Annotated in this window: 61 protein-coding genes and 2 riboswitches (1 of these 63 only partly in view); of the genes, 37 read left to right on the forward strand and 24 right to left on the reverse strand. The window is 51.4% G+C overall.

Annotation, left to right across the window (positions count from 1 at the left end; all coding sequences use genetic code 11):
* Positions 1–129: 129 nt before the first annotated feature.
* The 3 genes from NST23_RS04915 to NST23_RS04925 are packed head-to-tail and all read right to left on the reverse strand — an operon-like array spanning position 130 to position 3,606.
* Positions 130–552, reverse strand: a complete 423-nt coding sequence (locus tag NST23_RS04915) for a hypothetical protein (RefSeq protein ID WP_173597090.1) — start codon at positions 550–552, stop codon at positions 130–132.
* 22 nt (positions 553–574) lie between these two features.
* On the reverse strand, positions 575–2,902 hold the full coding sequence (locus NST23_RS04920; RefSeq protein ID WP_370641097.1) for an ABC transporter permease: 2,328 nt from the start codon (positions 2,900–2,902) through the stop codon (positions 575–577).
* Positions 2,902–3,606 (reverse strand): ABC transporter ATP-binding protein, encoded by a 705-nt coding sequence (locus NST23_RS04925; protein ID WP_122966186.1) that lies wholly within the window; start codon positions 3,604–3,606, stop codon positions 2,902–2,904. Before NST23_RS04925 ends, NST23_RS04920 begins: the two co-directional genes overlap by 1 nt.
* A 266-nt stretch (positions 3,607–3,872) precedes the next feature.
* On the opposite strand from NST23_RS04925, the gene NST23_RS04930 reads away from it, so the two are divergent.
* Positions 3,873–4,445, forward strand: a complete 573-nt coding sequence (locus NST23_RS04930) for an MOSC domain-containing protein (protein WP_122966185.1) — start codon at positions 3,873–3,875, stop codon at positions 4,443–4,445.
* A gap of 173 nt (positions 4,446–4,618) precedes the next feature.
* Here the strand turns inward: NST23_RS04930 and NST23_RS04935 are convergent, their stop codons facing one another.
* From NST23_RS04935 to rlmD, 3 genes are all read right to left on the reverse strand, one after another.
* Entirely contained in the window at positions 4,619–4,984 is a 366-nt protein-coding gene (locus NST23_RS04935) for a DUF6713 family protein (RefSeq protein ID WP_340963248.1), read from the reverse strand.
* Between the two features lie 252 nt (positions 4,985–5,236).
* A complete protein-coding gene (locus NST23_RS04940) occupies positions 5,237–5,944 on the reverse strand; it encodes a DNA alkylation repair protein (RefSeq protein WP_340963251.1) in 708 nt (235 codons plus the stop codon).
* 38 nt (positions 5,945–5,982) lie between these two features.
* Complete coding sequence (gene rlmD, locus NST23_RS04945; RefSeq protein ID WP_242772557.1) at positions 5,983–7,371, reverse strand: 23S rRNA (uracil(1939)-C(5))-methyltransferase RlmD; 1,389 nt, start codon at positions 7,369–7,371, stop codon at positions 5,983–5,985.
* Positions 7,372–7,545: 174 nt separating this feature from the next.
* Between rlmD and NST23_RS04950 the strand changes: the two genes are divergently transcribed.
* The 3 genes from NST23_RS04950 to yhfH all read left to right on the forward strand — a co-directional run bounded on the left by NST23_RS04950 (position 7,546) and on the right by yhfH (position 9,999).
* Entirely contained in the window at positions 7,546–7,887 is a 342-nt protein-coding gene (locus tag NST23_RS04950; RefSeq protein WP_063228784.1) for a hypothetical protein, read from the forward strand.
* Positions 7,888–8,406: 519 nt separating this feature from the next.
* Positions 8,407–9,654 carry a threonine ammonia-lyase IlvA gene (gene ilvA, locus NST23_RS04955; RefSeq protein WP_217022454.1) on the forward strand — a complete coding sequence of 416 codons (1,248 nt, stop codon included), beginning with the start codon at positions 8,407–8,409 and terminating at the stop codon, positions 9,652–9,654.
* A gap of 183 nt (positions 9,655–9,837) precedes the next feature.
* Entirely contained in the window at positions 9,838–9,999 is a 162-nt protein-coding gene (gene yhfH, locus NST23_RS04960; RefSeq protein ID WP_083955695.1) for a protein YhfH, read from the forward strand.
* 236 nt (positions 10,000–10,235) lie between these two features.
* On the opposite strand, the gene NST23_RS04965 is transcribed toward yhfH, so the two are convergent.
* Positions 10,236–10,541 carry a hypothetical protein gene (locus tag NST23_RS04965; protein ID WP_280649068.1) on the reverse strand — a complete coding sequence of 102 codons (306 nt, stop codon included), beginning with the start codon at positions 10,539–10,541 and terminating at the stop codon, positions 10,236–10,238.
* Between the two features lie 170 nt (positions 10,542–10,711).
* On the opposite strand from NST23_RS04965, the gene NST23_RS04970 reads away from it, so the two are divergent.
* The 3 genes from NST23_RS04970 (at position 10,712) to NST23_RS04980 (ending at position 13,376) form a co-directional block, all read left to right on the forward strand.
* Positions 10,712–11,275 carry a hypothetical protein gene (locus NST23_RS04970; protein WP_173597085.1) on the forward strand — a complete coding sequence of 188 codons (564 nt, stop codon included), beginning with the start codon at positions 10,712–10,714 and terminating at the stop codon, positions 11,273–11,275.
* Between the two features lie 80 nt (positions 11,276–11,355).
* Entirely contained in the window at positions 11,356–11,919 is a 564-nt protein-coding gene (locus tag NST23_RS04975; protein ID WP_242772554.1) for a biotin transporter BioY, read from the forward strand.
* A gap of 113 nt (positions 11,920–12,032) precedes the next feature.
* Entirely contained in the window at positions 12,033–13,376 is a 1,344-nt protein-coding gene (locus NST23_RS04980; RefSeq protein ID WP_122966165.1) for a cytochrome P450, read from the forward strand.
* A gap of 155 nt (positions 13,377–13,531) precedes the next feature.
* Here the strand turns inward: NST23_RS04980 and NST23_RS04985 are convergent, their stop codons facing one another.
* The 3 genes from NST23_RS04985 to NST23_RS04995 all read right to left on the reverse strand — a co-directional run bounded on the left by NST23_RS04985 (position 13,532) and on the right by NST23_RS04995 (position 16,362).
* Positions 13,532–14,896 carry a sensor histidine kinase gene (locus tag NST23_RS04985; RefSeq protein WP_122966164.1) on the reverse strand — a complete coding sequence of 455 codons (1,365 nt, stop codon included), beginning with the start codon at positions 14,894–14,896 and terminating at the stop codon, positions 13,532–13,534.
* On the reverse strand, positions 14,897–15,616 hold the full coding sequence (locus NST23_RS04990) for a response regulator transcription factor (RefSeq protein WP_173597083.1): 720 nt from the start codon (positions 15,614–15,616) through the stop codon (positions 14,897–14,899).
* Positions 15,617–15,834: 218 nt separating this feature from the next.
* A complete protein-coding gene (locus NST23_RS04995; protein ID WP_122966162.1) occupies positions 15,835–16,362 on the reverse strand; it encodes a C40 family peptidase in 528 nt (175 codons plus the stop codon).
* A 4-nt stretch (positions 16,363–16,366) separates the two neighbouring features.
* Positions 16,367–16,503, reverse strand: a riboswitch (cyclic di-AMP (ydaO/yuaA leader).
* 303 nt (positions 16,504–16,806) lie between these two features.
* Here NST23_RS04995 and NST23_RS05000 point away from each other — a divergent pair.
* The 7 genes from NST23_RS05000 (at position 16,807) to NST23_RS05030 (ending at position 22,274) form a co-directional block, all read left to right on the forward strand.
* The gene (locus NST23_RS05000; RefSeq protein WP_173597082.1) at positions 16,807–17,211 is read left to right on the forward strand and encodes a LiaF transmembrane domain-containing protein; all 405 of its coding nucleotides are present in this window, start codon (positions 16,807–16,809) and stop codon (positions 17,209–17,211) included.
* Positions 17,212–17,278: 67 nt separating this feature from the next.
* Positions 17,279–17,974 carry a PspA/IM30 family protein gene (locus NST23_RS05005; RefSeq protein ID WP_063228773.1) on the forward strand — a complete coding sequence of 232 codons (696 nt, stop codon included), beginning with the start codon at positions 17,279–17,281 and terminating at the stop codon, positions 17,972–17,974.
* Between the two features lie 92 nt (positions 17,975–18,066).
* Positions 18,067–18,645 (forward strand): class I SAM-dependent methyltransferase, encoded by a 579-nt coding sequence (locus NST23_RS05010; RefSeq protein ID WP_122966160.1) that lies wholly within the window; start codon positions 18,067–18,069, stop codon positions 18,643–18,645.
* A 14-nt stretch (positions 18,646–18,659) separates the two neighbouring features.
* Positions 18,660–19,550 (forward strand): cell wall-active antibiotics response protein LiaF, encoded by an 891-nt coding sequence (gene liaF / locus NST23_RS05015; RefSeq protein ID WP_122966159.1) that lies wholly within the window; start codon positions 18,660–18,662, stop codon positions 19,548–19,550.
* 13 nt (positions 19,551–19,563) lie between these two features.
* Positions 19,564–20,712, forward strand: a complete 1,149-nt coding sequence (locus NST23_RS05020; protein ID WP_122966158.1) for a HAMP domain-containing sensor histidine kinase — start codon at positions 19,564–19,566, stop codon at positions 20,710–20,712.
* A 7-nt stretch (positions 20,713–20,719) separates the two neighbouring features.
* The gene (locus tag NST23_RS05025) at positions 20,720–21,349 is read left to right on the forward strand and encodes a response regulator (RefSeq protein ID WP_063228769.1); all 630 of its coding nucleotides are present in this window, start codon (positions 20,720–20,722) and stop codon (positions 21,347–21,349) included.
* Between the two features lie 103 nt (positions 21,350–21,452).
* Positions 21,453–22,274 carry a metallophosphoesterase gene (locus NST23_RS05030; protein ID WP_122966157.1) on the forward strand — a complete coding sequence of 274 codons (822 nt, stop codon included), beginning with the start codon at positions 21,453–21,455 and terminating at the stop codon, positions 22,272–22,274.
* Here the strand turns inward: NST23_RS05030 and NST23_RS05035 are convergent.
* Together NST23_RS05035 and NST23_RS05040 are read right to left on the reverse strand one after the other, a co-directional pair.
* Positions 22,259–22,552, reverse strand: a complete 294-nt coding sequence (locus tag NST23_RS05035; protein ID WP_122966156.1) for a hypothetical protein — start codon at positions 22,550–22,552, stop codon at positions 22,259–22,261. The two genes, NST23_RS05030 and NST23_RS05035, sit on opposite strands and share 16 nt — an antisense overlap.
* Before the next feature lie 19 nt (positions 22,553–22,571).
* Positions 22,572–23,405: an N-acetylmuramoyl-L-alanine amidase family protein gene (locus NST23_RS05040; protein WP_173598642.1), complete on the reverse strand. Its 834-nt coding sequence runs from the start codon at positions 23,403–23,405 to the stop codon at positions 22,572–22,574.
* Between the two features lie 152 nt (positions 23,406–23,557).
* Here NST23_RS05040 and NST23_RS05045 point away from each other — a divergent pair, with 152 nt between their 5' ends.
* Together NST23_RS05045 and NST23_RS05050 are read left to right on the forward strand one after the other, a co-directional pair.
* Positions 23,558–23,788: a YneF family protein gene (locus NST23_RS05045; RefSeq protein WP_063228765.1), complete on the forward strand. Its 231-nt coding sequence runs from the start codon at positions 23,558–23,560 to the stop codon at positions 23,786–23,788.
* 18 nt (positions 23,789–23,806) lie between these two features.
* Complete coding sequence (locus tag NST23_RS05050; protein WP_340963255.1) at positions 23,807–23,992, forward strand: hypothetical protein; 186 nt, start codon at positions 23,807–23,809, stop codon at positions 23,990–23,992.
* Between the two features lie 96 nt (positions 23,993–24,088).
* Here the strand turns inward: NST23_RS05050 and NST23_RS05055 are convergent, their stop codons facing one another.
* On the reverse strand, positions 24,089–24,859 hold the full coding sequence (locus NST23_RS05055; RefSeq protein WP_340963256.1) for a TSUP family transporter: 771 nt from the start codon (positions 24,857–24,859) through the stop codon (positions 24,089–24,091).
* Positions 24,860–25,057: 198 nt separating this feature from the next.
* Here NST23_RS05055 and NST23_RS05060 point away from each other — a divergent pair, with 198 nt between their 5' ends.
* The 4 genes from NST23_RS05060 to NST23_RS05075 all read left to right on the forward strand — a co-directional run bounded on the left by NST23_RS05060 (position 25,058) and on the right by NST23_RS05075 (position 28,746).
* On the forward strand, positions 25,058–25,666 hold the full coding sequence (locus NST23_RS05060) for a superoxide dismutase (RefSeq protein ID WP_063228762.1): 609 nt from the start codon (positions 25,058–25,060) through the stop codon (positions 25,664–25,666).
* A gap of 878 nt (positions 25,667–26,544) precedes the next feature.
* Entirely contained in the window at positions 26,545–27,339 is a 795-nt protein-coding gene (locus tag NST23_RS05065) for a dioxygenase family protein (protein WP_340963258.1), read from the forward strand.
* Positions 27,339–28,217 (forward strand): RNA polymerase sigma-70 factor, encoded by an 879-nt coding sequence (locus tag NST23_RS05070; RefSeq protein ID WP_122966150.1) that lies wholly within the window; start codon positions 27,339–27,341, stop codon positions 28,215–28,217. The genes NST23_RS05065 and NST23_RS05070 overlap by 1 nt, the downstream gene beginning before the upstream one ends.
* 82 nt (positions 28,218–28,299) lie before the next feature.
* Positions 28,300–28,746 carry a carboxymuconolactone decarboxylase family protein gene (locus NST23_RS05075; protein ID WP_274875355.1) on the forward strand — a complete coding sequence of 149 codons (447 nt, stop codon included), beginning with the start codon at positions 28,300–28,302 and terminating at the stop codon, positions 28,744–28,746.
* Positions 28,747–28,807: 61 nt separating this feature from the next.
* Here NST23_RS05075 and NST23_RS05080 read toward each other — a convergent pair whose 3' ends face one another.
* Entirely contained in the window at positions 28,808–29,353 is a 546-nt protein-coding gene (locus tag NST23_RS05080; RefSeq protein ID WP_173597080.1) for a pyridoxamine 5'-phosphate oxidase family protein, read from the reverse strand.
* A gap of 178 nt (positions 29,354–29,531) precedes the next feature.
* Positions 29,532–30,527: a metal-dependent hydrolase gene (locus tag NST23_RS05085; protein WP_122966147.1), complete on the reverse strand. Its 996-nt coding sequence runs from the start codon at positions 30,525–30,527 to the stop codon at positions 29,532–29,534.
* A gap of 155 nt (positions 30,528–30,682) precedes the next feature.
* Between NST23_RS05085 and NST23_RS05090 the strand changes: the two genes are divergently transcribed.
* Both NST23_RS05090 and mutY read left to right on the forward strand, forming a co-directional pair.
* The gene (locus tag NST23_RS05090) at positions 30,683–30,976 is read left to right on the forward strand and encodes a hypothetical protein (RefSeq protein WP_122966146.1); all 294 of its coding nucleotides are present in this window, start codon (positions 30,683–30,685) and stop codon (positions 30,974–30,976) included.
* Positions 30,977–30,996: 20 nt separating this feature from the next.
* Positions 30,997–32,112, forward strand: a complete 1,116-nt coding sequence (gene mutY / locus NST23_RS05095; RefSeq protein WP_122966145.1) for an A/G-specific adenine glycosylase — start codon at positions 30,997–30,999, stop codon at positions 32,110–32,112.
* 109 nt (positions 32,113–32,221) lie between these two features.
* Here mutY and NST23_RS05100 read toward each other — a convergent pair whose 3' ends face one another.
* Together NST23_RS05100 and NST23_RS05105 are read right to left on the reverse strand one after the other, a co-directional pair.
* Positions 32,222–32,380 (reverse strand): YrzI family small protein, encoded by a 159-nt coding sequence (locus NST23_RS05100; protein ID WP_122966144.1) that lies wholly within the window; start codon positions 32,378–32,380, stop codon positions 32,222–32,224.
* A 136-nt stretch (positions 32,381–32,516) separates the two neighbouring features.
* On the reverse strand, positions 32,517–32,669 hold the full coding sequence (locus NST23_RS05105) for a hypothetical protein (protein WP_167470372.1): 153 nt from the start codon (positions 32,667–32,669) through the stop codon (positions 32,517–32,519).
* Between the two features lie 496 nt (positions 32,670–33,165).
* On the opposite strand from NST23_RS05105, the gene NST23_RS05110 reads away from it, so the two are divergent.
* A complete protein-coding gene (locus NST23_RS05110) occupies positions 33,166–35,133 on the forward strand; it encodes a methyl-accepting chemotaxis protein (protein WP_122966143.1) in 1,968 nt (655 codons plus the stop codon).
* 82 nt (positions 35,134–35,215) lie between these two features.
* On the opposite strand, the gene NST23_RS05115 is transcribed toward NST23_RS05110, so the two are convergent.
* The gene (locus NST23_RS05115; protein ID WP_173598639.1) at positions 35,216–35,440 is read right to left on the reverse strand and encodes a hypothetical protein; all 225 of its coding nucleotides are present in this window, start codon (positions 35,438–35,440) and stop codon (positions 35,216–35,218) included.
* A gap of 198 nt (positions 35,441–35,638) precedes the next feature.
* Here NST23_RS05115 and fabL point away from each other — a divergent pair, with 198 nt between their 5' ends.
* The 7 genes from fabL (at position 35,639) to NST23_RS05150 (ending at position 42,613) form a co-directional block, all read left to right on the forward strand.
* Complete coding sequence (fabL, locus tag NST23_RS05120; RefSeq protein ID WP_063228751.1) at positions 35,639–36,394, forward strand: enoyl-[acyl-carrier-protein] reductase FabL; 756 nt, start codon at positions 35,639–35,641, stop codon at positions 36,392–36,394.
* A gap of 112 nt (positions 36,395–36,506) precedes the next feature.
* Positions 36,507–36,920 (forward strand): GNAT family N-acetyltransferase, encoded by a 414-nt coding sequence (locus NST23_RS05125; RefSeq protein ID WP_063228750.1) that lies wholly within the window; start codon positions 36,507–36,509, stop codon positions 36,918–36,920.
* Between the two features lie 47 nt (positions 36,921–36,967).
* Positions 36,968–37,504, forward strand: coding sequence for a DUF402 domain-containing protein (locus tag NST23_RS05130; RefSeq protein WP_005827695.1), 537 nt, complete (start codon positions 36,968–36,970; stop codon positions 37,502–37,504).
* Positions 37,505–37,641: 137 nt separating this feature from the next.
* Complete coding sequence (locus NST23_RS05135; protein ID WP_280649060.1) at positions 37,642–39,426, forward strand: ABC transporter ATP-binding protein; 1,785 nt, start codon at positions 37,642–37,644, stop codon at positions 39,424–39,426.
* Positions 39,426–40,646 (forward strand): MFS transporter, encoded by a 1,221-nt coding sequence (locus tag NST23_RS05140; protein WP_340963260.1) that lies wholly within the window; start codon positions 39,426–39,428, stop codon positions 40,644–40,646. Before NST23_RS05135 ends, NST23_RS05140 begins: the two co-directional genes overlap by 1 nt.
* A 115-nt stretch (positions 40,647–40,761) precedes the next feature.
* Positions 40,762–41,988 carry an MFS transporter gene (locus NST23_RS05145; RefSeq protein ID WP_340963262.1) on the forward strand — a complete coding sequence of 409 codons (1,227 nt, stop codon included), beginning with the start codon at positions 40,762–40,764 and terminating at the stop codon, positions 41,986–41,988.
* 79 nt (positions 41,989–42,067) lie between these two features.
* A complete protein-coding gene (locus NST23_RS05150) occupies positions 42,068–42,613 on the forward strand; it encodes a flavodoxin family protein (protein ID WP_173600108.1) in 546 nt (181 codons plus the stop codon).
* A gap of 82 nt (positions 42,614–42,695) precedes the next feature.
* On the opposite strand, the gene NST23_RS05155 is transcribed toward NST23_RS05150, so the two are convergent.
* The 5 genes from NST23_RS05155 to NST23_RS05175 all read right to left on the reverse strand — a co-directional run bounded on the left by NST23_RS05155 (position 42,696) and on the right by NST23_RS05175 (position 47,006).
* Positions 42,696–43,562 carry an NAD(P)-dependent oxidoreductase gene (locus NST23_RS05155; protein WP_173597077.1) on the reverse strand — a complete coding sequence of 289 codons (867 nt, stop codon included), beginning with the start codon at positions 43,560–43,562 and terminating at the stop codon, positions 42,696–42,698.
* A gap of 6 nt (positions 43,563–43,568) precedes the next feature.
* Entirely contained in the window at positions 43,569–44,402 is an 834-nt protein-coding gene (locus NST23_RS05160; RefSeq protein ID WP_340963263.1) for a pyrroline-5-carboxylate reductase dimerization domain-containing protein, read from the reverse strand.
* A gap of 123 nt (positions 44,403–44,525) precedes the next feature.
* Positions 44,526–45,206: a zinc metallopeptidase gene (locus tag NST23_RS05165; protein WP_063228744.1), complete on the reverse strand. Its 681-nt coding sequence runs from the start codon at positions 45,204–45,206 to the stop codon at positions 44,526–44,528.
* A gap of 250 nt (positions 45,207–45,456) precedes the next feature.
* A complete protein-coding gene (locus NST23_RS05170; RefSeq protein ID WP_340963266.1) occupies positions 45,457–45,597 on the reverse strand; it encodes a hypothetical protein in 141 nt (46 codons plus the stop codon).
* Positions 45,598–45,713: 116 nt separating this feature from the next.
* Positions 45,714–47,006, reverse strand: coding sequence for a glutamate-1-semialdehyde 2,1-aminomutase (locus tag NST23_RS05175; protein WP_122966135.1), 1,293 nt, complete (start codon positions 47,004–47,006; stop codon positions 45,714–45,716).
* A gap of 151 nt (positions 47,007–47,157) precedes the next feature.
* Between NST23_RS05175 and NST23_RS05180 the strand changes: the two genes are divergently transcribed.
* The 7 genes from NST23_RS05180 (at position 47,158) to NST23_RS05210 (ending at position 54,894) form a co-directional block, all read left to right on the forward strand.
* The gene (locus NST23_RS05180) at positions 47,158–48,000 is read left to right on the forward strand and encodes a protein phosphatase 2C domain-containing protein (RefSeq protein WP_340963269.1); all 843 of its coding nucleotides are present in this window, start codon (positions 47,158–47,160) and stop codon (positions 47,998–48,000) included.
* Positions 48,001–48,148: 148 nt separating this feature from the next.
* Positions 48,149–49,159, forward strand: coding sequence for an ABC transporter ATP-binding protein (locus NST23_RS05185; protein WP_122966133.1), 1,011 nt, complete (start codon positions 48,149–48,151; stop codon positions 49,157–49,159).
* Positions 49,152–49,946 (forward strand): ABC transporter permease, encoded by a 795-nt coding sequence (locus NST23_RS05190; protein ID WP_063228740.1) that lies wholly within the window; start codon positions 49,152–49,154, stop codon positions 49,944–49,946. Before NST23_RS05185 ends, NST23_RS05190 begins: the two co-directional genes overlap by 8 nt.
* Before the next feature lie 3 nt (positions 49,947–49,949).
* Entirely contained in the window at positions 49,950–50,747 is a 798-nt protein-coding gene (locus NST23_RS05195) for an ABC transporter permease (RefSeq protein ID WP_122966132.1), read from the forward strand.
* 406 nt (positions 50,748–51,153) lie between these two features.
* Positions 51,154–51,308, forward strand: a riboswitch (FMN riboswitch).
* A 254-nt stretch (positions 51,309–51,562) separates the two neighbouring features.
* On the forward strand, positions 51,563–52,171 hold the full coding sequence (locus NST23_RS05200) for an ECF transporter S component (protein ID WP_122966131.1): 609 nt from the start codon (positions 51,563–51,565) through the stop codon (positions 52,169–52,171).
* A gap of 317 nt (positions 52,172–52,488) precedes the next feature.
* A complete protein-coding gene (gene proS / locus NST23_RS05205) occupies positions 52,489–53,955 on the forward strand; it encodes a proline--tRNA ligase (protein ID WP_173600104.1) in 1,467 nt (488 codons plus the stop codon).
* A gap of 339 nt (positions 53,956–54,294) precedes the next feature.
* Positions 54,295–54,894, forward strand: a complete 600-nt coding sequence (locus NST23_RS05210) for a hypothetical protein (protein ID WP_173600103.1) — start codon at positions 54,295–54,297, stop codon at positions 54,892–54,894.
* A 147-nt stretch (positions 54,895–55,041) separates the two neighbouring features.
* Here the strand turns inward: NST23_RS05210 and NST23_RS05215 are convergent, their stop codons facing one another.
* Positions 55,042–55,565: the 3' portion of an HAD family hydrolase gene (locus NST23_RS05215; RefSeq protein ID WP_122966128.1), read on the reverse strand. It continues 115 nt past the right edge of the window; the window shows 524 of its 639 coding nt (coding positions 116–639); its start codon lies off the right edge, out of view; its stop codon occupies positions 55,042–55,044.

Genomic DNA, 55,565 nt, shown 5'->3' on the forward strand with positions numbered 1-55,565 from the left:
GCTTTTTTCTGTGAGAAATATCTGGTATTTTTCATGAAATTGGATGTGACGGCTTGCGGTCAACCAAAAACGGTTATGACTGTTTGGGAATAGCTTGGTTAAACTCGGACGCTCCCGGCAAAGTATCTTCTAGGACTGTTGCAGGCCAGCCAGCGAAAGATCGCCGTACATATCTACTGTCCAAATATCATTGTGATCCGCCCGCTGTTTTAAGCTGACGCTATATAACCAGCCGTCTTTCGTGATGACTAAAATATGACGCTGATTTTCGCTTTTGCTTATAGTTTGAAATGACTCCATTTCTTTTTGAAAATACTCAGAGATAAAAGTGCGCAATACTTTTTTGTAGTCTTTGCGATCGGGATCGTTTTCAAGGCTTTTCAGCTTGGTTGTGTCAAATTCTTCGACAGAATTAAAGTCATGAATCAACTGGAACCGCTCGACCAGCTGGTCCCGATCTACAATATGAACAGGCGAGGTGGGATTCGTATTTTCTTTTGGTTCGCATCCAATCAAGAGTAACAAAATCAGACAATAACTTGCTAATTTCATCTCAACGACCCCCTTTTCTTTTTTACTCCACACTCTTCAACGACCCGATCATATCAATCCTGCCAACCTTCCGTTTCAGCAGCAAGTTAGACAAAAGCGTGAGCAAAAACGCAAGCGCAACAGAAGCGACTAGCACAAATACATTCAATTGATCAGGAATCTGTTGATGGCTGCTGGACAGTGCCTTCACGATCATCCGATAAACATAGCCGCTGAGCGGCAGAGCGACAATGACCGCAAAGGCGGTCAGGATCATGTTTTCCCAAAAGATCAGCCGGTTGATTTTATGTTTCGGATAGCCCAATACTTTCAAGGTCGCAAGCTCGCGGTTCCGTTCGTAAATGTTGATGGAGGATATGGTGTAAATGGCGCCAAAAGACAGGATGATCGCGCAAACGATAAACAGGATAAAGACAAAACTGTTTTGTTGCAAAATATATTGTGCCGATTTCTTCAGATCGTTTTTATCCGCAATCGCATCTACCCGATGATCCTGTTCAAAAAAGGTGCGAACCGTTGCCAGGTTTGTCGGGCTGGCTCCTTCCACCAAAAGCGTGCTCGGATTGTAATCTATGCCAAAGCTCTGCAAATAGGCTGGCGTGCTGTAAAACGCCGGATTCGAATACTGTGTTGATACATGTAAAACCTTCATATCTACCCACATTTTTTTCAACTCGGGTGCGGTGAATTGCACTTGGATGGTATCGCCTTCGGAAATACGGTATTTGTCCGCGTACGATTTGGGTACGAGAACGCCGTGATCTTCCAGAGAAATTTTATTCCCTTTTTCGTCGAAGAAATGAAGCAGGCTGTTACTCTTTTCCGTAACAACGAAAGTGGCATTTTCTGTTTCAGTGCCTTTTCTAAACGCAACAGGAAAAGTTGCCAAAAAATAGCCGTTTTTGCTGCCAGGAGGCAACTTTAGCTGATCAAGGGATGTGCCTTTTGCAAAATCTACGCGCAAGTCGTACGTGTAAACCTCTTCGATTTGGCTCGCTACTTGCAGCAAAGCTGTCTGCGTGCCGAAAGCAGCGATCAGTAACACCGTGCTGATCACAACGCCAATCGAGCTTGCCAAAGCCTTTTGCTTGTTTAAAAATATATTTCGCAAAATGAGCTTGTAGCTGTAGGACAGCCGATTCCAAACACCCGGGAATCTTTCTATCCACAGTTGTTGCATCGTTTTGGGCGGTTTGGGACGCATGGCTTCGGCTACACGTTCTTTTAAAATGCTTCTGCCACTCAAATAACAGGACAACATGCCAAAAACACTGGAAAAGAGGAGGGGCGGGAGGACAGAAAAAACAGACATGGAGTAGGTGATACCAGGCAGAGAGTAGGCTCGCGCGCTCGAAGCAGTTACTAAGGGAACGAAAACAATAGCGGCAACGACGCAACCGATGATGGAACCTGCGATAGCGACCAGGACGGGATACCCCATGTAATGAAGCATGATCGTTCTTGTCGGGACACCCAAGGCTTTCATAATGCCAACTTGATTTCTTTGCGAATCAACCAGTCTCGACATGGTCAGAAAAAGAATAATAGCTTCAATCAAAAACAGTACAAAAGGGATAACTTTGCTCATCAAGTTGTTGTTGTGAATCGTCTGATTAATTTTTGAGTAGCTGAAAGTCCGCTCTTTACTGATTTGATCCACATAAGCAAGGGGATTGGACTGCGCTTCAATAGACTTGCCCAAGCTGTCGATATCGTAGCCATCCTGCGCATCGATTATCACCTCATTGTAAGAAAAGCCGCCTGCGATTTCGGGTATCGTCGCTTCGGCAATATAGCCGATTCCGTACGCTTGGTGATCTTGAATGTCGTTCTTTTTCGCATGCTCGACGTTCTCGCCCAAGCCGCTGATGGTAAAGCTCACACTTTTTTCGTTCGCACGTAGATGGATTTGCTCACCGATCTGCAGCTGATTTTCTTTGGCGTAATGGGAGTCTAGCATGATTTCATTCTTTTTGTCCGGGATATGCCCTGCAATCAAAGTGGGCGTGTTTATTTCATTTCGCACAGGGATGGAGTGAATTTTTAGCGAGGTGTTATGACCTGCAATCACTTGTGTGGCGTCAAAGGTGTAGCGTCCTTCGATTTTCTTGATTCCGGCAATGCTGCTTAAATCGGCCAACTCGTCTTTGGAGATTTGTTTGTACGACACATATAAATCGCTTACATGATGTTCTTTGAAATAGCTGTTCACAAAAGCGCTCAGATTATCGCTGTACGTGGTCAGCCCCGCATAGAAAAAAGCTCCAACCGCTACGACCAAGATCAAGGCGATAAATTGACCGATGGATTGCCTGATATCCCTTGTTAGCTTCCAAAATAATTTCATCATCACCACTCGATCCCTTCAACGCTTTGTTTGCGATGATTAACGGTCACGCTCTCGATCATTCCGCTTTTTACCTTGATGATTTTATCGGCCATCGGCGCGATTGCAGAATTATGCGTGACCAGCACGACGCACTTTTTGGTTTCCTGGTTCAAATTTTGCAGGAGTTTCAGGACGGATTTGCCCGTCTCATAGTCCAAAGCCCCAGTCGGTTCATCGCAGAGCAGCAGCAGCGGGTTTTTCGCAACAGCCCTGGCAATGGCAACTCTTTGCTGTTCGCCGCCAGAGAGCTGCGAAGGGAAGTTTTTGAGCCGATGGCCTAATCCGACCAGCTGCAAAATGTCTTTGGCCTTCAGATGGTTTTTGCATACTTCCGTGGCAAATTCAACGTTTTCCAACGCAGTTAAGTTGGGGATCAGGTTGTAAAATTGAAACACAAAGCCAACTTTTTCAGCCCGGTACTGCGTTAGTTTTGTCTCGTCGAATCTCGTAATTTCTTGGTTGCCGACAAACACCTGGCCAGAAGTAGCGGTATCCATGCCGCCAAGTATGTTCAAAATCGTGCTTTTTCCTGCGCCGCTTGCCCCCAGAACCACGACAAATTCGCCTTCCGCGATGGAAAAATCAACCCCGTTTAGCGCCTTGATCGGGACTTCGCCGATTTTGTATTCTTTTGTGACGGCTTTGAATTGGATTAGCTGTTTCATTGAGTGCCCTCCATGAATAATGCATATGAATCCATAATATACCAATTGGTTGGAGGGACATCCTGCACCCGATGTAATTTTGTATCAGTCTTAGGGAGGAGTATCGTTTCACGATTATGCTTTTTCTTCCTAAAAAAGGAGCCATTCATGATACACTGTGAGGAATGGGGCGAAGCAGGGGTTAGCAAGAAGACTGTGGGTGAAATATTCAAACATTTGCGGCAAGCATTCGGAGCATAATCGCCGATCACTGAGAGGAGAATTGTATGAAAACATACGCAGCATCAGTTGAAGCTATACTTATCGCTGACAATCCCGAGACTTTCGTCACACGCCGTATCCCCGAGACAAAACTGGAGTTCGGAGGCATACCGGGTGACCGACATTTTGGCGTGACTTTCGGAGCAGACTCCCGTCAGACGATGTATCCGCGCGGAACCGAAATCTTGAACCGTCGCCAAATCACGGTGGTGTCCCAAGAGGATTGCGCCATCATTGCCGAAAACTTGAAAGTTCCGTTTGTTTTGCCCGAGTGGCTGGGGGCTAATCTTTTGATAAGCGGATTTCCTGATTTGACAAGCCTGACGATGGGCTCGCGAATCCTGCTGCCGAGTGGAGCGGGTCTTATTTGTATGGGAGAAAATCTTCCTTGTGTCCATCCGGGAGAAGAAATTCAAAAAAATTACGATGCAGAGGCACACCCAAAATTGGCCGGACGCTTTGTAAAAGCGGCATTCAAGCGCAGAGGGATTGTTTGTGCCGTCGAATGTCCCGGCACGATCAAGCTGGGGGACCAGGCTCAGATTCTCGTGAATAACCTTGCCAATCCGATGCAATAAATCATGTTGCTGCGCTGGCGAATGTTCATGAAGTAACGAAAAAGGTGGTTAAACCCGAGAAGCTTCAAGAGGTTTAGCCACCTTTCTGTTTTGTATTTTTCACCGCAAACTGACAGACTCTGCAGGTGTTGAGGGCGTATGCGCGACTTGACGTGACGGATGGCGCGGTAAGGTCAAAACAGCATGAACCCGAGCAGATGCAAGACTCCCAATACGCCCATTGGATAAATGAGCAATCTTGAATACATGTTCGTAAAGTTATTGTTCGGATGCTTCTCAAAGAAATAGTGGATGATCGAGTGAAAAATGAGAAACACATCTATGATGATGAAGGAAACGATTTGTTGACTGATAAACGAATACAATAAGATGGCATACAGGGGAAGATGGAGGATGGTAAATACTTTGAAGGCGCGGCTATCGTCCATATCTTTCAGGATGGCGAACATTTTCCATTCTTTGGCTCTGATTGCATCCATTTCGTGCAAGAGCAGGAGAGAGAAATTGATGGAGAAGATTACGAGCAAGACCGATGACAAAATGGCCACCCTCTTTCATTGCTGATTACCTACATTAAATCATGTTGAAATCTTCCAAACAAATGAAAGAATGGTGAATGTTGTGTTGGAGGAAACTTGGGGTCAGCGCCAAGAACTTGATTCACAAGCAAAAGAAAAAGGCTAAACTCCCGTTGAATCAAGGAGGGTTAGCCTTTTAGCTTGTTTCAAAGTCAACCACGTCACCGACACCGACTCCACATGTATCGTATGACGAGTGCAGCACGCCAGAGTTTAACACCTTACATGCTTGCGCTTGAAACCAAGCTGTCCTTTATCTACTGCTTTTTGAATATTTTCGAAAGCGTGTATGAGCTTGCTTTTGTTTTTGTCCCGTTTGACTTCTACCGGGCCTACTGCCTTGGCAGTCTCGACCGCCTTGCCATGGAGCGGCACATAAGATACAGCCACCGTGTACATAAAGTTGTTCATCGCGTATTTTGCTCGTTCGGGAGCAGCGTGAATCGTGCGTTGCACCAGATCAAGCATACTGGAAATTTTGTCCGCGGAGAACTCATGATCCGGACGATTCCCCAACAGCCAGCAGTAGCAGCTCCAACCCGCCGATATTCGCAACTCTTCGTTGCTTGCGATCCATTTATCGGCAACCTTTTGGGCAATATCTGATTCCGCTAAAGTTACGGCAACCACATAATCGGACAGCATGTAAAAATAAGCCGCATCCATCCAACGTTCATAATCCGCTTCCGTCATCGCATGAGGGTCTGCAATGATGCCAGCAAAGTACATAGCGTCGTAGTTCCCTGTTGCGTAAAGCTCCTCGGCCAGAGGCTGATTGATCTTTGTTTTCTTGAAGATGGGCTTCATCGCGCCTGTCGCCACGCCAAAAAGCGGTTCATGCGCGCCGTTGGAAATGTACATCTTCTTGAGTCGTTCTTTACCGAGAGCCTCAAGCTCCTGCATCACCATATCGGCATTCATTGTCTGACGCTCCCTTTCTTTAGCGGATTTGCCCGGTTTCATTGCATTTTGATTGTCAACAGAGACACCGACTCCACATGCGCCGTATGCGGAAACATATCCACCGGCTGCACGCTTTTCAACTCATACCGCTGCATCAGCTTCGCAATGTCCTTCGCCAGCGTCGATGGGTTGCAGGACACGTACACGATCTTCTTCGGCCGCACGTCCAGCAAAGAGCGGATCAGCGCGTCATCCAGCCCGGTACGGGGCGGGTCGACTACGACGACGTCTGGGCGGGTGCCTTGCTTGGCCCATTTCGGCATGAGCACTTCGGCGCGGCCTACGTGGAAGCTTGCGTTTGTGGCCTGGTTGCGCACGGCGTTGCGGTTTGCGTCTTCTACGGCTTCCGGGATCAGCTCGATGCCGCGCACCTCGCGCGCGTGCGGGGCGAGCCAGAGGCCGATCGTTCCGGTGCCGCAGTACAGATCGAGCACCAGTTCCTTGCCCGTCAAGGCAGCCGCCTTTTTGACCTGATCGTACAGCTTTTGCGTCTGCTCCGGATTCAGTTGGAAAAAGGCGCGGGCGGACAAATCAAACGACAGTTCCCCGAGCTTTTCCGCGATAGAAGGTCTGCCCCACAGGGAGAGCGTCTGGTCGCCGAAGACAAGCGATGTTTTTTGCGCGTTCACGTTTTGCGCGATGCTGACCAGCTCGGGCAGGCGGGTGCGCAGCTCCAGGAGCAGCTCTTTGACGCGGGGAATTTCTTTTGTGGCCGTTACGAGCGTCAACTGCGTCTCGCCTGTGGCAAAAGCGACCCTCGCCACGAGCGTGCGGATGACGCCTGTCCGCTTTCTTTCGTCGTACACAGGGATGCCCAGCTCTTCGATGATTTTTTTAGCGACTTGCACGATCTTCGTCGTCGCCTCATGTTGCACCTGACAGCCTTCCAGATCGACGAGCTTGTGGCTGCCTGTCTGGTACAGTCCGGCGATGAGCTTCCCGTTTTGCTTGCCGACCTGGAATTGTGCCTTGTTGCGGTACGACCACGGATTGTCCATCCCGATAGTCGGGGCGACAGGCGGCTCAGGCAGGCGGGCGTACTTGCGCAGCGACTCGATGACGATTTCCTGCTTGCTTGCAAGCTGTGCCGCGTAGTCCAGATGCTGCAAGCTGCATCCGCCGCATTCCTTGTACACCGGACAGGGAGGAGTGGCGCGATCTTTTGATTTTTCCACCACGCGAAGCAGCCGGGCTGTCGCGAATTTTTCCCGCGCTTCCGTCACTTCTGCGTGCACGACCTCTCCTGGGAGCGCTCCTTCTACGAATACGATCTTTCGTTTGAAATAACCGATTCCTTCGCCGTTGATCCCCAGGCTTTTTATGGTGAGCGTCATTTGCTGACCGACGCGTATGCTTGTTTCTTGTTCCTTTTTCGATGTAGTCATTTTGTTCTCCTCAGAGCATTTCAGTATCTCCTCATTATAGTCCATTCCCGGACTTGTTGCATGGGGAGGGCGCAGATCGGATCTGCCGATATGTTCACAAATAATGGCAACTTCCTGTGCAGGCTTGTTTTTGTTATAATGGGGCGGAGAATACTGAGGGAGTTGTGACGCTAGATGCAAGAGCTATTCGACAAAATGAAAGAGTATCTCAACATGGATACCGAGATTTCCTTCGATGAGTTTGACGGGTACTACAAACAAGTAGTCGCGTTTTTGAACGACAACTGGAAAGAGTTGAACGAGGAAGATAGCATGCGCATGCTGTTTATCTTGGACAATCTCAAATCGAACGGTGAAGATCGCTCCAAGCGCAAAGTGAAGGAAGCGAAAAAATACGCAAAAATGGCGCAACGCACAGAAATCTGGGCAAATGCACTGATTGGACGCCTGCGTGAAGCTGGCTTGACTGATGAAGAAATCGGCAAGCGCTACGAAGCGATTTACGAAGCGGTATAAATTTGCGACGCACCAAAAAGAAGGAGAGAGCCACTCGCAAGCGGGCTTTCTCCTTCTTTTTGCATGCAACCAGACCAAATGGAATATCGGTTTTGTTTGACAAGAAAACAGACTCGCATTATAATTTGTAACTAATAATTTGAATAGTTTGTTATCAGTTGCGTAGAAAAGGAAGAGTAGGAGCAGAGAGCAGCGTGCAGAGAGCCGTTCCCCGTGCTGAAAGAACGGACGCCCAGCCTGTTTTGAAAATCACCTTGGAGCAGTGCCCTAGAACGCAGTCGCAAAAAGCTGCAAGTAGAGGACAACGGATTCGTCTCCGTTACCCGGACGGGGGTTCCCATCGTGGAACTTCTATTAAGTCTGTTTTTCGTGAGGAAGACAGAGAAGCTGAGTGGTACCGCGATGCCTTCGCCTCAGCCAGCCGTGCGCATTTAAGCGACGCTGGCGAGGTGAAGGCTTTTCTTTTGACTGGGCAAGTGAAAAAAGAGACAACCAACGTTTGGGAGGAGCAAGAGAGATATGTCTATAGTGAGAGTGGAAGAGATTGTGGTTGCCAACCACGGGTTAAAAGATGTTGTCGAGAAGACGCCGCTGCAAAAAAATAATGTCCTGTCTGAGCGCTATGGCTGCAACGTGTATTTGAAGCGGGAGGATTTGCAGGTCGTCCGTTCTTTTAAAATTCGCGGAGCCTACCATTTTATGCGGAGCTTGTCTTTGCAGGAGCGGGAGCGCGGCGTTGTATGCGCGAGTGCGGGCAACCACGCGCAAGGGGTAGCTTACTCTTGCCAGCATCTGCAAATCCTCGGCACGATTTTTATGCCGACAACAACGCCGCGGCAAAAAGTGTCCCAGGTCAAACGGTTCGGCGGCTCCTACGTGGAGGTTGTGCTGATCGGGGATACATTTGACGACTCGTTCGCAGAAGCGATGAAATATTGCATTCAGGAAGACCGGACGTTTGTCCATCCGTTTGACGATCCGCTGGTAGTGGCTGGACAAGGAACAGTGGGGCTGGAGATCATGAACGATTTGGAAGAGCCTGCGGATTTTGTGTTCATGAGCATCGGTGGCGGTGGTCTGGCTGCCGGGGTAGGCACATATGTAAAAGGAATCAGCCCGAATACGCAAATCATCGGTGTCGAGCCTGCGGGAGCGGCGTCGATGAAAGCGGCGTTGGAGCGAGATGACGTCGTGACGCTCGATGAAATCGACAAGTTCGTGGATGGAGCCGCAGTCAAGCAGGTGGGACAGCTGACTATGAGCATTTGCCGCGATGTGTTGAATGATGTTGTGCTGGTGCCGGAGGGTAAAGTATGCACGACGATTTTAGAGTTGTATAACAGCAGTGCGATCGTGGTAGAGCCTGCGGGTGCCTTGTCGATTGCCGCCCTTGATTACTACCGGGACCAAATCAAGGGGAAAAATGTGGTCTGTATCATTAGCGGAGGAAACAACGACATCGACCGGATGCAGGAAATCAAAGAGCGCTCTTTGCTGCATGAGGGGCTGAAGCATTATTTCGTCATTAATTTCCCGCAGCGCGCCGGAGCTTTGCGCGAGTTTATGGAAAAGGTGCTCGGCCCGCACGATGACATCACGCGCTTTGAGTACACGAAGAAGAACAACAAGGATAACGGCCCGGCGCTCGTCGGGATTGAAATGAAGTGCCAGGAGGACTACCAGCCCCTGATCAGCCGGATGAAACAACACGGCATCCGCTATGTGGAGATTACCAACGATCCGTATTTGTTCAATCTGTTGATCTAAGGCGGTTGTGTTACAACAGAAGCTGAATTTGCAAAAATGTATGAATACAGCGAAAAATGAAGCAAGCGGGAGCATTTGCGCGAGAGATGAAGATAAAGCGTCATAATGTATTATAACAAACTTTTATAAAACAGATACTGTTGTAATACAATACAGATAACAACACACAGGGGGTTAAAAATTATGACGCCAATCACTTCTTTTTACCGAAATCTCGAAGCAAAATGCTGCGCTGCTTGCGGCCAAACCATCAACGAACAGGCTGAATCGTACGCAAACGAGTGCTTCACTTGCCAAGAAGAGGCATCCTTCGATGCTTACAAGCACTACCACCAAAAACGGTAAGCAGATGAATACAGGATAGAACAGGTATACCACGAGGCGGCAGCCAGGGAGGTATACCTTTTTCTTTTCAAGAAAGCTTTTTGTCTCGATTGTCATTAAATTCCTCTTAATCAAAAGCAAGTAAAGGACAGGCAGGACTGCTCAGGCAATGGTTTTTTCCTGCCTGCCAATCCCAACGTTTCGATAAAATTACATACAAAAAAACCGCTGCTCTCCTGGCAGCGGCGCTTTGCCGTTCAGTGCGATTTGGGCGAGGTGCTGGCGGCCTGTTCCTTGACGTAGTCGATCAGGCCCAGTTGAAAGCCCTCCTGTGTCAAAAGGCGCTGGGCTTCGTAAGTGCTGGCATAATAGGCTTGGACGTGCGGATCGTTCTCCAGCACACGGCGGCAAGCCTCGTCGCTGGCAAGCTCTCTGTACCAGTCGGCTGTTTTGATTTGGGCGACCAGCTCGTCATAGGCCGGCTCGGGCTTTTTCCAAGGGTTTAATCTGTGAAAGAGTTCACCGAAAATCGCAACGACGACTAAAATTCCAATGAGAAACATGTGGGTCACCTCTGACGTTGGTTCCTTTCCATGGTAACATTCCCGGGTTGCTTTTCGCTATGGCGAAGTCGTCTCTCGCTTGCAAAAGCGCAAGAAAGCAGGCATGCTAGATACGAAGAGCCGTTCGAGGATATATCAATCAAGCTAGGAAAAGGAAAGGAGGATGCTTCGTGTTTCATCCACTCATCTTTGACAACATCCGGGTGGTGCTGGAAGGAGCGGTGTACGACCGCGATTTTGACGGAGCGATCACCATTACCGGACGATCAGATGTCATGGATATGGCTACTTTCCAGCGGCTGTTCCAGATTGAGTTCAAGCTGGCCGAACAAGCGGCAGGCGAAAAAGCCGTGCGGGCGCAAATGCAGTTGCGCACGAGTCTCGGCGACATCGCCTCGGAACAGCTGGAACAGCCGCTCGTGGAGCATGTCGGCTGCACGATCTGCATTCATTTTCATTTGCAGCTGCCAAATCCGGACGACATTCCGAGCGAAGCGAACAAAATCACCACGTTGCTCAATGAAATCTGGGGTCAGCGCCCCTACATTACGCAAACACTGTCCGCCAAACTGCCGGAGCATCGGATCGAATGGCCGCCAACGGTAGTAACGAACCACATCACCCTGGATTTTCACCGCAAGATCGACGAAGGCAACATTGACGACCTGCGCGAGCTGATCGAGCACACGATTCAATCGCTTGCGGGTCTGCAACGACATGTCGATCAAACATAGGGGATTTACATTTTTCTTCGTGCGTATTATCATTTTGTTAACCTTATTATATTTTTAGTTAACATTGGAGGATACTACGCATGAGAAACGAACGTTTGAGATGGCTCCTGTTGTCCGCCATTTTTGCTGCTGTCACAGCGGTGCTGTCGCAGGTGACGATTCCTTTGCCGCTCATTCCGATCACGGCACAGACGCTGGCTGTCGGTTTGACGGCGACGATTCTGGGCAGCCGCTACGGCACACTTGCGCTTTTGATTTACGTACTGCTCGGAGCAGTCGGCCTGCCTGTCTTTACGGAAGCGAGCGGTGGCGTGCAAGTATTGGTCGGCAAGACTGGCGGATACATTTTCGGATTCATTGCGACTGCTTTTGTGACGGGCTGGTATTTGGAAAAGATGGGCTTCACTCTGAAAAGCGCCGTTATTGCCAACGTGATCGGCATGTTCGTGACACTCGCTTTTGGAACCGTCCAGCTCAAGTTCGTTCTGGATATCCCTTGGGACAAAGCGGTTGCGTTCGGCGCTACGCCGTTTTTGGTTGTAGGCGTGATCAAAGCTGTACTCGCCGCCGTGATCGGGATCAAGGTGCGGGAGCGGCTGATCGCTTTTCGTCTGCTGCGTACGGAGCAGCCTGTTGCACGCTAATAGCTATACCTGATTTGCCACCTGATTGCTTCGGGTGGCTTTTTTTCGCATAAACTCCTTTTCGTGCCGGGATACTATCCATAACCTAGCCAAAGCATATGAGGGGGATTCAGATGGGTGTGACAATCACAGGACCAAGAGGTTTGCCGATTTCCGGGAACTTGCTCGCTTTTCGCAAAAACCCGCTCCAGTTTATCCGTGAAGCAGTCGCCGAGCATGGCGAGGTCGTTCATTTTCGCTTTGGTCCGAAGCGCCATGTTTACTTGCTGACCAATCCCGATCAGATCAAAGAAGTGCTCGTTACCAAGCAAGATCACTTCAAGAAGGGCAAAGGCTTGCAGATCGCCAAAGCCGTAGTGGGCGACGGGATTTTGACCAGTGAAGGCAAAAAGCATTTGCGGCAAAGGCGCCTGATGCAGCCGGCTTTTCATCGGGAGCGCATCGCCGGATACGGTCAGGTGATGGTGAGACATGCGGTCGAGCTGATGGACGATTGGAAGATGGGAGAAGTCCGCGACATTCACAACGACATGATGAAAGTAACGTTGGCGATCATTACGGAGACGATGTTTGGCAAAAGCATCAAGGAGGGCGCTGACAAAATTGGCCATGCTATCGACGTCGGACTGAAATATGTGGCGAATAAAGCCGCTTCCTTTATCGACATTCCGCTGTCGGTTCCGACAAGAAGCAATCGACAATTTTTGGAATCGAATGAGACGCTTGACGAAGCGATCTATTCTTTGATCGAATCAAGGCGAAAAAATCCGGAAGCTCAGCAAGACGATTTGTTGGGAATGCTGCTCGCTGCGAGGGACGAGGACGACGGTCAAGGCATGACGGACGAGCAAGTAAGAGACGAGGTCATGACGATTTTCGTGGCAGGTCACGAGACGACTGCCAACACGATGTCGTGGGTGTTTTATTTGCTCGCTACGCATCCGCACGTCGAGCAGAAGCTGCATGAAGAACTGGCAACCGTGCTGGAAGGCAGACTGCCTACGGTGGAGGATTTGCCCAAACTGACCTATACGAGCCTTATCGTTTCGGAAACATTGAGACTGTATCCAGCCGCCTGGACGATCAATCGGGAAGTTGTCGAAGAAGTGAAGATCGGGGAACACACCTATCAGCCGGGGGAGACGCTGATGATGAGCCAGTTTGTCATGCACCGTCTGGAACGGTATTACGACAAGCCGGATGAGTTTATCCCGGAGCGGTTCGCCAGCGACTTGCTGAAACGCAACCCTGCGTATGCCTACTTTCCGTTTGGGGGCGGGCCAAGGGTTTGTATCGGAAACAACTTCGCCCTGATGGAAGCGGCATTGTTGCTTGCGACGATTGCGCAGCGATATCGCTTGCGGCTTGCGGAGCCTGGACAGGTAGTGGAGCCAGAGCCGCTGGTTACGCTGCGTCCGAAAAACGGACTGCCCATGCGCCTGGAAAAACGGGATTAGGGCAAAAAAAAAGAGGCATCTTTTCACTACGGTTTCGCCGTGATGTGTCAGATACCGAACTGGGGGTTATTTATCACTGAAAGCAACATGCTTACAAGAATTACTTTAACAGAGAAATATAAAGAATAAATTAACTGACAATAAATCTAAATAAACTATCCGTGGAAAAAGGGAATGGTGAAGGAGAAGCTGCTTCCTATTCCCTGTTCGCTGTTTACCGTGAGTTCTCCGCCATGGCGGCGCACGATGCTCTGGCAGATCGTCAGTCCGAGCCCTGTGCCGCCGTTGTTGCGGTTGCGGGATTTCTCCGCGCGGTAAAACTTGTTGAAGACTTTCGGCAAATCTTCGGCAGCAATTCCTTCCCCTTTGTCGATCACGGAGAACAGCACGTGACCTTCTCGCTGATCGCATGTAATCAAAATCGAGCCATTCGGTTTGTTGTAGTGAATCGCATTGTTGATCAAGTTTTCCATGACGCGGCGCAGCTTGGTTTCATCGGCCTCGATGTGCAGCTCATTGGAGACGCGCAGTTTCCAGTGAAAAGTCAATCCGGCTTCTTTCACCCGCGCCAGGTAGTCCTCGATAATTCCCTTCAAAAAGCCTTTTACGTGAATGCGGCTAATGTTGAGCCGCACCTCTGTGCTTTGCACGGTAAAGTCTTGCAGCTCGTCCAGCAGCTTTTCCAGATCGCTCGTCTTGACTTCGATCTTGCCCATTTGCTTCTGGATGCGCATCAAATCCGTGACGCGGCCAGAGCCGATATAGGAGGCGTACCCTTTGATCGTAGTCAGCGGCGTGCGGAAATCGTGGGCGATCGAAGCGATCATCTCCGATTGCCGTTCTTCGGAAAAACGCAGCTCATCGACCATGTCGCCAAAGTAGCGAAACAGCTGTCCGAACTCGTCATGGGAGCGATACGTAAACGTCACCAGCCGCTTGCCTTCGCGAATTTCCTGCGTGACACGGGCCAGTTCGCTAACCGGACGCAAAATCCAGCGGACGAACAGAGTGAGCAACAGCAAGCCGACCAGCACGAGGCTTCCGTAAATAAACCAGAGCATCATCGAGACTCCGGTTGTGCCCATAATGTCGTAATCGTCCGTGTAGAAATAGATGACAATCTCGCCTTCACGGGGAGGCTCTTGCTGAAAATGGTATTCTGCCACGACTTTCAGGTCGCTTTTCGTGGTGGAAGGGAGGGACAGCTTCAAGGAGTAGGCTTTTGACGGCCTGTGGTAAATCGTGTTGCCGCTCGCGTCCTTCACGACCATCCGGTACATGACGTCTTCTGGCAACTGCTTCTCCAGCTCCTGGCGCTCGATCGGGTCCTTGAAGTTGCTGGAGCGCAGCAGTTGGTTGACCCGGACCTTTTCTGCCGCATCCTTTTCTGCCTGGTACTGGTTGTGACGGTCGTTTTTCAACTGGTCGATGATGATGTCCTGAAAAACGAACTTGAACAGCAAGATGTTGAGCGTAATCAAGGCGATAAAAGAAAGAAACAGTTTTTTGCGGAGGCTCATCTAAAGCTTCTCCCCGATGAATACGTAGCCCGTCCCCCACTGAGTTTTGATGAATTGCCGCTCTGTTTCCAGCTTCTCGCGCAAGTTTTTGATGTGTACCGTCACCGTATTGAGCGAGCCGTAGCCATAGCCCCAGACGCGGTCGTAAATTTGTTCCCGCGTGAAGACGATACCCGCATTTTCAGCGAGAAAAGTCAGCAGTTGAAACTCTTTCGTGGACAACTCGATCTTTTGGTTGTTGACGTAGACGGAATACGTTTCTTTATGGATTTCCAAATCCTTGAACTTCAAGACCGTGATCGGGGAACCGGAGGCGTCTTTTTCCGGCTGCTCCTCGGTATGCTTGCGGATGCGCTCGTAGCGGCGCAGATGGGCGCGTATGCGGGCGAGCAGTTCTTCCGTGTCAAACGGCTTCGTAATGTAATCATCGGCCCCGATTTCAAAACCGACTACTTTGTCTACGGCCTTGCTTTTGGCGCTGAGAAACAAAATAGGCAAGTCCCATTCCCGACGGATTTGCGAGCAAAGCTCGTAGCCGCTCATGTTAGGCATCATGATATCGAGCAGAATGAGATTAGGCCGCTCTCCCTGGCTGAGCAGGGCAAGTGCATCCTCGCCATTTTCCGCAGAGGAGACCTGAAAGCCTTCGTTTTCCAAAATATCTTCAAGCAGTTCAATAATCTCCTGATTGTCGTCAACGATTAAAATGTGATCTTTCACCGGAATTACCCCCAGTTACTTCTATTAATAAGTGAACAAGTGTCATGGCAAAAAAGAATCAGCCTTGTCTATCATAACATGCTTTCACAGAATAGGAACAAGTATCCCTTCATTCATGCTTATTTCCTTATAAGTAAGGGCACCTATTTAGACCTGGTACTAAATTTCGTCAGAAAAAGCCAGAGACGATTGTCCCTGGCTCTTATGTTTTTGCCGAACTACTTCTTTTTTGGTTGATTTTCCGGCAACGATGCAGCTTGCACCGCGTTTTCCTTTTTCGGAGTGTCCGCCTTTGCTTCCAGAACAGGCGAGCTGATGCGCTTGGCACCAACAAAACGCTTGCTCCAGTAGTACGGGTCGTTCAACTTGGTGTTGACGACTCCGCGGCCGGATTCCGAATGCACGAATGTGCCGTCCCCGATGTAGATGCCCACGTGAGAGATGCTTCGTCCGTTTGTATTAAAGAACACAAGATCTCCTGGTTGCAAGTCTTTCCGTGCAACTTCTGTACCGTACTCATATTGAGAGGCAGAATTGTGCGGCAGGTCTACACCTAACGCGTCAAATACGTAGCGTGTGAAACCGGAGCAGTCGAAGCCTTTTTTGGATGTGCCTGAAGATTTGTAAGGAACGCCGTACAGATCATCGACAACCTCTTCGAGTGTCGTGTTCTCCGCCGCATGTGCAGCGCCCGCTCCCATAGCAAGCAATCCAGCCATAAATAAAGATAGTACCACCTTGCGCAAAAGAAACTGCTCCTTTCGTGAGCCTACGAAGTTAGCTGAAGGGTTCGGTCGAAAGGACGCCCTAAGTTGCCTAACGCAACTATTCACCCCAAAAAACTGGTTCCCCCGTTTCCGACATGCGGAATTCGGCTATTTTTCGATGTTTTTTTACACGCACTCTACGAAGATTCGCTGCTTGTCCGATTTTTCCTTTTTTTTGACTGCTTGTTCATATTTTTGTCACAAAATCCTGTCTAAAGGTGTAACGTTTTGTTTCGACATTGCAAGAGCGGTTGGAATGGGGCGAAAACAGGCTCGTCCGATTATGGCAGGAAGTGCTCTCCGTCCAAGGACGGAGGGAAAAACCAACCGCACGCCCGTTATGGAAAGCCTATCCGGGGGGCTACAATAAGGGCATAAGTTAGCAAGCACCACATGCACAAGAGAATAGGAGGTAAGCGAGCAATGAGTGAACGGTCTGGAAAGGTTTTGCTCGGGCTGGTTCTCTTGCTAATCGGCGGGTTGGTTCTGCTGGATCAAATCGGAATCGACTTCGGTGACCTGATCGGGATTTTGATTCCGGGGGTCATCATGCTGTACGGCGCTCGAAAGATTATGGGACAATCCGGTTCGCGTTTCTGGGGAATCGTGATCTTCCTCTTCGGGTTCCTGATGCTGATTGGCAAGCTCCATCTGCTGTTCCACGGCTTACTGGCCATTGGTGTGATTTATCTGGGGTATCGCTTACTGCGCCCCAGCCATGTCCCCAAAGAAGCGCCACCTGCCTGGGAGCGTCAGTGGGCCCAAAAAGTATTGAAAGAAGACGCGCTGGACGCCTGGGAAAAAGATGTGACCCGTCGCCAGCCATAGAGTTGCTCAAGTCGCGAGAGCTTTTGGATGAAATGACACGATGTGATATGATGAGGAGGAAATAAACATGAGTATTTTTAAACGTTTGCGTGACCTGACAGTAGCTTCGGTGAATGACGCTTTGGATTCGATGGAAGATCCGGTAGTCATGCTGAATCAATACATGCGAGATATGGAAGTGGAAATCGGACAAGTCGAAGTGGCTGTCGCCCGTCAGGTAGCACTGGAAAAGAAATTCCGCCAACAACTGGATGAAGCGAACACACTGATCGACAAACGCGATCGTCAAGTGAAGCTCGCTCTGACAGAAGGGGAAGATGAACTTGCTCGCCGTGCACTTGCAGACAAAAAGCAATACGAAGCGCGTGCAGCAGAGTATGAGACACTGTACTTGGCAGCATCCGAGGCAGCTACGCAAATGCGCGAGAAGCTGGCTGAGCTGAAGGAAGAGTTCTATAAAATGCGTGCGAAAAAATTCACGCTGATGGCTCGGGCACAGGTAGCTCGTACACAAAAGCAAGTGAATCATGCCGTAGTGGGAATCGGAAATCAGTCCGCAGGCCGCGGCTTTGCTCGCATGGAGGAAAAAGTGCTGCGCATGGAAGCCGAAGCGCAAATGAGCGGTCAATGGCGCCAGACAAACCTCGCTTGGGAGAACGCGCTTTCTGAGTTGGAAAAAGACGATCTGGATACAGAACTGGCAAACATCAAGGCATCGCTTCAACAGAAAAAACCAGTGTCCGCCCAGCCGGAACAATCTTGATTGGACAGGAACTGGGGGATTGGTTGTAGAATAGAGTGTGTCAATCAGGCAGCCTGTATAGCAGGCTGCTTTTCCCCTAGGAGGTACGATTCTTGGCAGACTTCATGGTCTTTTTGCGAAGGTTCATCGCTGAGCCTGGGCGTGTCGGCAGCGTGATCCCGAGTTCGCGGTTTTTATGTGAGCGAATGTTGAGCAGCGTCAATTGGGCTTCAACGGATGTTATTCTGGAGCTGGGACCTGGCACAGGAGCTTTTACCCAAACCATTTATCAAAATATCAATCCGGATACCGACTATGTGCTTGTGGAGCGTGACAGCCAGTTTCGATCCATCCTTCAATCACGCTTTCCTGATCTTCCTGTCAGGGAGGAAGCGACGAGACTCGGACAATATTTGGAGGAGATGGAGCTTGGCAAGGCAGATGTCATCATTTCCGGCCTGCCGTTTGCCAATTTCCCACAAGAGTTGCGAGCAGCCATTCTGGATGAAGTACAAAACGTATTAAAACCAGGCGGCCTGTTCATTACATTCCAATATTCGCTACAACTCCAGGCTGAGCTGCAGGCGCGTTTTCCTTGGGTAGAGACAGACTTCACCTTGCTGAATATCCCACCTGCATTCATTTATACGTGTCGAAACAGACAAAGTGAAAAAGATCGGCATGGGGCGTAAGAGAGGAGACTTTTGTGAAACTGTCCCGCTTGCACACAATGTTGGCTGGCGTCCTGATCATTTTGACAGGCATCGGCCTTTTATTAGACAGTTTGCATATCATTTCGTTCGGTCTGTTTGATCTGTGGCCGATGGTGCTCGTCTACTTCGGCGTTCGCCTCTGGGGTCAGAACAAACGGATTGGCGGCGGCATTCTGTTCAGTTTGGGAATCATTATTGCTCTGGACATGTGGTTCGGTATCGGTGTGGATGACTTGTTCCAACTGGCAGTTCCCATCCTGTTGATTTATTTTGGCTTCCGATTGATTCGCGGCAAAACGAGGGGGGGCGGAAACCGAGCTTCTTTTCCCCCGTTTCCGGAACAACGGGAAGAGCCTTCTGGTCCGGCTATGACTAGCGAGGATCAGCCTGTTCATACACACAACGGCATTCGGCATGACGCTGCACAATGGCTGGACAGCTTGAGCAAGTGGAAGCCTTCCCGCAGCAAGCTGCTTGAGAAGGAAGAGGAAACTGGGCGTGAACGAATTTTGCCCAAAGATTCTCGCAGTTCGTTGATTGGCGATTATCATCTGACTTCCGGGCGTTTTGAGTTGAGCACCTTGCATGTGTGGCACGGGATCGGGGATGTGGTGATTGATCTGTCCCGCGCGGTTTTGATGCAGGACGAGGCCGCTCTTATTGTGGAAGGATGGGTAGGGGATGTCACCGTTTATGTCCCTGTCGATCTTCCGGTTTCTGTGAACGCCGAGCTGAGTCTGGGCGACCTGGAAGTATTGAGCCACCGCCAGGGAGGGATCAACCGGAGTGTGATGATTCGTTCCGAGCAATACGAGGAGGCGGCTCAAAAAGTGAATTTGCATATCTCGCTGCTTGTCGGCGATATAAAAGTCAAGTACATCTAGGAGGTACTGGCGGATGCGTCGACAGCGATTAGCGAGTATTCAGTGGCAATATGTGCGCTACGGCGTCCTGCTCGCCGCAAGTGCAGTTACGGTTTCGTTTGTTTGCTTTTTTTGGCTCTATTTTTCCTGGAAAGACATGCCGGAGGTTCATCGCGCATACAGCAGGCTGATCAGTGACCCGAGAGTCGTCTTGTGGATGCAGGATTACTTGGGCTTGGCCTTGCCCACACAGCCTGACGGGTTGGTCCAGCTAGTCGCTTTTGTCATATCGCTTCCTGTCGGTGTGCTGGTTGCCCTGATTATTTCCTATATCTTCGGGAATTTGTTGAAAAAACGGCTTGGCGTGCTGTGGGAAGCAGCGATGAAGCTGGGACGGGGAATGCTGTCCTACCGTGTGCCCGATCTGGGCGTCGACGAGGTCGGCGAACTGGGGTGGCAGTTGAACCGCCTGGCTTCGCAGTGGGAGGAGCAGGTCGCGTCTTTGCAGCGACTTTCCAACCATAACGCTGCTTTGGCGGAGCAAGTCAAACAAGCAGCCGTGACAGAGGAGCGCCAGCGTTTGGCAAGGGAACTGCATGATGCAGTCAGTCAGCAGTTGTTTGCCATCGCGATGACGACAGCGGCGATGAAGCGGCTGGTGGAGAAAAATCCGCAACGGGCAGCCCAGCAAATCGAGCTGGTCGAGGAGATGGCAGCAGCGGCTCAGGCTGAGATGAGGGCGTTACTGTTGCATCTGCGCCCGGCCACGCTGCAAAACAAATCGCTGAAAGAAGCGATGATGGAACTTTTAGAAGAGCTGACTCGTAAAAATACAATGGAACTGACGTGGGAGATTGAAGACGTCGAAGGGCTGCCAAGCGGCATCGAAGACCACTTGTTTCGCATTTTGCAAGAGTCTTTGTCCAATACGCTGCGACACGCCAAGGCCAGCCTGATCGCGGTCAAGCTGTTCACTTTGCAGGAGCAGGTGCGATTGCGGGTGACAGATGATGGTGTCGGCTTTGACCCGGATGGGGAAAAGATGACGTCATACGGACTGCGCAGTATGCAGGAGCGTGTGGCAGAAGTAGGCGGCTCGATGGAGATTTATTCAGCGGTCGGCAAGGGAACGCAAATAGAGGTGCGGATTCCCCTGATGCTACAGCCGGAACGGGAAGGGTGAAAATGCTGTGATTCGCGTATTACTGGTAGATGATCATGAGATGGTACGGATGGGACTGGCGGCTTACCTGTCAACAGAGGATGATATCGAGGTTGTGGCAGAAGCGGGCAGTGGTGAAGAAGGTGTGCGGATGGCTGTCGAGCTGCGGCCGGATGTTGTCCTCATGGATTTGGTCATGGAAGGCATTGGTGGCGTGGAAGCGACCAGACGCATTCGCGAAGCATGTCCGGCCAGCAAGGTCATCGTTCTCACCAGCTTCATTGATGACGAGAAGGTATATCCGGTTATTGAAGCGGGGGCTTTCAGCTACTTGCTGAAAACTTCGCGGGCGGCGGAGATTGCGAAGGCCATCCGTTCGGCAGCGGCCGGAGAACCTGTACTGGAGTCGCGAGTGGCAGGGAAAATCATGGCCCGTTTCCGGCACGGCCAGGAATCGCATCCGCACGAACAGTTGACACCGCGTGAGCTGGAAGTGCTGAAGCTGATCGGTCAGGGCAAGTCGAATCAGGAAATCGCCGATGAGCTGATTATCGGCATCAAAACGGTCAAAACGCACGTCAGCAACATTCTTGCCAAGTTGAATGTAGAGGACCGGACGCAGGCGGCGATTTACGTTCATACGCACGATCTCGGTTGATTTTGTCGTAAAAAAGCTCCTCATGATGAGGGGCTTTTTTGAGTTTTTTTTGCCGTTATGGTAAAGATAGTAAGTAACAGATTGGGAAAGGAGGGAACGCGCTATGAGGCATAAACCTCAGACACGCTCCAAGGTGCTTTCGGCCGACAACGGCGTGGATATCATCGGAGACGTTCACGGCTGTTACGACGAGTTTATGGAGCTGATCCAGCGGCTCGGGTACGAGCAAAGCAAAGACGGTGCCTACCGACATCCAAAGGGCCGAAAGCTCCTTTCCCTCGGAGACATAACAAGCCGCGGACCGCATTCGATCAGGATGTTGCAATTTTTCCACCTCCACGTCACGGCTGGGCTGGCAGAGATGGTAGACAGCAATCACGGCTGGAAGATCGCCCGCTGGCTGGATGGCAGGCCGGTTACCTTGGCGCACGGCGACGAAAAAGTGGAAGAGGAGCTGAAGCTTTATCAGCATGAATTTGGGCCGAAAAAAGCTTCTTTGCTGCGGGAGCAAAGTCGGCGGCTGCTTTTTTCCTCGCCGTCGCACATGATGATCCGCCGTCATGACAAGCTGGCTGCTGTAGCTGTTCACGCCGGGATCAGGGATGACTATATTGGCATGGAATCTCCTGCGGTGCATACGTTTTGCCGATACGGCGATGTGGCCGGGACTGGGCCTGATGGCCGCCCTATTCGCAGAGAGTGGGCAAAAGAACGCAGAGTCTCAAGTCCGACGATCGTCTGGGGACACGATCCGCACCCGGAACCGAAACGCAAAAACGGCACAATCAATATCGACCAGGGCTGCGTTTTCGGCGGAATGCTGACCGCCTATCGCTTCCCGGAGGACGATGTCTTGAGTGTGCCGGCGAGAAAAAATTATTCAGGTCTGTCGGATACGCCGCTGACGCGTTATACGGCAGATTGAGAATCGTTTTTCTTGTTTTTGCTGTTGCTTACTTGCTCGATCGTGTTTTTGGCGGAAGAGTGAATGCCTACACTGGCCAAGCCCGCTGTTACGCCTTCCATTAGCGCTGTTTTCCAGTCAAATCCGGGATAGTACAGCCATTGATTGGCCATGTACAGCCCGACAATCAAGACAACGGCTACCCAACTGCGCAGCTTTTTCGGGATGCGAAGCACATCGGACAAGGTAGCGGTTCCGGCCAGGGCAAAGGCGATGATTAAACCGAGATCGAAGCCCACGGGGCACTACCTCCAAATCTTATTTTTTCAATTGCTCATACAGGCGCTTCAATATGATGGCCTCGGCCCAAAGCGGCAAAGGCTTGTCAGCTTGATTGCGCCAGTCTTCGTTGGTCAACAAGCCTTGGTCAAACATCCAGTCGATCCCTTCCTGTTTCCAGTCGGGCACTGTTCCTCCACCTCCATCTCCGGGATTGGGGGAAGCGGTAGGCGCAGGCGTCGGGGTGGGAGTAGGCGCAGGTGTGGGCGTCGGCGTCGGTGTTGGCGCGGGAGTAGGTGTAGGAGTAGGAGCTACTGGAGGGCGGTAGGGCAGTTTGGCATATTCGCAAAAAGCGCGGACAACCCCCTCGGCGAGTTTTTTCCAGTCCTTGGCGAGCGTATCTGCGTCCAGTGGATTGTCTGCAAAGCCGTACTCAATAATGACCGTCTCCACGCTGCCTGTTTCCCTGTGCATGTAGTAGTAGTCGCGGTTCGGGTTGTTGGGGAGCGTACGGGTGAAAATCCGGCGGTTCGGCATTCCCTCTGCTTCAAGCTCTTCCTGGATCATGCGGGGAAATACGGCTGACCCATAAATCGAGTAAATGACTTCAGAGCCTCTGCCGCCCCCTGCATTGATATGGTTGGAGATGCAGTAACGGGCGCCGCTGTTTCGCACCAGGGCAGTCCGTGCATCGCTTGAAAGCGTAGTATCGCTGGTCCGCGTCATCGCGACCGGAATGTTCAGTTCCTTGAAGCGGTTGAACTGGTACAAGGAAATTTGCAAGGTCATATTCTTTTCAAGAAACTGCGCATTGTTTCCGCCGCCAGGATCGACTCCCCCGTGCCCGGCGTCCACAATCAGGATAGGAGCCATTTATGCATCACCTCTTGTTCTTAGAATATGCTTGGAAAGGCCGACATGGCTTGGGGCAGTCTCATCATTTTCGCGCGTTGCAATGTACAGAAAGCCCATCTATGGTACAATGAAAGAGTTCTTAATTACGTATAGAGGATGGTAATGTATTGATGGCTTGGTACAACTGGGTAATCCCGATCGTTACATTGTTACTCGGCCTCGTGGGCGGTTTTGCCGGAGGCACTTATTATTTGAAAAAACAGATGTCCAACATGCAGATGGACGACAAACAGCTGCAAGCCATGGCCCGTTCTATGGGAATGAATCTCAACCAAAAACAGCTGAAGCAAATGAGCCGCACGATGAAAAATATGAAAATGCCAAATAAATTCGGGAAGTAGTGCGAAGGGGGTGTCGTTATGGGACCGACCCGTCTACGCTACACGATGATCGGTTTTATTGTGGGTGTATTGATCGTGTATTTGAAAGATCTGCCTATGGGGGAAGGGACCCGATTAGCAGCCCCTTTTTATGGAGCGGGCATAGGTCTTCTCATCGACGGCATCATATTGCGCATGAAGCAACGAAAAGGAAAAGACGAGTAGGGGGAGCTTGGCTTTGGCCAGGCTTTTTATTTTGGCGCTTCGTAAAAAAGACCAGTCGGATCACCTGTGCGATCATCCGGCTGGTCGTCTTTGTTGTTAGGGGGTAAAAATCAGCTCGTAAATCATTTTCGTAATCAAGGTGATCGAGACGATCAAAAACAGCGGGCGGACGTAGCGAACGCCGGTTTTGATGGCGACTTTCGCACCGATGCTGGCACCGAGCAGCATCGCAATCCCCATGACCAGACCTGTCAGGAAAATGACCTTGCCTTCTATGAGGAAAACAAACAGGGCAGAGAGGTTGCTTGCCAAATTCAAAATCCGGCCGTTTCCTGCCGCAATTACGAAGTCATAACCGAACAGAAGCACCATCAGAAAAACAAAAAAAGAGCCTGTTCCCGGGCCGAAGAAACCGTCGTAGAAACCGATCAAAAAAGTGAAGGGAATGCCGAGTCCAAGCGTAAACTTGGTCATCCCTTTATAGTTGGAGTCTTGGCCGAACCGTTTGTTGAACAAAGTGTAGACGAAAATTAGCGCCATCATGACGATGACCAATACTTTCAACATTTCCTGGGGAACGAACAACACCGTCTTGGCTCCGAAAAAGGCACCGACGAGCGAGACGGGGAAGAGAATGAGCATCAGCTTCTTGTCGTATTTTCCCGAGCGGATAAAAGTGAATGAGCTGGTGGCCGAGGAAATCGTGCCGGCGAGCTTGTTCGTGCCGAGCGCGAGATAGGGAGGCATGCCCAGACCGAGCAGAGCGGGCAAGGAAATCAATCCGCCGCCGCCAACTGTACTGTCGATGAAGGCTGCGACGAATCCGAAGAAAGCGAGAAACACTACCGTTAATAAGTCCAGTTCCATTCATGATCACCTGATTCTCTAAGTATGTATGCAATAAAACAAGTCTAGCACTCTCTTTTTTGAATGCAAGCTGGAAATCTCTGAAAATGGCTGATAGATTAATATACTTTGCATACTGATTTGTTGTAAAAGTGGTTGTCTTGTAGTATAATAAGCTCGTAGCTTGAACCATACATATTTTTGAGGAGGAATGTTATAATGGCACATCAACTTCCAGCATTGCCTTATGCACATGACGCACTGGAGCCTCATATCGACGCGCAAACCATGGAAATCCACCACGGACGCCACCATGCTACTTACGTTAACAACCTGAATGCAGCTTTGGAAGCTCATGCAGACTTGCAAGAAAAAAGCGTGGAAGAGCTGATCAGCAACCTGGACGCTCTGCCTGAATCCATCCGCACAGCTGTACGCAACAATGGCGGTGGACATGCTAACCACACTCTTTTCTGGGAAATCCTGAGCCCGAACGGCGGCGGCGCACCAACTGGTGAACTGGCTGACGCAATCAACGCGGCTTTCGGCAGCTTCGACAACTTCAAAGCTGAATTTGCAAAAGCAGCAACTACTCGCTTCGGTTCCGGCTGGGCTTGGCTGACTGCTGAAGGCGGCAAAGTGGCGATCTCTTCCACTCCTAACCAAGACAGCCCGATCATGGAAGGCAAAACACCTATCCTCGGCCTGGACGTATGGGAGCATGCTTACTACCTGCGCTACCAAAACAAACGCCCTGACTACATCGGCGCGTTCTGGAACGTAGTGAACTGGGATGAAGTAAGCAAGCGTTTTGCTGCTGCGAAGTAAGCTTGTTTTTTTGCAATGATAAAAGCTTGTTGCTCGATTGTGGGCGGCAAGCTTTTTATTTTGGGTTCCGTCTCCGCCTCGGTAGGAGTCCCAAAGCCCTTTCGCTTGTTTCTCCTGTTTCCTCGGCCAACGGTAAGCTTTGGTCGGATATTGTTTTTTGGAGGTTGCTCAAGGGCGGAAAATCCAGGGCAGGAAGTGAGCAAGCTTTCCCCGAACTGGTGGCATGAAGCAACCGTCTTCAAGAAGAATCTTAATCATTGTTTCTATGTCTTTTTTTGAAACCCTCCATCACCCCTTAACCAGCCTCGCCACGCCTGAAGTACCGATGAAGCAAACTGCAAATCGCTACCCAAGCCAACTTTTATGTATTCAGCCTTTAGCATTTTCTTTAAAACTCGCGCCGACCACAACCAGCCGCTGACGAGGAAAGAGACGAAATCCGCGAAAGCTCTTTGGGATACCGACCGAGGTCCCGAGGAAAAAGCGAAACACGATTTTAAGCGTCAACGTGCGTCCGCTTCCCTGAGTCCTCTGCTTTTGACGCGGTTTCGCTTTTTCCCCGGAGCCGTGCAGTGGAAGCCTACAGGGGGTATCCCAAGAAGCTACAGCGATTCGTCACTTTCCTCGCCACGCCTAAAGTATCGATGAAGCAGACTACAAAGCATCACTCCGAGCAAGCTTTTATCATGCAAAGAAAAAGTGTAAGCTGTCCATAACACGAGCCAATTCAAGCCATCTGCCCCGAACGGCTGCAGAATCGCAGAATCAAGTAAGCAAGAAAACTTATTTTCCGCAAAGGATAGCCATGAGAACAAATATCAGTTATAATACTTACTAAAAGTAACCTTATTTAAAAACTATAGAGGAGAGTGTTTCTCATGATGCCATCCTTTTTCGTTGCACATGGCGCTCCGCTGCTTGCTATCGAAAACAATTCCTATACACAAGCCATGCATCAGATTTCCAGCCTGCTTCCGCGCCGTCCGTGCGCTATCGTCATGTTCTCTGCGCACTGGGAAGCATTTGACCAGATGGTCGGCACGATGGAGACATTCCCGACGATCCACGATTTCGGCGGGTTTCCGCAAGAACTGTACGAAATTCAATATCCGGCAAAAGGCGACCAACAGATTGCCGATGAGACGGTTCAATTGCTGCGTGATGCAGGCGTGCCTGTCACGGTAAATACGACACGAGGCCTGGATCATGGGCATTGGGTAGTTTTGCGCCATATTTTCCCGGACGCAGATATCCCAGTAGTTGCCCTGTCCGTCAATCCGAATCTGACTGTTGCGCAGCAATACATGATCGGCAAAGCGCTCAGCCCGCTGCGGGAAAAAGACGTCCTGATTATTGGCTCGGGTGGAACCGTTCATAACTTTTCATACATCGACATGCGTGAAACGCAAGGACGCGCTTTCGAGTGGGCCTTGGAGTTTGAAGAATGGCTGCATCAGTCCTTGAGCGGATGGAAAGTGGACGATTTGGCCCGCTATCGCGAGCTTGCGCCGCACGCGGAAAAAGCGATTCCTGCCTATGGCAGCGAACATTTTGTGCCGCTCCTTTACGTGATGGGAGCAGCAGATGACGAGCGCACCGCCAAGCGACTGCACATGAGTTTTCGTTACGGCAGCCTGAGCCATACGATTTGGCAGTTTGGTGAAGCCAAATAATGAGCGTGGGGATCGCAGAAGTTTATCTCCAATACAAAGGATTGCTGTTTACCCTCGCCTACCAGATGACAGGCTCTGTCGCGGAGGCCGAGGACATTGTCCAGGAGACGTTTGTTGCGCTTGCGGGCGTTGACATCAACGATATTCAACACGTCAAAAGCTATTTGTGCAAAGCCGTGACAAACCGTTGCCTGGACACGTTGAAATCAGCGCGCTGGAAACGCGAACAGTACGTAGGAGAATGGCTGCCCGAACCGCTGTTTGACGACGGCGGCGAGAATGACCCGTTGCGAACCGTGATCGCGCAGGAACACGTATCCTACAGCTTGCTTGTTTTGCTCGATCGGCTATCCCCGGCGGAGCGGGCCGTCTACGTGCTGCGCGCAGCCCTCGACTTTGAGTACCGAACGATCGCTGACCTGCTGGAAAAAACAGAGGCGAGCTGCCGCAAGCTGTACAGCCGCGCACAGCAAAGGCTGAAAGAGCCAGGCCTGCAAGTCACAGCAGTACCCGCCCCAGCCAAAAAGCTGATTGAACAGCTGATGCATGCGATTTCCAAAGCAGACGCGAGTGCATTGGTACAGCTTTTGACACAGGATGCCGTGCTTGTCAGCGACGGGGGCGGAAAAGCCAGGGCTGCGCTGCGCCCGATTTTCACCAATCGCCGCGTGGCCTCGTTCTGGAAAGGTGTCTGGCCGCGCTGGGCGGATCATTCGCACATGGAGATTCGCTCCATCAACGGCCAGGATGGCATCGTCGTCATTTCCGAAGGCCAAGTGAAAATGACGCTTCAAATCAGCCTGAATCAAGCGGAAGACCGGATCGAGCGACTGTTTATGGTCGTCAATCCGGACAAATTGGCGCATTTGCAAAAGTAATTTTTCCAATCGGTCACAAAACCGGAAAGCCACTCGTCTTTGAGGTTGAAAGATCACATTCGAGTGGAGAGGAAAGATGAACATGCAAACAAGATTCAACTATCGCCAGGCAAACCCGCAAGCGTACCAAGCCATGCTGCAACTGGAAAAATTCGTGAACGAAAGCGGCCTCGACAAAAAGCTGATCGAGTTGATCAAAATTCGTGCGTCGCAAATAAACGGATGCGCCTTTTGCATGGATATGCATACGCAAGACGCGCGCAAACTCGGCGAGACAGAGCAACGCATTTATTTGCTCAGCGTTTGGCGCGAGTCCGCTGTTTATACGGATGCCGAGCGTGCGGCTCTCGCCTTGACCGAGGCAGTGACGCTGATTACGAAAGACGGCGTTCCCGACGCCCTTTACCAGCAAGTAAGAGAGCATTTTGACGAGAATCAGTACACGTCGCTGATCATGGCGATCAACACGATCAACAGCTGGAACCGCATCGCCATCTCGACAGGCATGTTTGCCCCGTACAACCGCTAAATACGTTGCGGACAGACGAAAGAAAACGACACGTTCCCAAGGAAGGGGCGTGTCGTTTTTGTTACACATCCATTTCTACTTTTCTACCCGGATAAAATTGGTTTTCTTCCGAGCCTGGATTGCCTTTGGCCGTGAGCGTGTCCGGGGTGATGCGAAAAATAGCGGTTACGCTGCCCATGGACGAGCGATACTTCAGCACGTGCTGCAAAGGCAGCGGGTCGGAAAAGTAGCCTGGCACGTATTTGTCGATCATCGCTTGCATCGCATCGCGCATTTCAGCCGGCTCCTGCACGCGCTCGATCGTACCCGACAAAAACACGCTCATATAAGCGGTATCAATATGCGCCGGAACAGGCGAAGCGATCGTGCCGTGCTCTTCGCAAACGCTGAAACAGACGCGGTTGTTTTCGTTGATCATCTCGATCTTTCGCCCAGAGTCTGCGCCGTGAAAGTAAATACAGCCGTTCCACCAGACAAAATTGAGCGGAATGATATACGGCTCGCGCTCGTTGGACATTCCGAGGTGGCCGACTTTTGCTGTGTGCAAAAACGAAGCGATCTGCTCCTGATCAGTAATGGTGCGTTTGGAATAGCGGATAGGTATCATTGGTAATCCCCCAGTCAGACAGTTCTGTTTTTCGATGTAGCCTGATCGTAGTCGGTTTTTGACTTGGAAAAAAGGTGCAGTTTAGGCTTAATCGAGCAGGTCAGATTCAGATATAAAAAAACCGCTCCATTCTCAAGAGCGGTTTTGATTCAGTATTCAGTTGCTGTGCGATGGGCGATTATCCCAGCTGTCGCTTGGAATCGAGTTTCTTGGCAAGCTGCTCTTCCCCGCGGTGAATCCAGCCGACGAAAGAATCGCGGATGTTCAGTTGAGGATCGAGATGGACAACGGCGACGAACATGTAGTGGCTTTTCCCTTGGAAGCGGGAGCGATAGCGCAAGTCGATCCATTTGACTTCATAGCCGAAGGGCTGTTCCTTTGTTTCCACGTGGACGTGGTGGGTGAAGGCGAGGAACGATTGCACCTTGGAATCTTGTTTGGCAGCGGCAACGACTTCGCTCTCGGGTTTGATGGCAAATGTGTCCAAAATACTGACATCGCCGGAGTTCACCTCGCCTACATACCAGTGCTGCTCCGTTTTGGCAACAAAAGTCCAGAATGTCCAGGACAGGGTAGGAATGATCGTGTACATGCCCGGCTTGCCGATTCGCGCGCGAACTTGCTCTGTCGTCCGCTTTTGCACCTGGCAGCGCCAATAGTAGTAGCCCGCAATCACCAGGTAAATCAGCAAAAAGGATCGGCCAGGGTGCGCGCCCGCTGCCCAGAGCATGAAGCCGACGAGATGAGCGGCAAAAATGAACGGATCAAAAATGAAAATGGCGTTCAGGGCAACCCACTTATCGCGAAACGGATACAAACCCTTTGTGCCATAGGAATTGAACAAGTCGACAAAAACGTGCAGGCAGACGGCCAAAAAGATCCAGCCCAGCAAATGGAGCCAGGAGGCTTGCGGCATCAGGGCCTGTATGAGAACAAAAATGGCTCCCGACCAGAGAAACAGGGCAGGTACAGAGTGGGAAACGCCTCGATGATTGCGAATGTAGGCCGCAGTGCCGCGAAGGCGAACCAACCCATCCAGATCAGGTGCTTGCGAGCCGATGACCGTACCGATCATCACGGCGGCTGCAAGCGATGGAGAAGAAGCTACGACAGGATCGAGGTAGGCGAGCCCGGCCAATCCGAAGCCCATGGCAAAGTGAGTGGCTGTATCCATGGAATCGTTGTCTTCCTCCTTTTCTTCCAGGCTGTTGTTATGTTTATTATAGCGTGAGAGATGACATAATTCCCCCCTCTGCTGAAAAAAATTGTGAGCTTGTTCCCGCTTTTGCAAAAAGGGTATGATGAATAGATCAAGGAGGGACAAGTCGTATGTTAACTGTCTTTATCGAATACAAGCTGCAACCGGAAAAACGGGAGCAGGCTTTGCGACTGCTTGCATCCATGGCTTCGCGGCTTGCAGCATGGGGAGCACGCGAATATCGCTCCTTCGAGGGGCTTGACCAGCCGGGATTGTTTGTGGAAACTTTTGACGTTTCCACTGTACACGAATATGAACAAATCAAAGCACACCGTTTGGCGGATCAGCAGTTTTGCGACTGTATAACGGGCGGAGCGGCCAAGCTGCACGTCTGGGCGTTTCGCCCCGCCGAGTATCCAAAATAAAAGGAGCAGACAAGAAAGACATGGCAAGAAAAAAAGACAACAGCTTGCAGTACACTCTTCCCGAAGAGTTTCATGTGTTCGGTTTCGCCCAGGATTTGTTGGCCTGGTACGACTCGCAAAAGCGGGATTTGCCGTGGCGGATCAACCGTGACCCGTATCGTGTCTGGGTGTCGGAAATCATGCTTCAGCAGACGCGGGTAGAAACCGTTAAACCTTATTATGCGAATTTCATGGAGAAATTTCCGACGGTGTCGGATTTGGCAAATGCACCAGAAGAAGAAGTGCTCAAAGCGTGGGAAGGACTTGGCTATTACTCCCGCGCTCGCAATTTGCAGGCTGCTGCTCGCGAGGTAACCGTTCGCTATGGCGGCGTCGTGCCTGACACGCCTGAAGAGATCGCCACGCTGAAAGGCGTGGGGCCGTATACAGCGGGTGCGATTTTAAGCATTGCCTACGGAAAGCCGGAGCCGGCTGTCGACGGAAACGTCATGCGCGTCTTTTCCCGCTTGCTGTACCTGTCGGATGATATTGCCAAGCCCGCCACCCGGATCAAGATTGAGCATCTCGTGCGCCAAGTCATTCCGGAAGGGCGCGCAGGTGATTTCACCCAGGCTTTGATGGAGCTGGGCGCGATGGTCTGTGTGCCGCGCTCGCCGCAATGCTTGACCTGTCCTGTGTTCGATTACTGCATGGCCCGCAAGGAAGGGGTACAGGAGGAACTGCCGATCAAAGGGAAGGCAAAACCTCCGCGCCCTGTCGATTTGCAGGTGGCAATCGTGGTTCGCGATGGCAAGGTGCTGATTAACAAACGGCCGGAGCAAGGGCTGCTGGCTGGCCTGTGGGAGTTTCCCATGGTGGAGACGGAGCAGCAAAAAGACAGTGCCAAAGCAGAGGCGCTCGCCAGCGGAATCAGCGAACGATTCGGAATCGATATCGAAGTGCTGGAACCGCTCGGTGCCGTGCAGCACATCTTTTCGCATTTGCAGTGGAATATGCAGGTTTGGTCCTGTGACTGGATTGACGGAGACAAGCTGCCCGCTCATGCCAGGTTTGCGGCCTGGAGTGAGCTGGACACGTACACGTTTCCGATGGCCCATCACAAAATCAGGGAATTGCTCGGACAAAAAAGCAAGTAGGACAGGAAGCCAAAAAGCTGTCGAGATAAACTCGGCAGCTTTTTTCATTCGGACGACCATGCAAGTATGTCATGGCCGTCTCGTTATTTTCATGGACTGTCGTTGTCGATTATCTGTACAGAAATTCCGGAAACTGCATTGCGATCTGATGTTTCCGTTGTTCCCACTCAGCGATTGCTTGTTGTTGCAAATATTGCGCCTCGCGCTGTTCTGGGGTCAATTTCCGCTTCTCGATAATAATCGTGAAGAAAATCATTGGAATGTGCATGAAAATCCACCTCCCATCCCTGATAAATCGTGCAGTTAGTCGCCATCTATCGCTTTGACTCCTGTAAATCTCATCATCTGACGTCTTTGTTTATTTTTCATTGAAATCCCTCCTGGTTTGGAATGCGAAGACGAAATTAGATGCGGCTAACGTGTTGGGCTGCTTCAAAGGCGTGAGCCTCAGCGCGTTCTTCCAAATAACGCGTGCGTGCATAGGCAGCCAGGCGTTGTTCTGGTTGAACGTGATTGCGTTCGATCTTGATGGTGAAAAACAAGAAATTCAGTACCATACCAAATCACCTCCTCTCATTGGTAAAAATTGGATGTTTGTCGCCAAGAAAAAGACCACGGGCTGATGCCTGCGGTCTTTTGGGCGCACGAAGAAAAGGAAAGACCACAAGCTACTACGCCCATGGTCTGGTAATTGACGAAAGAGAATGTTGAAGATACGAATACATCTACAATTCGTCGGACCAGGAGGCGCTTCTATATGCAGTTTTTGCAACGATAAGACGATCAGCGAAATCATATGCAAAATCCCATACATTCATCATCATGTTGCATCCTCCTTCCTTCGAGTAGTAGTGGTGTAAAACGTAACCTTAGAATATGGCATTTTTTTCTTGCTGTAAAGCACTTTTTACCTAAATTCTAAAGAAAGTTAATTCTGAAAATAATAAAATATAATAAAAAATAAAGTCGCGGGCGATTTTTGGTTTAAAATGCTTGCTATAATGGGTAAGTATATCTGACAACGAGACTATGCGAAAAGGTGTGGAAATGCAGATGAAAATGCCAAGATTGACTGTCAGAGCCAAGCTGATTGCTTCGTTCTCCCTTATTTTGATTATACCTGTACTCGCTCTTGGTCTGCTTTCGTACCAGAGCGCAAAGGATCGTCTTGAAGAGCAACTGCTGACGACAGCATCGGAAAATGTGCGCTTGGTGGACGAGCTGATTGACCGTACAATGGAAGCCCAATCCAGAGACCTGCAATTCATCGTGTCCGATTTGACAAAAGCTGACCTGGTGGATCAGGCGAGAGACGAACTGCATAAGAAGCTGCAAACTTTCCTCAAGCTGCACCCGGATATTGGGGAAGCGTACGTCGGAGATGAAACAGGGAACATGCTGACAGCGACTGGCGCCAAGCTTCCCGACGGCTATGATCCGCGCCAGCGTCCGTGGTATCAAGCAGCGATGAAGACGCCTGACAAATCGATTATTACCGACCCGTATATCGACGCATTTACGGGCAATGTGATCGTGGGTGTAGCCAAAGCTTTGCCTGACCGCTCCGGCGTGCTCGGGATCGATATTCAGCTCACCGCCCTGAACGAAACGGTGAAGCAGGCGAAAATCGGAACGAATGGCTATATGACCATCCTCGATGCCAACCACAAGCTGTTGATCCATCCGACAGGAACACCTGGCTCAGACATGACAGCGCCTTGGATTGGCGATCTGTACGCCAAAGCGGCAGGGACGTTTGACTTCACAGATGAGAACAAGGAAGCCAAAGCAGCTTTTGTCACCAATGATCAATCGGGATGGAAGCTGATGGGCGTGATGTACAGGACGGAAGCAGCGGATGCGGCCAGCCCGATTTTTTACCGGACAATGCTGGTAATTGCGATCACGATTGTGATTGGGGCAGGGCTTGTGTTTGGCATTTTGCGCTCCTTGCTTCGCCCGTTGCAACAACTGACAGCAGCCGCGAAAAAAATGAGCGAGGGAGACGTCACCCAGCAGGTGGAAGTGAAAAGCGACGACGAGTTGGGCGTTTTGGCCAAAACGTTCAACCATATGGCGGAATCGCTTCGCTCTCTCTTGTTCTCTGTGAATGATTCCGTTCAGCAGCTCGCAGCCTCCGCAGAGGAGCTGTCGGCAAGCGCTGACCAGACGAGCAAGGCGACAGAGCAGATTGCCACGACGATGCAGGATATGGCGACGGGAACAGAACAGCAAGTATCGCATACACAAAAAAGCACCGATGCAGTCGGGCAGATGTCGCAGCGAATCGCCCAGATTGCCAGCTATACGCATGAGGTGTCCGACACAGCCAAAGAGACAGCAAGCATCGCAGCAGAAGGCAATCGCTCCGTACAGTCGGCGGTTCAGCAAATGAACGCTTCCAACGAGTCGATTCTCAGCCTGGCAAAAGTGGTGGACAGCCTGGGGGTACGCTCGCAGGAAATCGGCAAAATCGTAGATGTCATTACGGCGATTGCCAACCAGACCAATTTGCTCGCGCTGAATGCAGCCATCGAAGCCGCACGCGCCGGAGAGTCTGGTCGCGGATTCGCTGTCGTCGCTGACGAAGTAAGAAAGCTGGCTGAGCAGTCATCTGCTTCGGCGGAGCAAATCAGCCATCTGATCAAAGCGATCCAGCAAGAGACCGACCATGCCGTCGATGTGATGGAGCAGAGCAAACGCGAAGTAACCGAAGGAATCGGCAAAGTGAATGAGGCCGGGAAGTCATTTGAACAAATCCAGTCTGCGGTGGAAGATGTGGCGGACAAAATCGAACAAGTCTCGCAAGCGTCGCACGATATATCCGAACAGACGCAACTGGTGGTCGAATTGATCAATCATATTTCTGATGTCACGATGCAAGCTTCCGATGGGACGCAAAGCGTTTCCGCAGCAGCCGAGGAACAACTGGCTTCGATGGAAGAGATCGCTTCTTCCGCGATGTCGTTGGAGCGGTTGGCAGAAGATTTGCAAGATCAGATTGGCAAATTCAAGATATAGGGAAAAAGCCTGGCGCAGGAGTGATTCGCTCTCTTGCCGCCGGGCTTTTTGCTATTGCCCGTTCCTTTTCAAGCATCAAACATCAATCGTAAATCGGTTTGGAGGCGTGATCCCAGGCACCGCTGTCGCCGCCTACTGGCCCGCGTGATTCCAATTCGCGGATGACCTTCACATGCAGGGAAGCCCCTTCTGCGCTCAAGTATGCGGCGAGCTGGGAAAAGGTATCGTGAAAGTACAAAAGCTCGTTGATTTCCCACTGGGAAAGCGGGACCATCGTCAATTCGGACAGGTCGCGTCCTATGTACATCGTTTGATTCCTCCCTTGATCTTATGCCTGCCCTCTGTTTTTGCGCGTGTTTAGTATGGCTTTTTCAGCGAGGAATGAGTCAGACGAGATTTTGGCTTCCGGTAGCAAAAGCGGAAGGGGAGTTGTATAATGAAAAATGTGATTTTGATTGATTAGTACCTGCTATTAATAGTTGGTGAGTAGGAGGCATTTCTGATTATGAATACAAAAAAAGTAGCATTGGTTACCGGCGGAACGCGCGGTATCGGAAAAGCAATTGCATTGCAACTGGCTGAGCAAGGGTACGACCTGGTTTTGAACTACTTGCGCAACCGGACTGCTGCGAGAGAAGCGGCAGCTGAGCTGGAAGCAAAAGGAGCGCGCGTGCACCTGGTGAAAGCCAATGTTGGCGACGTGGCAAAAATCAAGGAACTGTTCGCAGAGATTGACCAGGAATTTGGCCGTCTCGATGTGTTTATCAACAATGCAGCTTCCGGAGTTTTGCGCCCGCTGATGGAGCTGGAAGAAAGCCATTGGGACTGGACGATGGAAATTAACAGTAAAGCCTTGTTGTTCTGCGCGCAAGAAGCGGCAAAACTAATGATCAAGGGTGGCAACGGCGGAAAGATCGTCAGCCTGTCCAGCCTCGGCTCGATTCGCGTTTTGGACAACTATACGGCAGTCGGCGTGTCCAAAGCAGCTGTAGAAGCGATTACGCGCTATTTGGCAGTGGAGCTTGCTCCGCATAACATCGTAGTCAACGCAGTATCTGGCGGCGCTGTGGATACAGATGCGCTCAAACACTTCCCGAACCGCGAAGAACTGCTGGGCAGCTCCGCAGAACGCACGCCGGCAGGCCGGATTGTCGAGCCGGAAGATCTGGCGAATGCCGTGATGTTCCTCGTTTCCGACAAGGCTTGGATGGTGCGCGGACAAACCTTGATCGTTGATGGCGGTATCTCTCTTTTGACCTAGTTGATTTTTAGGAGCGGTGACAAGGAGTTGGCGACTTTGACGTCTCACTACACAAGACAAAGTTGTCCATGTGTTGTACAATAGAGGAAGAAGGTTACGAAGGAGGCAACGTATGCTGATTCGTCCGTTTCGACTCGGTGACTATTCGGCTATCACAAGTATCTGGCAACAGACGGGCTTGGACCAATCGGACACGGTGTCGTTGAACGATTTGGCCCAACAGTTGGCATGGGACAGCGATTTGGTTATGGTTGCGGAAAAAGACGGCAAAGTTGTTGGGGTCGTGGTCGGCACGATCGACGGAGCACGAGCCTATTTTTACCGGCTGGCTGTTCTTCCCGAGATGCAAGGTTCCGGTATCGGCCGCGAACTCGTGGCTGCCATCGAAAAGCGCTTCAAACAGCGAGGCGTCAATAACGTCCTGATCATGGTCAATCAGGCAAATCCGGAGATCCTTCCGTTTTACCTTTCGCTTGGCTACGAAGTACAAAAATTTGTTACACTTTCCAAAAAGCTCTCTTCCTAAAGGAGGCTTGTCCCCATTCAAAAGAGAAGAGAAGAAAGGGGAGAGTCATGTCACCAACTCCGGGCTCCAATATCCGCATTGAAAGTTATAAACATGATCATTCGCTGCACCGCATTTGGGACAAATCCACGTTGATTCATACCAGTGATGCGGTGGTGATTGGGGGAAACGATCGGGTCAAGGTGACAGAAGCAGACGGGCGGGAGTGGCGTACGCGTGAACCGGCCATTTGCACATTTGGTCGGGGCCAATGGTTCAATACCATTGCCATGATTCGCGACGACGGCATTTACTATTATTGCAACATTGGTTCGCCCTTCAGCATGAAGGGACAGCTGCTCAGCTACATAGACTATGATCTCGATGTAAAGGTGTTTCCCGACATGACGTATTCGATTCTCGATGAAGAGGAGTTTCTGTTGCACAGCAAACAGATGAACTACCCTCCGTTTGTCGTGGAAAAGGTACAGACTGCGTTGCGAGAGGTACTGGATTGGGTAAGCGCGCGCCGCGGCCCTTTTCAGAACGGCTTCGTGCAACGCTGGTACGAGCGGTATCTTTTAGTGCGAGACGATGAGGAATAATCCCTTTCCCGTTATTCGGGGGAGGGATTTCCTTGTAGTGTCAGAAAGTTGGAAATGGCGAAGAAGATCGTACCAATTTGGCTGTGCCTGAACATATCGGGTACAGCCAAGTTTGCTATGGGAAGGAGGTATGCTGGTTGAGCATACGCCGCTATTTGGCATATGTCATGCCCTATTGGAAACAAATTTTGGGCACTATATTGATAGGTATCATCAAATTTTCCATTCCGCTTGCCTTGCCGCTCCTGATCAAATACGTCATTGACGACCTGCTCCCCAGCTCGATGCCCCGCGAGGATAAGCTGACACAATTGTTTTGGCTGATGCTTGGGACGTTCTTGATGTTTACGGTCGTACGGGCGCCTGTCGAGTATATCCGCCAATATTTCGCGCAGTGGGTGTCCAGCCGCATTTTGTTTGATATCCGCAACCAGCTGTACGCCCATTTGCAGCGGTTGTCGATGCGTTACTACAACAACACGAAGACGGGCGAGGTCATTTCCCGGGTTATTAACGACGTGGAATCGACGAAAAGCTTCGTGGAAACAGGCTTGATGAACTTGTGGCTCGATCTGATTACGATCGTACTGACGCTTTTGATCATGTTTTCCATGGATGTGGAGCTGACATTTGTAGCGATCGTCGTTTTTCCGCTGTACAGTCTCTCTGTCAAATTTTTTTACAAAAAACTGAGACAGCTGACGCGGGAACGCTCTGCCGCTTTGGCGCGGCTCCAGGGGTATTTGTATGAACGAGTGAACGGGATGGCGCTGATCCGCAGCTTTGCTCTGGAAAGTCACGAAAGCAAAGGCTTCGCGAAGGAAAACAACCAGTTTTTGGACAAAGCGCTGGAGCATACCCGCTGGAATGCCCGGACGGTTTCTGTCGTCAATACCGTCACGGATATCGCGCCGTTGCTCGTGATCGCCTATGCAGGCTACCAGGTGATCGGCGGAAGCATGAGCGTAGGGACACTGGTGGCTTTTTACGCGTATTTGGAACGCTTGTATACCCCGTTGCGGCGCTTGGTCAACTCCAGCACGGTGCTGACGCAAGCGATTGCCTCGATGGACAGGATGTTCGAGTTCATGGATGAATCGTACGATATTGAGGATAGTCCAAACGCTCGCGAGCTGCCTGTTGATCCGGCGACGGGACGCATTCGCGGAGAAATTCGCTTTGAGCATGTATCGTTTCGTTACCGGGAAGAAGGGCCGCTTGTTTTGCGCGACGTCAATCTGACGATTCAACCTGGCGAGACGGTCGCCATCGTCGGAATGTCCGGTGGCGGGAAATCGTCTTTGATCAGCCTTTTGCCGCGCTTCTGGGACGTGACGGAAGGGCGGATTACCATCGATGGAGTCGATGTCCGCGACTTGAAGCAGCAAAATTTGCGCTATCATATCGGACTGGTGCAGCAAGACAACATTTTGTTTAGCGAATCGGCAAAAGCCAATATTTTGATGGGGAATCCGGAAGCGGATGAACATATGGTTCAGGAAGCTGCCCGCGCCGCCAATGCCCACGATTTTATCAGCGAGCTGCCAGAAGGATACGATACAGAGCTGGGCGAGCGGGGCGTGAAGCTGTCGGGAGGACAAAAGCAGCGGGTCGCTATCGCCCGGGTGTTTTTGCGCGATCCGGGAATATTGATTTTGGATGAAGCGACCTCTGCTCTCGATCTGGAGTCGGAGCATATGATCCAGGAATCGTTGAATCGCCTGACCAGAGGGCGCACGACGCTCATTGTGGCGCATCGCCTGTCCACGATCACCCATGCAGACAAAATCATCGTCATGCGCGAGGGACAAATTGTGGAACAGGGCAAGCATGAGGAGTTGCTGGAACAAAAAGGCGTGTACTATGGCCTGTGGAGCGTCCAGGATTTGGGGATTGATCGAGGGGGAATGGAGGGAATCTGATGGAAATATGGCGCCGCAATCTATACGTGTTATGCGGATCGCTGTTTGGCGTCATGGTGGCGATGAGTATGATCATGCCTTTTTTGCCGCTGTACATTCAGCAAGATTTCGGAATTGACGATCCGCATCAGGTGACAGCATGGGCGGGAATTATTTTCGGGGCCAATTTTTTGACCGCCGGACTCGTTTCTCCCATTTGGGGGAACCTGGCTGACAAGCACGGACGCAAGATCATGATTTTGCGATCCGGCTACTTCATGTCGATCACGGTAGCGCTGACAGGCTTTGCAGGCAGTCTGTGGCAACTGTTGGCGCTGCGGCTGATCAACGGACTGGTGGGAGGAATCATCCCGGCCAGTACGGCGCTGGTTGCCTCTTCCGTGCCGAAAGAGCGCATCGGCTGGGCGCAAGGGCTTTTGCAATCGTTTATCACGGCAGGGACGATTATGGGACCGCTTTTTGGCGGAGTGCTGGCGAATCAAATCGGCTTTCGCATGATCTTTCTGATTACAGGCAGTCTGCTGTTGCTGGCGACTTTGGTCATTACGTTTACGGTAAAAGAGAGCTTCGTTCCACCTGAAAAAAAAGACCGGTCCAGCCTGAAGGAAGATTTTCAAATGATCTTTTCGTCCAAAGAGCTGCCGGCGCTCTTTTTTGTAACCGTGATGATCCAGTTTGCCTTGTTCAGCATCGTGCCTGTATTGCCGATCTACATATCGCAGCTGGTCCAATCAGAAGGAGCAAAAGTCGCGCTGTGGGCCGGAATCGTCCAGGCGGCGATGGGGATTGCCAATGTGTTTGCTTCTCCGCAGCTCGGGCGCTTGGGTGATCGCTTTGGCTCGCAAAAGGTGCTGCTGTTCGCCTTGCTTGGAGCAGCGATCCTGTTTATTCCGCAGGGGCTTGTCTGGACCGTGTGGCAACTGGTCGTGCTAAGGTTTTTGCTCGGTTTGTCGCTGGGAGGCTTGCTCCCGTCAGTCAATGCGCTTTTGCGGCGGGCCACGCCATCCCATATGGTCAGTCGCGTCTACGGTTACAACAACAGCTTCGTCAGCATCGGAAGCATGCTCGGGCCGATGATCGGCGGTTTTATGGCTGGCTACGTAAGCATCAACGGCGTGTTTTTTATGACGAGTGCTTTTTTGTTCATCAATGCAGGCTGGGTGTACTACAGCTTTTTCCGCAACAAAACTGTACAATCTACAGATTCTGGAATAGACTAAAACATATTGGATGAAAAGAGGTGCACCTCCATTGTGATGATCGGTCGGCAGGAATAATCGCATATTCCGTCAGGGCGATGGAAATATGTCCTGAACCGACAGGAGGTTGTGCATCGTGTGGCATAGACGTTTTCTATTCCTCTGGGCGGGTCAGACATTGGCCAATCTGGGGGATGTTTTTTATATTGTGGCGTTCATTTCGGTCATTTACGCCGTATCCGGTTCTGTCATGTACACGGCGTTTGTTCCGGTGGTCATTTTGTCGGCGCAATCGGTCAGCGGCTTGACAGCGCCGTTGCTTTTTCGCAGACTGTCGCTTCCGTCCATGCTGGTGCTGTCGCAAGCGCTGAAGACGTGCTTGCTCGCGGCAGCGGCTGTGCTTGTCGACAGGACAGCAGGCACCAACGGTCAGGCGATCTGGCTGCTGTTCGGATTGGGCGGGCTGATTGCCTTTATGGATGGCTGGGCCAATCCCGCACGCAATGCGTTGGTGCCGCAGCTTGTGGAACGCGAGCAGCTGATCAGGGCGAACGGCTTGCTTGCGACTTCCGATCAGACGGTTCATTTTGCCGGTTGGGCAGCGGGTGGACTGCTCGTGGCGTTCCTCGGAGCAAGTGCGGTTTTGTGGGGAACGGTAGCGGCTTATGTGTTGGCATCTTTGGCAATGCTCGCGGTCAAGCCGGAAAAAGCTGATCCAGACATGACGGTTGTCGAGCAGTCGCAGGAAAATTGGCTGACAGGCTGGAAAGCGATTCGCGATGTGCCGCTCTTGCGGCAGCTCGTCGCACTGGATGTCGTCATGGGCGTCTCGGGAGCGGTCTGGATTGCGGCTATTTTGTTGCCGTACGTGCTGGAAGCGTTGGGCCGAGGAGAAGAGTGGTGGGGCTACATCAATGCAGGCTACCTGCTCGGCTCCATTTTGGGGGGCACGCTGCTGCTGAAGTACGCGGACAAGATGAATCGCCAGCTGTATCGCTGGCTGCTGGCAGGTGTTGGCGGGGCTGCTGCGATGACCTTGCTGTTTGGCAGTACGACGTATCCGCTGGCTGCCTTGCTCTTTTCCTTTGCGCTGGGGCCGTTTTTGGAGATAGCCCTGGTGAGCAAGCAGACAATTTTGCAGCAGGAGACGGAGACGCCGATGCTGCCGTACGTTCTGTCAGCAAAAGGGACCATCGATGCGCTGGTGTTTGGACTTTCCTCGCTGTTGATGGGGGCGCTGGCGCAGTGGCTTGGCCCGAGAGCGGTTTATTTGCTCTCCGCAGTGCTTTTGGCAGGCGCGGCCTTTTTCGTTTGGCGTTTGCGGCAAAAGCAACTAGCAAGTGCGCGCAAGCAAACTGTCTAAAACATGTAACCCTCTGGCGATTGCCGGAGGGTTTTTTGATACAATGACAGGTAAGAAAACAAGGAGTGGAGTGAGCCGCATGAACATTCTCGTTTTGCATGGTAGCTCAAGAGAGGGTGGCAATACCGAACAGCTGACGAATATCGCGCTGGAAGGAATCCCGCACACAAGCATTCACCTGCGGGAGAAAAACATTTTGCCGATCCACGATCAGCGGCATGTGGAAGGTGGCTTCACGGCGGTAGCAGATGATTACGACGAAGTGACGGAAGCCGTTTTGGCCCACGATTTTTTGATCTTTTCCACCCCGATCTACTGGTACGGCATGTCCGGCTACATGAAAAATTACGTGGATCGCTGGTCGCAAAGCCTGCGGGACAAACGTTACGCCTTCAAGGAATCGCTCGGGCGCAAACAGGCTTATGTCATCACGACGGGCGGCGACCAGCCGAGGATCAAAGGGCTGCCGCTGATCCAGCAGTTTCAGTACGTCTTTTCTTTTGTGGGAATGCCGTATGCGGGCTACATCATTGGCGAGGGCAACAAGCCGGGGGATATTCTCGCGGATGCGCAGGCTGTGGCTTCGGCTAAGCAGCTCAATGCGTGGCTGAAATCGCAGCAATAAGGCAGAAAAAAAGACCGGAAATCCGGTCCCAGATTGTCGAGAAACCCCACACATGGTGAGGTTTCTTTTGCTTTTTAAAAAGCTATTTGCTGGTCGGAGTCGCGCCCTTCAGATGGCGCAAAATCGCCATCAAATCGAGTTCGCCCAATCCTTCCTCCAGGGCGTGGCGATAGGTGGCCTGCGCCGATTCCGCCAAAGGAGTAGCTACGCCAGCCTCGCGGGCAAGCCGCAAATCTTTTGCCATATGCTTCAAGGCAAAAGCGGCAGGGAAGTCGTCTGCGAGAATCGAAGCAGCTTTGCCGCGAATCAGCGGGGTTCCTACTGCGCTTTGCGAGATAATCTCCAGCATTTGCTCGGTGTCGATGCCAAGCGAGCGGGCGAACAGCAACGTTTCCGCTACTCCTTGTACCGTGATGCCGAGCAGCAGGTTGATCGCCAGCTTGGCAGACGTTCCCGCTCCATGCGACCCGAGGTAAACAGCTGCTTTGCCGAGCTTGTCCAGCATCGGCTTCGCTACGTCATAATCCGCTTTCTCGCCGCCGACCATGATGACCAGTTGCGCTTCCTTCGCCGGACCGACACTGCCAGAGACGGGAGCGTCGAGAAAACGCAGTCCGGCTTTTTTGCTTTGCTCCGCCAAAAAGCGGGAAGTCTCCGGCGCAATCGTACTCATGTCGATCGCGAGCTTGCCGGAAACGCGGGCAGACAGCAAGCCGTCTGTTCCTGTATAAATGGCTTTCACAGCCTCGTCATCACTTACCATGGTGAACAACACATCGCATTCATCGACCAGTTGCGCGAGTGATTCGGTTTGCTTCGCGCCGAGCGCAACGAGCGGAGCCGCTTTTTCGGGTGAGCGGTTCCAGACGCGGACAGCGTAGCCTGCGGACAGCAAGTTGCTTGCCATCGGTACGCCCATGTTGCCCAAGCCAATCCAACCTATGATCATGTCTGATTACTCCTTTTCATCCATTTGTTTTCCGACCTGCTTTTGCACAAGCTCTTTCAAGGCAGCGTGTTTCGATTCGGTCATGGCAAACAGCTCATCGAAGCCGCCCGGCAATGTTTTGGCGAGCACGCGCAGCCCTTCTTCGGTGATTCCGCCTTTTGTCGCAACGCGCTCGATTAGCTGGTCGAAGCCAAGCTGTTCGTTTTTCAAAAGCAAAGCGGTGCCGAGCATCGTTTCCACGAGAATGGTTCTGGCTGTCGCAATATCAAGCTCCGGCGTCTTGCGGACCGCTGCTTGTGCAAACGAATCGAGCATCCCGGCTATCAGTCCGGGTGCGCTGCTGCTCAAAATTGTGGCTGTCTCGATATTCGCCTCTGTCACTTCCTGCACTTCGCCGATCGCGGACAGCAGGGTGAACAAGCGGCTTCGTTCCTCTGAACTCACCCTGTCGCTTGCCGTATACAACGAAACGCCGTGCAGCTCGGATGACGTCACGGTAGGAATCACTTTGCTGACTGGCCCGGCATGAACGTTCTCCAGGTCGGAGATGCTGACTCCGGCAGCGACAGAGACGATGTGCTTCTCGCGAGGAATCGTCAGCTTTTCCAGAACAGGCAGGATGTCCAGCGGCTTTGTACAGATGAAAATCAGGCTGGCCTGCTCGCAAATCGCTTGGGCGCTATCCGCGACAGCTACTCCAAAACGGGCTTGCAGCGCGTCCGCTTTTGCCCGCGTGCGGTTGAAAACGACGATGTGTTCAGGGGAAATCACTGCGCTTTTGCAAAAAGACTTCACCAGCATTTGCCCCATACTTCCTAATCCGATAATCCCGATGCGCATGTGCAAAACCTCCCGTCCCATTGTATCGTAAGTCTACGCAAAAAGGTACAGTCTCCCGGTAGGGAAGAGACTGTACCTTGCACTGAGCTTGTATTGGTTTTGGCTTTGTCAAAAGCGATGCGATTAGTCGTCCGAGCTTCGGAAGATCATGATGTACTTCGCGAGTTCGAGTACAGAGATCAGAGCGGCGGCGACGTAAGTGAGGGCGGCAGCACCGAGCACTCTGCTTGCCCCGCGTTCTTCTTCGTTGCGGATAAAGCCCATTCGCACCATCAGCTCTTTGGCACGGCTGCTGGCGTTGAACTCGACTGGCAACGTGATGAGCTGGAAGGCAACGGCACCGGAGAAGAAAATGATCCCCAGGAGCAAAAGACCGGACATATGGAAGAAGAAACCGGCGAGCAACAAAAGCGGCGCAACACCCGATACGAGATTGACAACCGGGAAAATGCGGTGGCGCGCTACGAGCATCGGATAAGAAACTTTATGCTGGATCGCATGGCCGACTTCGTGACAAGCAACAGACAGCGAAGCGATGGAGTTGCCAAAGTATACAGGATCGGACAGGCGAACCACACGGGACATCGGATCGTAGTGGTCAGTCAGCGTACCTGGAATATGTTCGACGGGAACGTTGGTCAAACCGTTTGCATCGAGCATCCGTCTCGCCGCTTCAGCCCCGGTCAAACCGGAAGAAGTAGGGACCTCGGCATAGCGGTTGAAGGTGCCTTTTACTCGGAATTGAGCCCAGAGAGACAGTCCGAATGCAATGAGTATCAGAAAATCCATCGGGTGAAAAAACATTGAACAATCACTCCTTTTTATCTGCATGAAGAAACACAATAGCAGTTCCTTACACATTTTGTCCCATATCCATGTATACGAATAAGTGTCAGGGCAGTTTCATTAATTTTATTGTACAATCTCTGACCATTCTTGACAATATCACCACCTGCTTATATGTGCAGATTGACTCTTGCTACATGTGAAGCCAGCTTTTCCTCACATAAAAAAACAGACACATCCGTGAAGAATGTGTCTGTCTTTTCGCCGTTTACCGATCGTGGTTTTGCGTTTTGTGATGCTCGGTTTTGCGCGGGTTTTGGAAGCCGACGACCTCCAGCATTTTGCTGCTTTCTTTGGAATCCAGCGTCTTTTCCGGAGCTTGCGGGTACGTTTTTTCGCCTTCTGACACCTAGATCTCCTCCTCGCGATGATACTCACTGCAATCGTTAGTATCTCCAAAAGGCAGGAAACCGGGCTTGGCAATGCTTGTCTCGGCGTCAGGCTCACGTACGCAGCTAAGCTACGCTACGCGTTCAACTGTGCGAAGGCGCGGTCGACAGCCGAGATTGTTTGCCGGATGTCATCTTCCGTGTGCGCGGTGGTGATGAACCACGCCTCGTACTTGGAAGGAGCGAGGCAAATGCCTTCATCCAGCAAAAGGCGGAACATGCGGGCGAACAGCTCGCCGTCTGCTTTTTGCGCTGCATCGTAATCGCGAACAGGCTCGTCTGTAAAGTACACAGCCATGGCCCCTTTGACGCGGTTGAGCTGGATGGTGACGTCGTGCTTGCTCGCTGCATCGCGGATGCCTTTTTCCAGCAGCGCGCCGAGTCGCTCAAATTCATCGTACACGCCAGGCTGTTTCAGCACTTCCAGACATGCGATTCCGGCGCGGATCGATGCGGGATTGCCCGCCATTGTGCCCGCTTGGTAGGCAGGACCGAGCGGCGCGACTTGCTCCATAATCTCGCGGCGTCCGCCATATGCTCCGATTGGCAAGCCGCCACCGATGATTTTTCCGAGCGCGGTCAGGTCAGGCGTTACGCCCAGCAAGTTTTGCGCACCGCCGTAGCAGAAGCGGAATGCGGTGATGACCTCGTCGTACACAACGAGCGCGCCTGCCTCGTGCGTGATGCGGTTCACTTCCTCCAAAAAGCCTGGCTCCGGCGTGACGATACCGAAGTTGCCGACGATTGGTTCGACCAGGACGCAAGCCGTTTCGTTGCCCCATTTGTTCATCGCTTCGGCGAACGCTGCAACGTCATTGAATGGAACCGTGATCACTTCGCTGGCGATGCTTTGCGGAATGCCCGCACTGTCAGGGATGCCGAGTGTGGAAGGGCCGGAGCCTGCCGCAACCAGCACGAGATCGGAGTGACCGTGGTAGCAGCCCGCAAATTTGATGATTTTCACGCGTCCGGTGTAGGCGCGTGCCACGCGAATGCACGTCATGACGGATTCCGTACCGGAGTTGTTGAAGCGGATGCGCTCCATGGATGGAATCGCTTCGCGGATCATGTTCGCAAAAGTGACTTCCCAAGGAGTTGGCGTACCGTACAACGTTCCGTTGGCCGCCGCTTCCGTAATGGCTTTTGTGACGTGCGGGTGAGCATGTCCGGTAATAATCGGGCCATACGCCGCCAAGTAGTCAATATATCGATTGCCGTCCACGTCCCAGAAATACGCGCCCTGGGCACGCTCCATCGTAACGGGCGCTCCCCCGCCTACGGCCTTGAAAGAACGGGAAGGGCTGTTTACCCCGCCGAGAATAACATCCATGGCTTGTTCGTGCAGTTGCGCGGATCGTTCACGTTTCATGCGATTTTCCCTCTTTTCTTTTCGAAAAAGTCCTTCATTATCTTAACACAGCAAAAGTCACCTGGATATGGATGGGGAGCTATAGCTGGGGAAAAGGAAAAATGATACAATTTTCAAGCAAATCACTTCACGTAAAAGGCGGTAATCCACCATGAAACTTGAGTGCATCTCCATCAAAGGAACCGGCAATACCAATGAGGACGCCTATGTGATCTCGCAGGCCGATCAGGTGTACGCGGTGATCGACGGCGTCTCGTCGCTCGTTCCGTACGAAAACCGATTCGGGCAGACAGGAGGAGCGATTGCAGCCGAGCTGGTGAAAAGGAAGCTGGAAATCATGCCGCCTGACGCTGTGCTGTCCGATTACCTGACGTTTGTCAACGAAAAGCTGCGGGAATTGATGCGCGAGAGCGAGATTGACTGGAAGCAAAAAGAAGCATTGTGGGGAGCGGCATGTGCAGTCGTTCGGGTGAAAGAGCAGCACATCGAGTATGCCCAGACTGGCGATTGCATGATTTTTGCGGTCTATGAAGACGATACGGTGCGGCCTTTGACGTTTCCGCAAGTTTCGCTGCTGGAGCAAAACGCCATTGCCCGGTGGGAAGACGGGATTCGCGAGGGGCTGTCTACCCGAGCCGAGCTGCACGAGCGATGTAAGGACATCCTGATTCATAACCGCTATCAGGCGAACGGATCAGGAGGATATGGCGTTTTGAACGGAGATGCGGCTTGTGCGGATTTCATAGAGTATGGACGGATCAATCGGATCGGATTGAAGGCGCTTGTTTTGGCGACAGACGGTCTGTTCATGCCACGACCAACAGGCGGAAAAGGACCGGGGTGGGAAGAAACGGTATTGCCAATCGTCCACAAAGGGCTGCAACGTTACACGGATGAGCTGATCGCACTGGAAAACAACGATCCCGAATGCATCCGCTACGCCCGCTTCAAAAAGTCGGACGACAAGACGGGCATTGTCGTGAATTTGCGCTGACAGTTTGTTACAGTTTGCCTTTTGCACATTTTCATGCGCTCATATACACTAACAGTTGTTCATGACCGTTTTGCCAGCCGCAAGTGGTCACATCTCTTTGCATGAAAAACGTCAAGGCGTTTTTCCATTAAAAAAAGGATGGTTATCCATGATTCAAGTGAAGAACCTGCAAAAGGAGTTTCGCATCCACCAGGCCAGAGCGGGTCTCGGGGGTGCTTTTCGTGATTTGTTTAGTCGCGAGTATAAGACCGTCAAGGCAGTGAATGACCTTTCTTTTACCGTGGAAGAAGGGGAAATGTTCGCTTTGATTGGGGAAAATGGCGCCGGGAAATCGACGACGATCAAAATGCTGACGGGCATTTTGACGCCAAGCGAGGGCGAGATCGTCATCAACGGCTACGTTCCGTTCAAACAGCGCGAGGAATACGTGCGCTCCATCGGTGTCGTATTCGGACAGCGTTCGCAGCTCTGGTGGGATTTGTCGCCGATGGAGTCGTTCCGGTTGCTGAAAAGCGTCTACAAAGTCGACGGGCCAGAGGGAGATAAGTGGCTAGACCGCTTGATCGAGGAGCTGGAAATCAACCCGTTTGTCAGCCAGCCAGTGCGCAAGCTGAGCCTGGGTCAACGGATGCGCTGCGAGGTAGCAGCATCATTGATTCACAAGCCGCGCCTGTTGTTCCTCGACGAGCCGACAGTCGGGCTGGACGTCTTGGTGAAGCAAAAAATTCGCGAGTTTTTGCGCAATCTGAACGAAACGGAAAACATGACCATCCTGCTCACGACCCACGACGTTTCCGATATTGAAGCGCTCTGTAAGCGGGTGCTGGTCATGGACAAAGGCAAGCTGATTTTTGACGGCCTGCTCAGTGACCTGAAGGAAAAGTGGGGCAATGGCACAGAGGTGTCTTTCCAGATGAAAAAGCGCACACCCGCCGACGAGCTGCGCAAGACGCTTGGCGAGATGCCGTGCGAAATTTCCCAGGTAAACGAATATACAATCAGTGTGAAAGTGCCGCAGAGCCAGGAAATGCTGCCGTTTGTCCTGTCAACGGTCATGTCGACGTTCGAGGTCAGCGACGTAAAAATCATGGAGACGAGCACAGAAGATATTGTCCGCAACATTTACCAGGTGGATACAGGGGTGCGGGGCCATGCATAAGCTCTACATGGAACTGATCCGCATGCGCTTTTTGACCATGCTCGCTTACCGGGTGAATTACTACAGCGGGATCATTATTTACGCGATCAACATCGGAGCGTACTACTTTTTGTGGGGCGCAATCTACGGCGGCCAGCAGCAGCTTGGCGGCCTGTCGGTCGAGCAAATGACTTCCTACGTCGCGATTGCCTGGATGTCGCGCGCCTTTTACTTCAACAACATCGATACGGAAATTGCCCAGGACGTACGGGAGGGTAAAGTCGCGATCGAGATGATCCGCCCTTACAATTACTTGTCGGTCAAGACAGCGCAAGCATTTGGGGAAGGGATATTCCGCTTCCTGTTTTTCGCAGGGCCAGGAATTTTTCTCATCAGCCTGATTATCCCGTTTCATTTTCCCGCGACAGCGACTGGCTGGGGATTGTATTTGATCAGTCTCATGTTTGCCTTTTTGATCAACACGCAAATCAACCTGCTGACGGGGCTGTTCACCTTTTTCCTGTTCCGCAACGACGGGATGATGCGGGCGAAGCGTGTCGTCGTTGATTTGATGTCGGGCCTGGTGCTGCCGATCAGCTTTTTCCCGGGCTGGGCGCAAACGGTTATGGGCTTTTTGCCATTCCAGGCCGTCAACTACTATCCGAGCCTGATTTTTACAGGGGCGATTACTCCGGGGCGTTCCTGGGAGTTGATCGGCTTCCAGGCGATCTGGATGGTTGTTATTCTGGTTCCGATTCTGATTTTGTGGCGCATGGCCCGAAATCGGCTGGTCGTGCAAGGGGGGTAGCATATGCAAAACGTCAAACACATTTTCGGTATTTTCGCCGACTACCTGGGCCAGTATTTCAAGACGAGACTTGCCTATCGGGCTGACTTTCTCGGGGATTTTGTGTCCAACTTGATTTCCGAGCTGATCAATCTAGTGTTCATCATCGTCGTCTTCACGCATGTGCCGTTGATGAAGGAATGGACGCGGGACGAAATCATTTTCATTTACGGTTTCTTTTTGGTGCCGTATGCCTTATTCTCGATGTTTTTCGGGTTTTGGGACTTCAACGAACGCTATATTATCCGGGGCGAAATGGACCGCATCTTGACCAGGCCGATCCACAATCTGGCACAGGTCTGTTTGGAGTCGATCGCACCGGACCGGATTTTCGGCGTCATCACAGGGCTGATCATCATGGGCTATGCTGCTTTTCAGCTCGATTTGACGTTTTACTGGTACGACCTGTTCATCTTCATCGGGCTTGTGATCAGCGGCGCCCTGATTTACGGCGGGGTGTACACGGCGATTGCCGCTGTCAGCTTTTTCTCCGATTCCCGGACAGGAATTGCCCCGATGATTTACAACATCCAGCAGTACGGGCGTTACCCCGTGGATGTGTACAACAAGGCGATTCGCTTCGTGCTGACTTACGTGTTGCCGTTTGCTTTTGTCGGGATTTACCCGGCGGCTTACTTTTTGCGAAAAGAAGTGTGGTATACGTACGCAGCACTTACTCCGGTAGTCGCGGTCATCTTCTTTGGCATCGGCTTGCTCGTCTGGAACTGGGGCGTCACCAAGTATCGGGGAGCAGGGTCGTAGTGGCAGAAGCTACTTTTGGTGCGATTTGGTAGGCAGGAGCAGGATTATGGATTTTTATTTGGGAACGGTTATGGTAATATTAGAGGTAACGAGCTTGAAAGAAAAAAAGACCGTCCGGCGGCTACCGGAACGGTCTGGTCTGTACAAACGAGGCTTCCCTCAAAGGGGACGGCTCAAAATTTGGTGAAGAATAGACCGCCGAGGAGCAGTCAACTCAAGGGCGGTCTATTTCTTTTTGGTCCAGGTAACTACCTATAGCACGTGGCGACTTTAGGCTGAGAAGCCCCATTTTTTTTAAAATATATCCAACTAAATCAATTGGAAAATAACAATAAAATGTCGATTTAACAGTTTCGTCTATTGTCAAATCGAAAAAGCGCAGTATAATATGCTGTATACAACTACACAATTCCTTCAGGGCAGGGTGAAATTCCCGACCGGCGGTGATGGTGCAATCAGCACGTCAAGCCCGCGAGCCTCCCGAGCTGTTGACAGCGACGGAGTGCAGGATCTGGTGAGATTCCAGAGCCGACAGTACAGTCTGGATGGGAGAAGGATGACGACAGTACGTTTACCACACACGTGCTTGTTTGCCTGTGCTGGCAGGACAGATGCGATGAGGCATGCATGATGAGCCGCCTCGTTGTTTCTTGAACCTGTATTTATTGCACATGCTTTGTCATACGCCTGTAAGCTGCCCTGAGAATTATTCTCAGGGTATTTTTGTGTTTGCAAAAGCGTAGACATTTTGGCACGTGTGGGCAAGACCGCTGTTGCCATTCCTCAGAAGGAGAAAAAACGAGGAGATGGTACACATGAAAGAAACAGCCCTGCACACATCGCGCAGAGCAACCCAGCGGATCGTGACGATTCCGATGCTGGCAGCCGTTGCTTTTATCTTGCAGTATTTGGAGGTTCCCGTTCCGCTGATGCCGAGCTTTTTGAAGCTTGATTTCAGTACGTTGCCAGCGCTGATCGGCGGACTCATGTACGGCCCTGTAGCCGGCATCATCATCGAAGTTTTGAAAAATACATTGCACATGCTCTTTAAAAATACAGACGGATTGTTGATCGGAGAGCTTGCCAACGTCGTGGCGGGCGCCAGCTTTATTTTGCCAGCTGTCCTTCTGCAACGCAGCGGTCAAGGGAAAAAAGGCTTTTTATCGGGCCTCGCGCTTGGAACGTTGCTGATGACGATTGTCATGGCTGTTGCCAATGCGTACGTCCTGCTCCCGGCATACGCCGCTCTTTATCAGATGCCGATGGCAGAGCTGTTGGCCATGTTCAACGCAACCAGCGTCTGGTCCCTGGTCATGGTCGGTATCGTTCCGTTCAACCTGTTCAAAGGGGTCGTGCTCGCGCTGGTCGCGTATCCGGTCTACGCCAAGCTTGGTGCGCGCATTGCCCTCAGAACCACAAATTGACAACGGCTGCGCGACTTGCTAAGATATTCCCTAACAAAAAGCAGTTTAGCGAAAAGGCTATGAAAGGACCCGCAGCTATATCCTGGTTCCAGAGAGTCGGCCCTAGTCTGGAAGGCTGATACGAGGCGTACCTGCACCCCATCCTGAAGCCGCCAGCGACGAGCTGGTCCGGTTGCCCGCCGTTATCGGGTTGTTGAGTGGACTTATGGCTTGTGCCATGGTCAATCAGGGTGGTACCGCGGAAGTGAATCCTCCGTCCCTTTTTTGGGATGGGGGATTTTTTGCATTTTCATGTAAGAAAAAAGGAGCGTAGAAGGATGAAAGAGGACAAAGCGTTCGTAAAAGAAATGACACCGCAGTCGGAAGATTTCTCGCGCTGGTACATCGACGCGATCAAAAAAGCGGATTTGATGGATTACACGCCAGTGCGCGGCTGCATCGTCTTCAAACCGGATGGCTTCGAGCTGTGGGAGCGCATCCAGGAGGCGATGGACAAAAGATTCAAAGAGACGGGACACCGCAACGCCTACTTCCCAATGCTGATTCCCGAGTCCTTTTTCCAAAAAGAAAAAGAGCACATCGAGGGCTTCAACCCAGAGCTGCCTTGGGTGACGGAAGCGGGAGGAGAGCAGCTGGAGGAAAAGCTTGCCCTGCGCCCGACTTCGGAGACGATCATCGGACATATGTACGCGCAGTGGATTCAGAGCTACCGCGACTTGCCGATTCTGATTAACCAGTGGGCAAACGTGTTCCGCTGGGAAAAGCGCACCATGCCATTCTTGCGTACTTCAGAATTTTTGTGGCAGGAAGGCCATACCGCCCATGCGAACGAGGAAGAAGCGCGCCAGGAGACCATGCAGATGCTGGAGATTTATCGCGAGGTTGTGGAGCAGGAGCTGGCGATTCCGGTATGGAAAGGGCAAAAAACGCCAAGCGAGCGCTTTGCAGGAGCAGTCGACACGTACTCCATCGAGGCGATGATGAAGGATGGAAAAGCGGTGCAGGCCGGAACCTCCCACTACTTGGGAGACAAGTTTGCGCGCGGCTTTGAGATCAAGTTCCTGGATCGCGACAATCAGTTCAAATACGTGCATACGACTTCATGGGGCAGCTCTACCCGCTTGATCGGCTCGATGATCATGGTGCACGGCGACGACCGCGGCTTGGCTTTGCCGCCGCGGATGGCACCGACTCAGGTCATCATGATCCCAGTCGGACCGATGAAGCTGCGCGATCAGGTCATGGTTGCATTCGATCCGCTGTTCGACGAGATCAAAGCGGCAGGCGTTCGCGTCCGGGCAGACTTGCGCGAGGAAACTCCGGGCTGGAAGTTCAACGAATGGGAGATGCGCGGTGTGCCGCTTCGTCTGGAGCTTGGGCCGCGCGACGTGGAAAACGGCCAGGCGATTCTCGCCCGCCGCGATACCGGAGAGAAAATAACCGTGCCACTGGAAGGCATTGCGCAGACGATTGCCCAATTGCTCGAAGACATCCAGCAAAACATGTTCCAAAAAGCGCTGGCCTTCCGGGAAGCCCATTCGCATCTCGAAATCGATACGCTCGCGCAGCTGTCCGCGCACATCGAAAAATGTGAGAACGAAAACACGCCAAGCGGCTGGGTGCTCGCAGGCTGGTGCGGAGACGACGCGTGTGAGTCCAAGGTCAAGGAAGAGACGAAGTTCACGTCCCGCAACATTCCGTTTGAACCGCCTGCGCAAAAATCGGTCTGCATTTGCTGCGGCAAAGAGGCGAAGCATACGGTTTGGTTTGGCCGTTCGTACTAAGGTTTCATTTAATAAACAAAACAAACAAGGGAGTGCTCCCCGTACGTAACGGAGCACTCCCTTTTGCATCCACAGAAGTCAGCGTGTGCGGGCAGGTTGTAAAATATTTCCATTAACGTAATTTATCATTCGAGTAAAAAGTATATACATAAAAGTAAATATTTTGTATTTTTATTGATGGTTATAGAAACGACTCCACGAAGTATGTAATGTACATGGACCCATGGGATGGTCAACATTTTACTATGACTTATGACTCTTTCTTGGATAGCTCAAGACAAGAATGGATTGGCTCATTGTATGGTTTTGAGTCAGAATAATTTAAGGAGGGCAGCAGTTATGAAGAGATATGTTTGGACATTGTTCGGTGCAGTTATAGTTGCTGGAATATCATTGGCTACTTGGGCTGGTGCATCCAATCAAGGGAATAAGGAAGCACTAAATGCATACAAGAAAATGGAACAAGCCCGGAATCAAGAGAACAAATTTTTGAACGAATCGAGCAATAATTTTACGCTGTCAGACTTCTCAATTCCAGGAGCTTTATTGTCAGAAGCGGATAAAATCAGCAAATACAAAGGTTCGAACGTTCATGAGTTATTGACTGCGCATGATGAGAAGCTTTCGTTTATTATGGAAGGTGATGAAGTAAAAGGTATCGCTATAGCAACAGATACGGAGCCAATCATGGCAGGTGGTGAAAAAACCGGCCCTGAATTGTTTGACCTTCATGAAAAAATAAAAAACGATCTTGGTGACAATGTCAACATTATGTACTTTAGTTATGCAGGCGGATTTGTTTTTGTTGCTACTGATAACAAAGGGGAGGAAAGCTTGTGGCTCGATCAACGCGCTGCTCAGTTTCTGGAGCTTTCTCCTCACGTTCAACTCGATTCCGAAGAAGTTTTGCAACGAATCCGAAACAATATAAATCAATAAAATGACAAGGGGGCGTCTCTTCGTCGAGCAATCGACTTTTGAGGCAGCCCCTTCGTATTATGCGGTCAAAATCCGTATATGAAAAAATCTCAGCCATGCAAGACTGTCTATTAACGAAGTAATAGCAGGTTAGGCAACCCGAATCAATCAGCGGCCAAGCACCCAGTCAACAAACGCCTGCGCGTCAGAAAAGCGATAGTCCGGCTCAGGATCGAAGCTCCCGGCCTTCTGGGTGACAAGCAGCCAGTCAACGCCGACCGTAGTCAGCCCTGCGGCGCGTCCCGCGATAATGTCTGCGTCGCTGTCGCCCACAAAAATCGCATTCTCGGCTGTAGCTCCCAGCTGTTTCAGCGCTGTGAAAATGCCTTCCGGATGCGGCTTCGGCTCGGTCACCTCATCGCCTGTGATCACGACAGAAAAATACTTTTCCAATCCCCACTCGCGCAGCGATATATCTGCACTTCTGCGCCCTTTTCCCGTCACGACTCCCATCTGAATGCCCGCAGAATGCAACTGTTCAAGCATCTTTGCAAGCTGCGGAGGATTTTGCACCTGAGCGTGCTCAAGCGTGTACACATGGAAAAAATGATCGAGAGCGGCTTCGTGTTCATGGGCGGGCAGCTTGTTTTGCAAAATGCCAGTTTCGGTTGGACCAAACATCGCTACGATTT

It is taken from the genome of Brevibacillus sp. FSL K6-0770 (assembly GCF_038000275.1).
GTDB lineage: Bacteria > Bacillota > Bacilli > Brevibacillales > Brevibacillaceae > Brevibacillus > Brevibacillus parabrevis.

Excerpts from the sequence above, each read along its gene's own strand:
- NST23_RS04915 (WP_173597090.1), bottom strand. The coding sequence starts at position 552 with ATGAAATTAGCAAGTTATTGTCTGATTTTGTTACTCTTGATTGGATGC.
- NST23_RS04920 (WP_370641097.1), bottom strand. The coding sequence starts at position 2,902 with ATGATGAAATTATTTTGGAAGCTAACAAGGGATATCAGGCAATCCATC.
- NST23_RS04925 (WP_122966186.1), bottom strand. The coding sequence starts at position 3,606 with ATGAAACAGCTAATCCAATTCAAAGCCGTCACAAAAGAATACAAAATC.
- NST23_RS04930 (WP_122966185.1), top strand. The coding sequence starts at position 3,873 with ATGAAAACATACGCAGCATCAGTTGAAGCTATACTTATCGCTGACAAT.
- NST23_RS04940 (WP_340963251.1), bottom strand. The coding sequence starts at position 5,944 with ATGAATGCCGATATGGTGATGCAGGAGCTTGAGGCTCTCGGTAAAGAA.
- rlmD (WP_242772557.1), bottom strand. The coding sequence starts at position 7,371 with ATGACTACATCGAAAAAGGAACAAGAAACAAGCATACGCGTCGGTCAG.
- NST23_RS04950 (WP_063228784.1), top strand. The coding sequence starts at position 7,546 with ATGCAAGAGCTATTCGACAAAATGAAAGAGTATCTCAACATGGATACC.
- ilvA (WP_217022454.1), top strand. The coding sequence starts at position 8,407 with ATGTCTATAGTGAGAGTGGAAGAGATTGTGGTTGCCAACCACGGGTTA.
- yhfH (WP_083955695.1), top strand. The coding sequence starts at position 9,838 with ATGACGCCAATCACTTCTTTTTACCGAAATCTCGAAGCAAAATGCTGC.
- NST23_RS04965 (WP_280649068.1), bottom strand. The coding sequence starts at position 10,541 with ATGTTTCTCATTGGAATTTTAGTCGTCGTTGCGATTTTCGGTGAACTC.
- NST23_RS04975 (WP_242772554.1), top strand. The coding sequence starts at position 11,356 with ATGAGAAACGAACGTTTGAGATGGCTCCTGTTGTCCGCCATTTTTGCT.
- NST23_RS04980 (WP_122966165.1), top strand. The coding sequence starts at position 12,033 with ATGGGTGTGACAATCACAGGACCAAGAGGTTTGCCGATTTCCGGGAAC.
- NST23_RS04985 (WP_122966164.1), bottom strand. The coding sequence starts at position 14,896 with ATGAGCCTCCGCAAAAAACTGTTTCTTTCTTTTATCGCCTTGATTACG.
- NST23_RS05000 (WP_173597082.1), top strand. The coding sequence starts at position 16,807 with ATGAGTGAACGGTCTGGAAAGGTTTTGCTCGGGCTGGTTCTCTTGCTA.
- NST23_RS05005 (WP_063228773.1), top strand. The coding sequence starts at position 17,279 with ATGAGTATTTTTAAACGTTTGCGTGACCTGACAGTAGCTTCGGTGAAT.
- NST23_RS05020 (WP_122966158.1), top strand. The coding sequence starts at position 19,564 with ATGCGTCGACAGCGATTAGCGAGTATTCAGTGGCAATATGTGCGCTAC.
- NST23_RS05030 (WP_122966157.1), top strand. The coding sequence starts at position 21,453 with ATGAGGCATAAACCTCAGACACGCTCCAAGGTGCTTTCGGCCGACAAC.
- NST23_RS05040 (WP_173598642.1), bottom strand. The coding sequence starts at position 23,405 with ATGGCTCCTATCCTGATTGTGGACGCCGGGCACGGGGGAGTCGATCCT.
- NST23_RS05045 (WP_063228765.1), top strand. The coding sequence starts at position 23,558 with ATGGCTTGGTACAACTGGGTAATCCCGATCGTTACATTGTTACTCGGC.
- NST23_RS05050 (WP_340963255.1), top strand. The coding sequence starts at position 23,807 with ATGGGACCGACCCGTCTACGCTACACGATGATCGGTTTTATTGTGGGT.
- NST23_RS05055 (WP_340963256.1), bottom strand. The coding sequence starts at position 24,859 with ATGGAACTGGACTTATTAACGGTAGTGTTTCTCGCTTTCTTCGGATTC.
- NST23_RS05060 (WP_063228762.1), top strand. The coding sequence starts at position 25,058 with ATGGCACATCAACTTCCAGCATTGCCTTATGCACATGACGCACTGGAG.
- NST23_RS05065 (WP_340963258.1), top strand. The coding sequence starts at position 26,545 with ATGATGCCATCCTTTTTCGTTGCACATGGCGCTCCGCTGCTTGCTATC.
- NST23_RS05070 (WP_122966150.1), top strand. The coding sequence starts at position 27,339 with ATGAGCGTGGGGATCGCAGAAGTTTATCTCCAATACAAAGGATTGCTG.
- NST23_RS05075 (WP_274875355.1), top strand. The coding sequence starts at position 28,300 with ATGCAAACAAGATTCAACTATCGCCAGGCAAACCCGCAAGCGTACCAA.
- NST23_RS05080 (WP_173597080.1), bottom strand. The coding sequence starts at position 29,353 with ATGATACCTATCCGCTATTCCAAACGCACCATTACTGATCAGGAGCAG.
- NST23_RS05085 (WP_122966147.1), bottom strand. The coding sequence starts at position 30,527 with ATGGATACAGCCACTCACTTTGCCATGGGCTTCGGATTGGCCGGGCTC.
- NST23_RS05090 (WP_122966146.1), top strand. The coding sequence starts at position 30,683 with ATGTTAACTGTCTTTATCGAATACAAGCTGCAACCGGAAAAACGGGAG.
- mutY (WP_122966145.1), top strand. The coding sequence starts at position 30,997 with ATGGCAAGAAAAAAAGACAACAGCTTGCAGTACACTCTTCCCGAAGAG.
- NST23_RS05100 (WP_122966144.1), bottom strand. The coding sequence starts at position 32,380 with ATGCACATTCCAATGATTTTCTTCACGATTATTATCGAGAAGCGGAAA.
- NST23_RS05105 (WP_167470372.1), bottom strand. The coding sequence starts at position 32,669 with ATGGTACTGAATTTCTTGTTTTTCACCATCAAGATCGAACGCAATCAC.
- NST23_RS05110 (WP_122966143.1), top strand. The coding sequence starts at position 33,166 with ATGAAAATGCCAAGATTGACTGTCAGAGCCAAGCTGATTGCTTCGTTC.
- NST23_RS05115 (WP_173598639.1), bottom strand. The coding sequence starts at position 35,440 with ATGTACATAGGACGCGACCTGTCCGAATTGACGATGGTCCCGCTTTCC.
- fabL (WP_063228751.1), top strand. The coding sequence starts at position 35,639 with ATGAATACAAAAAAAGTAGCATTGGTTACCGGCGGAACGCGCGGTATC.
- NST23_RS05125 (WP_063228750.1), top strand. The coding sequence starts at position 36,507 with ATGCTGATTCGTCCGTTTCGACTCGGTGACTATTCGGCTATCACAAGT.
- NST23_RS05130 (WP_005827695.1), top strand. The coding sequence starts at position 36,968 with ATGTCACCAACTCCGGGCTCCAATATCCGCATTGAAAGTTATAAACAT.
- NST23_RS05140 (WP_340963260.1), top strand. The coding sequence starts at position 39,426 with ATGGAAATATGGCGCCGCAATCTATACGTGTTATGCGGATCGCTGTTT.
- NST23_RS05150 (WP_173600108.1), top strand. The coding sequence starts at position 42,068 with ATGAACATTCTCGTTTTGCATGGTAGCTCAAGAGAGGGTGGCAATACC.
- NST23_RS05155 (WP_173597077.1), bottom strand. The coding sequence starts at position 43,562 with ATGATCATAGGTTGGATTGGCTTGGGCAACATGGGCGTACCGATGGCA.
- NST23_RS05160 (WP_340963263.1), bottom strand. The coding sequence starts at position 44,402 with ATGCGCATCGGGATTATCGGATTAGGAAGTATGGGGCAAATGCTGGTG.
- NST23_RS05165 (WP_063228744.1), bottom strand. The coding sequence starts at position 45,206 with ATGTTTTTTCACCCGATGGATTTTCTGATACTCATTGCATTCGGACTG.
- NST23_RS05175 (WP_122966135.1), bottom strand. The coding sequence starts at position 47,006 with ATGAAACGTGAACGATCCGCGCAACTGCACGAACAAGCCATGGATGTT.
- NST23_RS05180 (WP_340963269.1), top strand. The coding sequence starts at position 47,158 with ATGAAACTTGAGTGCATCTCCATCAAAGGAACCGGCAATACCAATGAG.
- NST23_RS05185 (WP_122966133.1), top strand. The coding sequence starts at position 48,149 with ATGATTCAAGTGAAGAACCTGCAAAAGGAGTTTCGCATCCACCAGGCC.
- NST23_RS05190 (WP_063228740.1), top strand. The coding sequence starts at position 49,152 with ATGCATAAGCTCTACATGGAACTGATCCGCATGCGCTTTTTGACCATG.
- NST23_RS05195 (WP_122966132.1), top strand. The coding sequence starts at position 49,950 with ATGCAAAACGTCAAACACATTTTCGGTATTTTCGCCGACTACCTGGGC.
- NST23_RS05200 (WP_122966131.1), top strand. The coding sequence starts at position 51,563 with ATGAAAGAAACAGCCCTGCACACATCGCGCAGAGCAACCCAGCGGATC.
- proS (WP_173600104.1), top strand. The coding sequence starts at position 52,489 with ATGAAAGAGGACAAAGCGTTCGTAAAAGAAATGACACCGCAGTCGGAA.
- NST23_RS05210 (WP_173600103.1), top strand. The coding sequence starts at position 54,295 with ATGAAGAGATATGTTTGGACATTGTTCGGTGCAGTTATAGTTGCTGGA.